This window comes from Streptococcus sp. Marseille-Q3604, assembly GCF_916619785.1.
In the GTDB taxonomy this organism is placed as follows: Bacteria; Bacillota; Bacilli; order Lactobacillales; family Streptococcaceae; genus Streptococcus.
In genome coordinates this window covers 797,672-855,342 of the sequence record NZ_CAKAKM010000002.1, presented here as the reverse complement: position 1 = coordinate 855,342, position 57,671 = coordinate 797,672, and the positions used below count along the sequence as shown (strand labels likewise).

The following is a 57,671-nucleotide window of genomic DNA, read 5'->3' as shown; positions in this document are numbered from 1 at the left end:
TTACGAGATTAAGCAAATCCTCGGCACGATAATTATAGCGCTTGATACGCTCTAGCGAATCCACAAACTGCACCAAAGGATGGCTAGACATGGCTTCTTCCTTACCAAAATAATAGGGAATATCAAATTTTCGGAAAATCTGACCCACCTGAAGCTTATAACTCTCCTCATCACCAAGCAGGACCAAGATATCCTTGTAGCGCTTGCCATCCGCCAGTAACTGACGAATACTCTTGGCAACCTGAGCCACTTCTTCCTTTTGGTTGACCACTTCCCAGACCTGCAAGGCTTGCTTGTCTTGATCCGTAACCTTCTCATCTAACGTACTAAAATCATGACGGCTCTCCAAAAGACGACTAATACGTGCAAAAGAAGGATTGCCCTCTTTGTCTGTCGTCACGTAGTCAGGTGTCACCTTATAAGTCTGAGCCAAAGTCTTCAGAAAATCCACTGAAGCCTGATAAACATTGCCATAGACAAAATTGGCCTTATAAGCTTTTTGACTGGCATAAGTCCCAATGACAATCTGGTGGCACTTATCATTCAAGAGTGCAACCAGTGCTTCCTCCTCGGCAGAGAAACGCGTAAAGCCATCAATGACCAAAACCGTGTTACTCAAGGCCTTATCGAGGTGGCCTGAGGTAATCTCCTTGAAGAAGGCACTGAGTTTTGATTGATTGTCGAAATCTCCCGCCAACAAGAGATCCTGAGCCGCACTGAAAATCCTTACCAAATCCTCTTGTTTCTCCGCCTGATCCAAATGCTGCAAATCCAGAACTGTCATATTAGCCTGCTGCAACTCTTTGTAAAGGTCCACCAATTGATTAATAAAGTTACTATCCTTGCGTAAACGACCATAAACCTTGAGCTCATCATCGTCCATATGTGACAAGACCTTATAAAAAATCATGGCCAGACCAGTATCATCCAACTGCGTTTTTGGGTTACTCGTATTGAGAATAAAGTACCTAGCCATCTGAGTAAAACGAGTCACCGTAATCTCAAAGGACGCTGACTGAGGCAGGTATTCCAAGACCTTACGCTCCTTCTCAAATGATAGGGCATTAGGGGCAATATAAAAGACCCTCTTTCCCTTTTGAGCATAGCTAGTTGCCTGCTCCGTCAGAATTTCTGTTAAATCCTGAGACATATCCGTATAAAGTAATTTCATAAGACGTCCCTTTCTTGTCTCTACACCAGTTGTTAGGCTAAGCAATCGCCATTCACCTAGCTCTAAGAACCACTAATCCTTGCTATTATAACACAGAATGAAGCAACAATCAGACTCCTCCCTCACCCCTTCCTCCTCCGATGTCCTAAGCTTCAGACATAAGCGTAAGCTCAACAGCAAAGAGCCCTACTTTATGGATCTGTAACGAAAAAAAGAGCCAAATCCTTTGATTTAGCTCTATATATTTATTTAAAAATCAATTCCTGTTTGAAGAGGTAATCACCACTGCTTGTAATCAGATTGGCATCACTATACTTCCTAAGAATATCCTTGGCTGAGTGAAGGTTAAGACCAGAGGTCTTCTTCTGATTTTCTTCCTGCATAATGGCATCAAGGTCAACTTTTTCTTCTTGCGTCCTATTTTCCATGACGAAATGGTAACTCCCATCCTTATCATGACGATGAAAACTAAAATTGATTTGACTGGCAGGCACCTGCTTACTCTCATCAATCGCATTACTAAAGAAAATGGACACCAGCAAGGTCAAGTCAACCACGTTCATGGTAAAGCCTGAAATCTCCTCAGGAATATCACAAGTCACTGGAATATTACTACGTTTAGCCTCCATCATACGAGCCGAAAGAAGACTACGTAAGGGCAAGGATTGAATATTTTCTAGCTTAGGATTATCAATGACACGGAAACGTTCAAACTCCTTGGCACTCTCTCTAAGAACATTCTGATACACCTGCTCAGCAAGGGCCTCTTCCTGGTCACGCACTTCCTCTGAAAATTGTTCCACAACCGTCTGATAAGACTGTCTGTATTGTAACAATTCATTGTAGAGAAGATCAATCTTTTGGTTGGCCTTAGTCAAACTATTCAAATGCCGTTTTTCCTCCATGGCCAAACTCTCTTCCAAATACTGCCTAGACAGTTGATTAAGATGAGCAACTAGGAAAATAAAGGCCACTGCAGACAAGAGAACCCCTAACATACGAAGTCTCAATTCCAAATCTAAAGAATAACCAGGTAACCAGTCATCTAAATTCATACTGAGAAAGATTCCCAATAAATAAGTAGCCATGGCTAAGGCAGCTCTTCTAGAAATCTGGAGGTTATGGAAAGAGTCATCACTATAGACCTTCCAACGCTTCAAATCCAAGCCCAAGAAACGGTCAAAAACAAAATAAAGTGGCAAAATCAAACCGTAAGATAAGAGATAGAAAAGTGCATTAGACCCCACCTCCGCTACAGGGAGATTTAAGAGAAGGGGAATAAAGAAGAGTCCCAATAAACGATAAAGCAAATCTGATGTCACCACTGGAAACAAGGTATGAAAAGCATACTGCGTTACCGTCCAAGTCTTTCCTTTAGCCAGAATAGCCAAAACCATCAGAATAAAGACATCAGCAATCATGTTCATACTCTTAATATTATACTGAAGAACCACATCTAGCAGGGCTAAGGTCAGAAACACCGTCCAGGAGATACGAATGTCTGTCATTCGTTTGAAAATAGCACAGTTTATCGTCAGCGTTATAATAATCTGAATGGCTAGAAAGGCATCTGTATTATAGAGATTTAAAAAATTTATTCCCAAAAACGACTCAAACATCGAATCTCCTTTCTATATATTTTTTTACAAGTTGTTTAGTATTCAAATTGCTGTCTATAGATGAACTTATCATTCTTAAAGCTAAGTTTAGACTGAGGGTAACGCTCCATAATATCTTCGATCTGTTCATTAATTGACAGATGATTCTCGTACGCCTTGTGAGGTGCCTCAGCACTGTCTTGCGAAAGGGTTGTCTCTACAGAGAGGACCTGAACCTCACCACTTTGGTAATAAGACAGACGAACTAAGCTATTTTCTTGACCATGAGCTCTCAATAAGGCATTGTCCAAGAAGGTCGTTAGGACAGCTGATAGATCCACTATATCAATATGGGATGGGGATATAGGGTCTGGAACCTCCATGATAAAATCAATTCCAACAGCATGAAACTCCATATACTTACTCTCAATGACGGAACGTAACAATTGAGAAAGCAGGTTGGAAATATCTGGCATAACCTTGCTGAAGGGAACTTCTTCCTCAGATAGGTTTTGACTGTCTCCCTCTTGACTAGTAGCCAGAACAGTCTTAGCCTTCTTAGGTACAACTACCTTAGGCACTCCATCACGGTATAACTCCTGATAAAGATGGAGGATATGCCTACTAGATTCCTGTAAGCTCTGGAAATGACGTTCCTGCTCCTCTTTCAACTCCAGAAAAAGTTCATCCTTTATCCACTGATTGGCATAGGAAACAACGATAAAGAAGGCTCCTGTTGCCAATAGAACGACCAACTTAGCATAATTGTTAACCACTTCCACAGGCCAGATACTAGCAAAGTAAGGCATGAATTCATTTAAAAGCCCATATGAAAGAAAGGCAAAGCTAACCCCAATAACAATAGGGGTGAAGTGTATGCGCAAGCGCTCCTTTTCCTCGACCTGCAAATATTCATAACCAATAAAACGGTGAACCAAGAGGTAAATAGGATAGGTAACTACCACACAGATAAACTCCGTTAAAGATTCTGGAATACGGCTAGTCAAGTCGGCTCCCAAAAGTAAAGGAAAGACGATTAATGACAAGCCCCGTATAATGATATTAGTTGTTCCCCAGGCATAAAAGCTATTAAATACCGGCTCTATCCATGGCAAGTCTGGACGTTTGTAATAACTAAAACAAAATAATATGAGAGGATTAAGTAAAAATTTGAATCCCATAGGAAGAAGGGGAGTCAAAACAACTGACAAAAGACCACCTAATAAAAGTAGCCTCCAAGAAATCTTGACCCTACCAGCTGCATGAAACATCAGATAATTGACAAAGAAAATCAAGAGTGTGTCTATAGATACTAGCCAATGAAAATCTTTAAAAACAGCAAATAGCGATTCAATAATAGAAGTCATTCTTTTCCCCCTCTCCCTTTAATCTGATTTAAGAAACTTCCTCAAAAATCCCCTAGGAAGCCCTTTTTACAACACTACTCATTATATAGCTTTTTGTAAGTTTTCACAATAATTAAATTTCTAATAAAGTCTATAATACCTCTAAGAATCCATTTATTTATATAAGATGGACTTACTATTAAATTAAAGTTACAAATGTAACATAAAAAGTTGAGATAATTTTATCTCAACTTTTAGGTTATAACATTACTTTTTTTAAGACTTTCACCCTTGTCAGGTCTAATCAGCTTTATAGTAGAATTGTTTAGCGTCAGATTGTGGTGATGCTGACTGGGTAATCAAAATACGGTCTTTAGTATTATCCGAACCGTCCACAAATCCCTGTACTGTCGGAAGCGTTACTCCCTTAGGAATAAAGACAATTGCTGCTCCGGAAATACCCATTCTTAAACTTGATGTGAGATAGCCATTCTCAAGTTTTCCATTTGTATTTTCAACAACATAATTCTCAGGAGCTGTTAAATTGTCCTTAGAAAAATTCAGACTTAAGCCATTCCCATTCTTCCAAGTCCCTTCAAGGCTTTGGAAGTTATTATCCTTGATAGCATTAACATCCATGCCTGTTTGTTCGGTCTTAGTTTCTGTTTTTGATTCTGTTTTGGTCTCTGATGAGCTTGATGATGACTCCGATGATTGTGAAGAACTTGAAGATTCTGAGCTATCAGACGTGCCAGTACTAGAGTAATGCTTGAGCAACTCTTGGTAAGCCTCTTGCATGTCATCTGGCGCTACCTTATAGGTCTGAACAGCCTTCTTATCGTAATTGTCCTTCCAGTAGTTAGTTACATAATAAACAGTACCATTAGAGCCTAGAACGATTTGGTAAGAATCCTTATCTTGGTCAACCAAATCCTTATAAAGCTTGTTATAGCCATTATAATTGCCACCAGTTTTATCATCAGCTGAGAAGTCCTTAAAGAGGGCTTTCTGTTCAGCGGCATCGTCTTCATACATAGCATGTTTTTTATCCTTCAAGGTATAAAGACGGAAGGATGATGTTGGGCTATAGTCGGCGGTCTTACCACTATTGTCATTAATTCCTAGAGCAAAGGAATCAACCGTGTTTTTATAGTCCTTGAAATCATAGTTTGAGACTTCCTTACCATTGATGATACCACTCGGAACACCAGTAATATGTTCATAGCCATCCGCATTGATGAGATTAGCAAGGATGGTAATCGTTTGGCTGCTATCTTTTTCCTTAGGTGCCTTAAATGAAAGGAAGGTTGGACTACCATCATTGACCTTAGTGATACTGTCAAAGCTACTTTGAACTAAAACAGCATCCTTGGCATAATCAGACTGATAGAGCCATTTCCCAAAGGCTTCTGTGATGGACTTAATGTCTTCAGTCGAATAGTCTGCAATATAAGTGGTTTCCTTATCACCATTGACATCGGTCTTAGTCTTGATATCTGCATTTGGCTTATTTGGATCGTTAGAAGACGACTCTGAGCTTGCGTCGCTACCAGAGGATGAACTACTTGATTCCAAAATATCCTTAATAATGCTTTTAACTTGGCTACTTGAAGAACTAGACGAAGCCTCGCTAGACTCAACGACTTCAGAACCTCCCTCAACCTGAGTATAGGTGTTTGAGTCAGTCATTTCAACCTTTGCATCTCCTCCAGGCACCATACTTGGTGTGATACGGATAGTACCGTCTGAGTTGCCGTTAGTTCCAGCCAACTTAAAGCTCAAAGAACGGTCTTCGCCGGCTTGGGCATTAGCCTGATAAGTATCACCTGTCTCCGTATTTTTGACTTCGTATTTGTCTCCCTTGATTTTACGAACTTCAAAACGCACCTTGTTCCCGGTATTCTTATCGACAACGGTTGTGGCATAAACTCTTGAAGACGATGTGAAAGCCGTGCTCTGAGTATATTTTCCAAGTACCATGAAGACCAAAAAGACAATCAAGGCCAAACCGATAAACTTTTTATGTTTAAACTGTTTCATGAGGTCCTCCTAGATAAATAGATAGCCTACAACATAGCCAAAGAGAGCAATACAAATCAAGAGCAAAATTTCCAAAACTAAAAACCAGCTAAACTTGAGATCGCCCAAACCAACCTTAGACAAAACTTGTCTGAATTTAGAATTTTTCTGTCTGCTCAAACCACTAGAAAGAGCAAAACCAGTCTTAGCAGCTTCAGCAACTTCCTTATCGCTCGGCTTGCGGCCATGCTGAACTTGGAAGTCAATCAGCCATTCATCATATTGTTGCATTTATTTCTCCTTCTTCTGAAGTGTGACGAAAAAGAGTAGGGCATAAACGAGGCAATGAAGTACCAAAGCCCACCATTGGCCCCAGAATTCACCTGTAGACCCTTGAAAGGCCTCCAACTGGCTCTTAGGAACAGGGACCCTGTACTTAGCCAAGCTAGATGGCAAGTCTGACAAGTCACTAGAAATCCCAAAAAGCTTGTGCCCATAACCTAGATAGATAAATTTTTGTACCCAATCAATGGCTTTTGGCAAAGATAGGATAGTTCCTGACAATGAAAATTGCATGATCCCCACAACAACTGCTAGGATAACAGAGGTAATCTCAGATTTGCCAACCAAGGCTGAGATAAAAAGGGCAATGAAATGCGAAGCCAAGAAAACCAGAAGCACTGTAATCCCAACTTCCCAACGGTAGGAACCAAAAATATGACCAGCGTCTGGAAATTCTTTGTCAAAGAACTTACTAAAAACAGAGTAAGATAGGATAAAGACAATAGTTTCCAAAACGGCAAAGAAGGCGTGAATCCCCATACTAGCCAAGGCAAAGGCCGAACGACTCAAACCTGAGAAAAAGTCACGGTTGAGGACTGAGCGTTCCTTAGAAATATAAATACTGTTTTGAACCACAATCAAGAGACTAGTTGAGAAAAGCAAGAGAAAGAGGGTCATTCGAGTTGTTTCGAAATCTTTCAAAAATCCCTTGTCTTGAATATAGAGGATTAAGCCTTCGAAAGCGACAATGCCCAGAAGAACCTTAACAAAATCCATGTAGTGGTGTTTAAATTTATACCAACTTAATCGTAATGCTGCGTTCATAAGTCTCCCTAAATCTTGTAAATACGTGTTGAAGCATTGAGCTCTTGGTAGACATCTGCGATATTCATATCCATATATTTACGAATCATATAAGGATCGCTAGTCTTGTATTCCAAAAGCAACTCTTCATAGGTCCCTGCAAATGTCGGACGTCCCTTGGACAAGAAGATAATCTTGTCAAAAATAGCCAAATTTTCTGTGTTGTGGGTAATAACCACAATAGACTTGTTAGCTGATTTAGCCAAGATTTTCAAGGTACGTAAGAGATTACGGTCACTAAGGGCATCCAAGCCTGAAGACGGCTCATCAAGGATAAAGTAGGGACTAGGGCTAAGAAGCTCGATACCAATGGAGACACGGCGTTTTTGCCCCCCAGAAATCTCTGAAATCTTCTTGTTTGCAAATTCCGTCAACCCTAAATCATCCATTATCCCTGCAATGCGATGCTTTTTAGTCAGCTTACCACTTCCTTTCAGATGATGGTCCGCATAAAAATCAAAGGTCTCAGATACCTTGAGGTACTCACGTAGGAGATTTTGTTGGGGCACATAGGACCAAGAGCGTGAACCAGCAGTCACAGGTTTGCCATTTTCTAAAATACGAAATTGTTGGCAAGTCGGTTTAAGCTGGCCTAGGAGAATCTCTGTTAAAGTTGTTTTCCCTGAACCAGAAGCACCCAAGATACCGACAACTTGGCCAGTCTCCATAGTAACATCCAAATCTGTAAAGAGCTGGTTATCATTTCCCTTATATTTGAAACAGATATGTTCAAATGTTAATTGATTGGTTTCCATTAATATCTCCTAAGACATAAGTAACATCAAAGCCACAATTAGAATGGCTCCGATAATAAGAACGATGACATTGATATTGAAGAAGAGAATCAAGCTTAGTAGAACCACAAAGGCGAAGGCTGCAAAGAGGTAATTTTTAAGAGGTGACTCTTTAGTCTGAGTCACCGCAACAGGTTCAAAAGGGATTTCCTTTTTACCTGATACATTGCTAGTATCAGTGGTCGTCCCCTTCTCAACTTCCAAGGCCTTTCTCTGAGCCTGTCTGAGTTTTCGGTCATATTGTAACTTCTCATGGTCTGAGAAAAAGATTGAGCGAATCGTGTAGAGCTCACTGCGCAAACGCTCACCTTCTTTATCCAAGGTACCATTTGTCCAGAGCTCCTCCAGCTCCTCACGTAAAAAGGAAAGGGCCACGAAACAATCTTGAGCCGACATCTCTGGAGAGATGCGGTTGCTGACCTCTCTTAAATAGGGCACTTCCTGTCCTGTCTCTGTATCAATTGCTTTGTAGTAGTCTATCATGAGATGAATTTAGCAAAAATAGCTTGAAGTTCTGACAAATCTTCCTTAACCACTTCTTGGGTTTGGTTGACTTGTGCATTGACTGAAAAGCGTGCCACAACAGTATTACTTCGAGGATCCGATACTGTCACGGTAACAATTTGTTCTGAGTCAAAGGCATAGGTGACTTGTGCCAAGAGCTCGCCTTTCTGACGAGGTTGTGGCACTTGCCCTTCCACTTGTCCTAAAATCTTCACAGCAAATGGATTCTCGTAATTTCCTTCTGTGATACGAAGCTTGAACTTGCTCTGTCCATCCACGACCGCAAAGAGATCCTTAGTAACAGCCAAAGGCAAGACCGAGTTACGTGGAACCACGACACTATTATAGTAGTCACCCACAAAGCTGTAGTTCTTATTTGGATTTTTCTTGAAGAGCAGACCGATTCCCTGAGAGGTCACATCCTTAACAACTACTCTATCTGTCTCAGTTGTCTTACCATCCTGGTGTTCAGAGAAGCTAACCTCATTATTGACGATAAGGTCAGCCAAAATAGAAGCTCCCTGTGCCACGATAGTGTCTGGATTAAGGTCAAACTTAGGTTCCAAACCACTCATCAAACGAATCATCTGACGAATCATTGGCATACGTGTTGACCCACCCACAAGAAGAATATGGTCAATCTCTTCCCATTTCAAGCCAGATGCTTGAAGGGTAGATTGCACCTTGATTTCAGTATCTTTGAGGAGGTCCAAGGTAATTTCATTGAAAATTGCTTGAGTAATCAAGACACCGTAACCTTGACCATTGACATAGTGCTCATAGAGAGCTTGGTCATTCACAGATAGACTAGTCTTAATCTGCTCAGCCTTATATTGAAGTTGAATTTTTTCCTTCTCGGAAAGGTTAGTCATATTGACTCCTTGTTTTTCCAACTCCTGCATGATGTAGCCCACAAGGCGCTTATCAAAGTCAATCCCACCAAGGCGTGAATTCCCGTCAGTTGCCAAAATATCATAGGCATGATCAGCCACGCGCATGATGGTAACGTCAAAAGTTCCTCCACCAAGGTCGAAGACCAAGACATTTCCTTGAGCATTTTTAGTGTGGGCATAGGCAATGGCCGCAGCTGTAGGCTCATTGATAATACGCAAGACATTAAACCCTGCAATACGACCAGCATTCTTAGTTGCCGCACGTTGATCTGACGTAAAATAGGCGGGTACTGTGATAACAGCATCCTTGATACCATCTGCCTGACCCATCTCCTGACCAACGACATAGGCACGTTTACGAAATTCGTTCAAAACCAAGGCCGAAAGAATAATAGAATTGACACGTGTGTGGTCTGGGGTATCACTAGCAATTGGACGCCCAATATCACGTTTAAAGTCAAATTTAAAGTTTTCTGTACTTCCGATTTCTGTCCCACGCTCGATGGCTTCTTTACCAAAAGACACATGGTTTTGGCCACTAATATTTGAGAAGTAAACCGCTGAACGTAAGACCTGATCGTCATTCGTCCCCATCGGAATAATCTCTGGCACATCTTCACGAACAACAGCCATAACGGAATTCGTTGTCCCTAAATCAATACCAATCGCTTTTTTTCTCATAACAATTTCCCTTCTAGCCTCATTCCTCATTTTGAGTTTTCTTGACTATAGCTCCAAGCAGGCAGCCGCTTAGATTGTCTCTATTCATCGCTGTCACATAAAACTCCAAAAGAGTAAAGTTATTCCAGTCTAGTTTTTTTCACTATACTATATTATCACAAATAAAGAGACTATAAAATAGGAAAAAAGGGAGTAGGACCGAACAACTTTTTAAAAATTGTTCCTTGTCCCACTCCCTTGAGTCTCAATCAATCTGATAGACTGGATGAACTTAGAAATACAGGAGTATTATCCACTTAAAGTGTCATGCTTTATAGCAACTAAGATACTCCTACTTTCTAAAAAAAGCTGAGAGTCTTATCTCAGCTTTCTTTGTTATAGTCAAAGCGAATGACTTGCTTCTTTGCATCTACATGGGCGTGGACTCCAAAGGGAACAATCGCTCTTGGAGTTGCGTGTCCGACATTCAGATTATAGACAATTGGGATATTGCTATCAATGATATCCAATAGTGCCTCTTTATAGTCGTCATAGAAGGTTTCATCCATAGGTTTCCCGACCAAGAGTCCACTGACGACCTCAAATATCCCAGTTTCTTTTAAAGTTTGCAACATTTTTTTGAAATCATCAGGTTCAGGCTTTTCTTCACTTGTTTCTAGCAATAGAATCTTTCCTTCCCAGTCGGATAAGTCAGGGAAAAGTTTGTATTTTTGGCAGAGGTCTGTGCTATCTGCGTGTAGAGAGTTGTCAAAAATATCGTAGAGGGATTCGAGGCAACCGCCGAGGATTTCCCCCTCGAACTTAGCATTGCCTTGTAACAAGTCAAAACCTGTATTTGCATGGCTGACACGAGGTGTTCCCAAGGCTTTGGGACTAAAATCAGTCCGTTCCTCATACCAAACGTCACTAGGGCGAATTTCCGAGATTCTTCCCGTCTCAATCAATTCCTTGAAGTAGTGGAGGCTATATGGCAACATTTCTTTGTCTAACTCACAAATGTCGGCTAAAAAGGATTGGCCGTAAAAAGTCTTGACCCCTAGCTTATGCAACATGAGGTGGTTCATGGTTGTATCCGAGAAACCGAGAAAAATCTTTGGTTTGATAACCTTTTGTAGTTGGTCATTTTCAAAGAGGTAGGGTAGCAAGCGATAGGTATCGTCTCCACCAATGGCACATAGAATCATGTCGATGCTATCATCAGAAAAGGCATGAATCAAATCCTCTGCACGAGCTTCAGGATGTTCTTTGATAAAATCTAAGCCTTTTAGTGAATGGGGCAAAAAGATAGGATTGAGTCCCAGGTCCTTGAGACGTTGAATACCCAAGTCCACTTCGTGCTTGACAAAGTCTTCACCGATAATTCCACTAGATAAGCTCACAATACCAATAGTAGAAACCATGTCTTGACCCTCCTGAAAATAGATTGAGCCTATCTTATCACAGGAGATGAGATAAAACAATAGGTATTATATTAATCAGAGGTTCCCTCCACTAACTTAATTAATCGAACTCTCACCAACATAAATAATTTCTAAATTACCCAAGGAAACATCTCCTTTGATGTAGAAGTCCTTGCTAGTCAGGTTACTAGGATTTTCCTCATGCTGTACAGCTGAAAGAGAGTTATCCACATTCACATGTACTCGCCAATCACTGGGCACATAGAGACTAAGACTTCCAAGAGAAACGTCCACATCAAACTGGGCAGATGGCCCCTCAATGTGGCAATTATCCAAATAAACGGAAGCCTGTCCTAAACTAACATCCGCACTCCCATGCGTAAATTGCTGGTCATTGAGATATTTGGTCACTGCTGAAAAAGTGACATCAATATCATTTCCACCATTATTAGCGTCCGAACCAGTAGAACCCAGTCCAAAACGATTCTTTGTTTTACTAGAAGGATTGAAGAGAATGTTCAAGCCAATAACTGCAAGAATCGAAGAAAAGATAAGGACCGAATTAGATACTGGAAGAAAATGGAACTGTCCATTAAGTGAAAATAGAGCCACAATGCCATAGGCGAAACCAAGACCAAAATGTCGCTTCAAAAGACTAGAAAGGGACAAAATTGCCAATAAGACTACCCAGGCCAACATCCAAATACTAATTTCCCATTTTATAAAATAGTCTTGTACAATTACCAAAGCTGCCAAAAGGATCAAGAGGATCCCAATTAATTTCTTTCTCATTATCTTACCTCATTTCGTTTAGTCGTTCTTTTAAAACTTGATAGTAGCGTCTTGATACATGGACCTGCTTATGGGTCTGATAGAAATTCACCGTACTAGTCCCCGAAAAAGACTTCTCTAAAGAATAAATCTGCTTAGCATTAACAATCGTCGATTTGGAAATCCGACAAAAGGCAATCGGGAGCAACTCTTCTAATTCGTAGAGCTTTTGCTTCACCTCATAGGCCTCATCCTTGGTATGGCCAAAAATCTTTTCCCCGTCTGTTTCAAAAAAGAGAATATTTGCCAAATCCAGAAAATATTCGCTTCGATCCTTGTAAAAGGCTAAAGGAACTAACTTTTGCTTTAGAATAGATTCTTGGAGCTGGGCCAATTCCTGTGTTAACCGAGGAGCTCGAATCAAGATTTCAGGCTCATCCATGGATGGGTCCAATTCGATTCTAACTTTCATAATACTCCTTTCCTGTCCTTTTGATGCTTCCATTATAACAACTGCTTTACACAAAACAAGGCCTTTTAGGTAAGTGGCACGGTTTAGCCCCTAAGAGGTAATAACAGACAAACAAAAGAACCTAGCAATTGCCAAGTTCTTCATTTTTTAGTCTGGAGGACTAACCTCCTATTTGTAATCCGTTCAATACTAACTAACTGAGCAAGCAACTGTTATTTCACAGTATCTTCACGACTTACTTTTTGTGATTCACCGGCCTTACCATTGATACGGTAATCGCTGTAGTTAGAACCGCTACCGCTAGAATCACTATCATCATCGCCAACGTATTCCACATTACAAGACCAAGAGATTTTATCTTTGATATCTCCTGACGACTTGAATTTCGAATCATAACCATAGTAGAAATCATAAACTGCAGTGAAGGTCACCTTGAAGGTCTTCTCACCAGTCTGAACGACTTCTGTGACGTCAACGTCCGAGAAAGTAATACTATCAGCGGCACGGTTTTTAGCACCCGTAGTATTTCTATCAATATCAGCCGTTACATCCTTGTACATGGTATCATCAGTACCATTAAGGAAAATGTCGGATACACCATCTGGTGTCGTGTTGTGATTAGAAGCGTAGCTACCAAATTTACCGTAAGCAGCGGTCAAAAGACGATCTGCCGTATCACGGTCAAGAACACCATCAGCATCAAGAGTAACCGTTTGGCCTTCAGAGATTTTCTTAATAGACAATGTCTCTGTTTTAATAGAGCTACCATCTTCGAAATTCTTCTTAACATAAACAGCTGATGAACCTGCTACTGCTACCTTGTTAACATCTAGTTTCCCTGAGTTAAGGGTTCCAACTTTGGTACCACCAACGTAGAGGTCTCCATCCTTAAGATTAGACTTAACAGTAAAGCTAAGATACTCTACAGAAAGGTTGACTTCTGTTTTAGAGGTCACATTTTCCTCAGATGAGACAGTGATATCTTGGTCATTGACCTTACCAGAAGCCACAAAATTGTAAGTTCCTGGATAGAGATGGTTCAATTTAGCCGTGTAGTTATTACCATCTGTAGTAGCATAAGAAACTCCGTTAATAGTCACGTTCAAATCAGCTGTATTAACGGTTAAATCAACCGTTCCAGGATCTACAACGACTCTCCACTTAGGAAAAATAAGGAACTGACGTCCAACCTTTTGCATACGTTCGCCAGACAGGAGTTGGCTCTTGCTATAGGCTTGTGTACTTTTAGTGTCTGTGTACTTGACTTCGGATGTTTTAATTTCCTTTTTAGTATCAGACCATACTTGGTATTCCAAGCTATCTTTAAAACTCTTCTTAGCTGCTGCTTCATAACGCTCTGCTACTTGACCACGTGAGTAGTAATAAGAACCAAAGCCGTAACCAGCTAGCGCTAAGAGTGCTGCAACAACACCAGCAATAATCAGGATTTTCTTTCCTTTAGCCATGGCTGGCTTGGCTGGTTTCGCTGCCTTACCATCTGAGATAAACTGATGGATGGTTGACACATCATAACCTGAAGACTTACCAAGTAGGAATTCCTCAGGAAGAGGTTGACGTCCAACATAGGTTTTAAAAGCCTTCATCCAGATGGCTTGTGCTTCTTTAGAAGCGGCCTCTGAATTCTCTTCAGTTTTACCTTGATCTGCTTGAGGTACTGGTGAAAGCTCCTCAGTTTCTAAAGGAGTCGTTTCCTCTTCATCACCAAGCGGTACATCTTCAAACACTTCCTCGGCAACGTCATACTCATCAACTTCTTCTGTTGGTTCAGAAGGAGTGGCCTCTTGGTCCAAGCCCATTGCCGAAATGCCTTTAATAGCCTTTAAGTCAAAGTCTGCTTTCTGGCCTTCTTCAATCTCCAAAGCATGGGGCGGACGACCAACTGCCTTTTCAAATAAATCAATCCACTTTTCTTTTGTTGCCATAAAGACTCCTATAAACTTGCTTTTTCAAAAATCGTCAGAGGTTTACTTAGAATAGAAGACCTACTGTAAATGATGACATGATAGCAAATACGATTGCAAACAAGATTGACAAAATGACACCATTCAAAAGTGCTGCCAAAATCATTTGATAGAATTTATCAGCCTTCCACGCTGTTGTTACAGGAACAATTGTAAATAGATTAGCAATTGCAAATAAGAAGTAAACAACATAGAACAAGAATCCTGGGAAGGCAACAAGTCCAATAGCTCCCAACAAGATTGTTACAAGCAAGATTGGCAAGGCCAATGATGTCAAGCGACCAAAACGATCAAAGCTATTCAAGAAAGTAGTCTCAGGGTCACGGAAGATGGCCTTACGTGTCACAAATCCTGCCAAGATAAAAGCAAAGATAAAGAGGAAGGCAGCTAGGATACTTGCGAAGAAGGCTCCAAAACCAATGCTAGATGTATGACTTGAAACTGGAGATGAGTAAGCATCTGTTCCATAAGAACCAAACATACTAGACAGTACATTTGTGGTTGACATAATTGAGCTAACCACTTTACGTGCCACAGCGCTCATAATTGCAAAGAATGCAAGTCCAGTGAAGAGTGACAAGAAGATATAGTTAAGCCAACCATTGTGTTTACCATAATCTGTCATGTCAGCTGGACGACGCCATGCATTAAGCAACCATGTCCAGTAGTTTTTGAAAGTTGTCGCAAATGCTGATGGTTGCGCTGGAACAACTACGGCTTGGCCATTGATAAATTGAACGTTTTGACCTGGTTGAAGAGGTTGACCGTTAGCAAAAGCTGTTTGTTGACCAGCTTGAGCATTCACAAAACCAGCTTGTGGTTGCGCTGCTTGATTTGGCACTCCTTGTACTGGAGCAGTTTGAGCCCCTGCAAAGGTTGGTTGTGCTTGAGCAGCCTGAGCATTTGCAAAAGGAGCTTGCGGTTGCGCTTCTTGTGCACCAGCGAAAGTTGGCTGTGGCTGCGCCTCTTGTGCTGGTGTTTCTTTGGCACTAGCGAAAGCTGGTTGCGCTGGCGCTTCTTGTACTGGAGCAGTTTCTACCGCTGGGGCGTCATCTTGGAACTCACCAGCTGCAAGTGCTGCTGCAATTTCTTCTTCAGTCGCTGAACGACCATTGATGGCTTCAAAAAAATCTAACCAATCTGCTTTAGTCATAATAATCTCCTTAAAAATACATAGAATGATTTTATTTTATCACAAATAAAGCCATTAATAAATCTCATTTTTATTAGAAAAAGGTTCGGAGCAAACTGTCCAAACCTTTATAACTTCTTATTTACTTCTTTGTAGAGATTTTTGAATCTGACGATCTAGCTCACGTTTAATGTGTGGTTCTGGTGCAAATCGCGCTTCCCAATCACTTGGTTTAAGAATTTTGTGAGTCACAGGATCAAAGTGAGCTTTGCCATCTGGGAAAATTTTACCCATATTAGCCTCATGAACAGTATCAAAGAAAGGCTTAGGATCCACACCCATAAGGACAAATGAGCCATAGGTCAAGTAAAGCAAGTCAGTCAATGCATCCACCTGACCAACCATAGTTGATTCTGAATGCTCTTTAGAACTAACTTTGAGCGCTGCCTTGTCAAGAGCAACATGCAAATCCAGAACAGCCTGACCAAAGACACGCTTGTCCCCACCTGATGAAGCATAGAGGAATTCGACAATTTCTTCCAACTTGAAGTCCGAACGGTGACTAGCTTCCTCAATACCGTAAACACGAGGCATGTCGGTAGTTGAGCCATCCATCAAATGGTGGAAATCCTTAACCTTGTTGAAGTTGTCATCATCACTAGTAAATGAATTCTCTGTTTCAAAGTGAATCAAACCGTAGTGTGACAAGGCTTTGGCAATCCCATTCTGGTTATTAGTATCAGTGACATGGGTAGCCTGGTCTTTCAGTTCGTCTTCACCATTTCCCATGGCAACACCAACGCCGACGCCAGACAGCATTTCTAGGTCATTTTCCGAATCTCCAAAGGCCATAACCTCACTGAGTTCGAAACCAAAAACCTCACCTAGATGAGCGATACCTTTCAACTTAGATTGATCCGCTGAAATAATATCGGCCGAGTAAGGACTTGAGCGGGTAATCTTCACATGAGGAAATTTTTCTTCAATATCTTGTGTTTCGCCCACCGTCGCTACCATAACCACCTGATAAATAGGCTCACGCATGATAGTTTTAAGGGTTTCAATGCTTTGTGGCTTGAAACGACGAATCAAAGACTTGAAACTACGCTCCACCATCTTAGCCCAGGACTTAGGGACAATACGACTAACGATTTGCCCAAACTTACTCGTCCCCATACTGATAATATTGGAACCAACAAGACCTGTACTAGTTCCTAGAGAAATCTCTCTACGGTGCTTGGTGGCATAGCGAATCAAGTTGTAGACTGTTGATTTAGGGAGCTGGTTTTGATAAAGGATCTTGTCGTGAGTCAAAATATACTGACCGTTATAAGTGACTGCAAAATCCAGACCTAGATTATCCATGAAAGGCTGGACAAATCCTGGACCACGACCTGTTGCCAAACCAACTAAGATACCATCTTCCTTCATTTGACTGATGGCTTTTTTGGTTGAACTAGACACACGTTTTCGGTCATTTAGAAAAGTCCCATCAATATCAAAAAAGACTGCTTTAATGGCCACAGAGCTCCCCTCCTTCTAACATTTTATGCTAAAATAAATTATAACATAAATATGATAGTGAGTAGTATAAATGATAAAAAAAATCCTAGTCCTTCACACTGGAGGGACCATTTCCATGTCAGCGGATAATGATGGCAGGGTCAGCCAAAACGCTGATAATCCCATGAACCATGTGGGACTTGATTTAGATAATTTAGAACTAACCATTCTCGATTTTCTTAATATCCCTAGCCCACATATCACACCCTACCACATGCTGGATATTTACAAAAAAATCAAGGAAACAGCTGGTCAATATGATGGTGTGGTCATCACTCATGGGACAGATACCTTGGAAGAAACAGCCTACTTCCTAGATACCATGGCCGTCCCTGAGATTCCAATCGTTCTAACTGGTGCCATGCGTTCGTCAAACGAGCTAGGAAGCGACGGGGTCTACAACTATCTATCAGCCCTACGTGTTGCCAGTGATGACAAGGCCGCTGACAAAGGAATCCTGGTCGTGATGAATGATGAAATCCATGCAGCCAAGTATGTGACTAAGACCCATACCACAAACGTGGCAACCTTCCACACACCAACCCATGGTCCACTAGGCATCATCATGAAGCATGACATCCTCTGGTTCAAAACTGCTGAGCCTCGTGTTCGCTTTGATTTGGAACAAATTACAGGAACAGTACCAATCATAAAAGCCTATGCAGGGATGGGTATCGGAGATGGTATCATCAGTCTCCTGGATCCTGAGAAGATTGACGGTGTCGTCATCGAAGCCCTGGGTGCTGGAAACCTCCCACCACTAGCTGCAGGAGAAATCACAAAGCTTATGGACAAAGGAGTCCCTGTTGTGCTCGTCTCCCGCTGTTTCAACGGTATCGCCGAACCTGTCTACGCCTATGAAGGGGGTGGGGTCAAACTCCAAGAAGCTGGCGTAATGTTTGTTAAAGAACTCAATGCACCAAAGGCACGCCTCAAACTCCTCATCGCACTCAGTGCCGGACTAAAAGGCCAAGAAATGAAAGATTATATCGAGGGATAAGACATGAAACTTAGCATTGAAGCAACCGATAAATTGGAAAATAAAGATTTCCACTATGAACTAACCATCTCAAAAACACATATCGCCATGGTCTGTGGTACCGTGCTAGCCAGTCTAGCCCTGGTCGCATGGTTGAAGAAAAAATAAAAAGCTTGAAGCATGGTCACTATAGAAGTGACTGAACTGCTTCAGGTTTTTTACTATAATATTCAAATATGTATTCTTGTTTAATTTTTTATTATATTTAGTGATAAAATAGATAGTGCCTATTAGCTGAGAAAGGGATAACTATGAGCACATTACTAGCATCTAGAATAAAGAACAGAAGAAAAGAATTGAAGATGTCACAAAAAGAGTTAGCAGAAGGAATCTGCAAACAAGGACAAATTAGTCGCCTCGAGAATGGGGAATATATTCCCGGTTCAGTGCTTCTTCATGAGTTATCTAGAAAATTAAATGTCAGTATGGATTATTTCTTTGATGAACAAATTTCAAGTGACAGTAACAAGCTCAATAATTTCAAAAAGTTATCAAAAACGTTTATTACGCAGAGAGATTATGAGTCTTTAAATTATATCTATGAGTTAGAAAAAGAAACTTCACATCGTCTACCACTTTCAGACAAGATATATATGGAATGGATTGCCTCGCTACTCGACTTTTACTTTTATAACCAAAAAGAAGAAGGAATTTCTAGGTTAGAAAAAGCTATCAAGCAACTTAAGGAGACTGATATACACTATCTTCAAATTTTAAATAGTCTATTTAATTTCTATTATGAGACAAAGAACTTGGATCGTTTTAAGGAAATTGAAAATGATTTATCTGTAAGAGTTGAGCAACTGAGTCTAGTAACAATAGAAGAGTTAGAATTAGCCATTAAGTTCAATTACAATTTAGGACGCTACTTATGGCTCCAGAGTAAAACTGAAGAGGCCATAAAAAAACTATCTCTAACTATAAAATTATGTAAAGAGTTCAAATCGACTTATTTACTTGCAGATTTGTATCTATTGTTAGGTAACATTTGTGAAGATTTTTCTGATCAAAATGAAGCTAAAGAATATTTTGATAATGCTCTCTATATTTACAAGCACCTAGATGACAATAAGGAAATGGCTTTAAGAGTTGAACATTACATATCAAAAACATTCAACTAACTATACTCTATAATAGTACAAAAGGCTTGAGAGATGCTTTTTCAGCATGTTTCAAGCCTTTTGTATATACTTATATTATATATTTTCGAATAAAATAACAATACATTATATTGACACGCATAAGCTACGGTGATAATATTGCAGTATCTATAACCAAGGAGAGACTAATGAAATCTGTTTATAAAGTTGTTAAAAAAGATATCCTAGTATATTCAATACTTACTATCTTATTGTCTATTGCAATGGTAAGTGAAGCCTATTTGATGCAACTAATTATTGACTCTATCAAACTTGGAGTGGGGCGCTATGTTGTTACATCTATTTTTGTAGTTGTGTTCTTGTTGATTCAAACACTTATCTACTATCTTCAACAATCACTGACAGCAATCATTAGTAAGAAATCTGCATATGCTTATAGGAATGTTATTTTCCAAGGTATTCAAAAAACACCTTTAGAGTTACTTACAGGAAATAAAAATGACAAACTTCTAGCCTCATTAACTACTCAAATAGATCAAATTGAATTTAATTATTTTTATTCCATATATTGGGGTGGCTATTTAATCTGCCAATTAATTATTGCTATAATTGTTTCTCTTTATCTTAATCCTTTATTAGCAGCTTTAACTCTGATTTTAAGCTTACCAAATCTTTTTGTAGCTATACTCTTTAAAGCTCCTTTAGAAAAGAAACAAGAAGAGTTAATTGACACTACTAATACTTCAGTATCAGCTATTCAAGATCTTATCGAAGGTATACCTGATTGGAGAATTGCCAACAAGAGTTTTGACATTAATAGAGTCTTTGATATTCAAACTTTAAAGTTACTTAAACGCCAAACAAATGTTGAAAGATCTCAATATGTTGTTGTCAGTTTAAATCAGCTGTTTTCAAATGTTCTTTATTTCGGTAGTTGGATTATTGGGGGACTATTAATCATAAATAGTCAACTGACATTAGGGAGTTTAATAGCATTCTCACAATTATTAGTCAGTATTTCTTACCCAATATATGCTTCTTCTGATTTGTTAGCTAAATTTATTAGTGGTAAGAAAACTATAGAGACTCTTTCTACTGAATTTCAAATTATAGAGGAAAATCTTAATACTCTGGAACATATTGAAGTTATATCATTTGATAATTTTCGTTTTAAAAATAATTCGGAAGCTATCCCTTTTAATGGGAAATTTTATAAGCATAAAAAGTACCTATTAAAAGGGAAGAGTGGAACTGGTAAAACCACACTATTAAAAGCAATCCTACGAGAGTATAACGATTACACAGGAACAGTTAAAATTAATGGTATTGATGTTAAAAGTATCAAAGAGAGTAGTATCTTTGATAATGTAGCTTATGTACCCCAACACCCTCATATGTTCAATGCAAAACTTCGTGATAATCTTACTCTATTTTCTGAGGATGTTTCAGAAGAGGAACTGTTTGAGGCATTGAAATTTGTAGAATTATCTAAGTGGGCTAATAGAGAGTCTTTAGAGTTAATGCTTTCAAATGATACTATAAAACTTTCAGGTGGAGAAGCCAAGAGAGTTGCTTTGGCAAGAGCCTTATTGATGAAGACGGATATCTTATTTTTAGACGAATTTTCTTCTGGTATTGACTTTGAAACGTTATCAAAAATAGAGAATCGACTTTTACAAACGAGTAAATTAATTATTTACATCACACATGTAGACACCGATAGAATTATCCAACAATTTGATGAAATAATAGATTTGAATGAGTTTGTAGACTTATAAAACGATGACACTCTCAAAAAATCAACTTGATATGTTCTATGACACTATTAGCCAGTCTAGCCCTGGTCGCATGGTTGAAGAAAAAATAAAAAAAGCTTGAAGCATGGTCACTATAGAAGTGACTGAACTGCTTCAGGCTTTTAGTTTTCTTCATCTGATCTATATTCAAGAATATCTCCTGGTTGGCAATCTAACTCTTTACAAATAGCGTCCAGTGTTGTAAAACGGATTGCCTTGGCCTTGCCTGTCTTAAGAACTGAGAGATTGGCTGGGGTAATACCAATCCGTTCTGCCAGCTCACCCGAGCGCATCTTCTTCTTGGCAAGTTCAACGTCCAAATTGACAATAATCATAAGCTCCTCCTAAATCGTATACTCATTTTCCTCAGCAATGGCATTAGCCTTAGTCAAAATCATAGCGACAGCATAGAGGACAAAGCTAACTAGCAAATAACTGATATTAAAGAAACTATAACTCTGGTTGCCTGTTCCAAATGTAAAGATACCATTATTGATAAAAGCCCCAAGAACTAGCAAATGCGCTGACCAACGAACCAACTTGGCATTTTTAGCGATGAAAATATCAGAACGATAAAGGTTAATCAGAAAGGCACGTAGGCACAACAAGAAACCTATGTTGACTACCATACGAAGAAAATCAATGGTTGCTGCAAAAAGCGTCAGACTAGGACCCTTGCTTTTCACGGTAACTCCCGACCCAAGAAGCATACGCAAACCTTGTTGTAAGAGTCCTTCATGACCAGTCAGGATAAAGGCATCATTAAGAATGGTAATAACAAGACTTAAAAAGCCCGCAAAAAGGAGGACATTAACGAACAGGAGAACACTACGCAGACGTTTCTGTTCTTGCGTCTCCTGACGATTTTTAGCACTTTTAGCCGATTTCCAACCATAATAACTAGAGCCAGCCAAGGCTAGGACGATTAAAAAATAGAATAAGATAGTTGTCATGTGTTACCTCGATTGTAAATACATTTTGATTTTTTGGGAGTATAGACTAGAAAAAGCCAAGGTGCCCTTGACCTTATACTAAATCAGCAGCTAACTATTAACAGTATCAATTATATCGAATATCAATATAAAATACTAGTTTATAGATAAGATTTTACTACTTTTCAACTAAGATACATTCAATTATTTGACAGCTGTTTGTCCCTTACGAAGACGGATAGCATCACAAGCTAGAGAGACCAAGAAGAGCCAAACTGATGTGCTGAAGTCCATTACTAGGTGATCTGTCGTTCCCAACTGCAAGAAGATATTCAAGGCTGATGGCACAAAGGTTAGAAGGGCAGCCTTTTTCAAGAAAAGAGAGAAATCTTCGGTCCAAAGTGCCTTCCAAGTAAAGTCTTTAAGCTCTTTACGAAGGAGCCAAATCAAGGCAAGATAGAAGGCAAATTGTAGCTCTGCGACCAGCCAGTAACCCCCACCAGAAAGGTATTGAACCTCTGCACCTGGGAAAAGATTGGCCACGTTCACAAAAGGAAGGATAAGTAAAGCAAGCATTGCAAGACCGTAGATTGCCATAAGAAGAATAAGAAGAGCGTTGATGATTAGTTTAAGTGTTTTCATAATAAGTATTTCCTTTATTAAATAGTTTTTAGTATATAATTTCTCTTTTTCGCGAATAAGATTATCTTTATCGAAAACTTATTATCGTTTATCGATAATTATATATTACACTCTTTATTTCTCCTTGTCAACACATTTTTATCGTTTTTCGATATTTTTTGTCTAAAAATCAAAAAAATAAAAACCAGTCAAGAAAATCTCAACTGGTTAGCTTACTTATGTTAATCACCTAGACTGGTCATGCTTCCGTCTAGACTTTTTATGAGTTTAAGAAGAGGGATTCTACGTAATGAAAAAAAGGAAAAAGGGATTTTGGAAAATGAGGGATGAAAGTTGTAGAATATGGGTAAATTTAGCCTCTTCCTAGCATCAATACTAGTTTTGATAAACCTTAAAGTCTTGAGGATGCTTCTGGAAATTTCGGTTGTAGGTTACTTTAATTTTTACTGTCATTGTTTTGTCCTCCTTTTTAGGAATGGTTTGGCCTAGCCAAAACGTTTTATTATCAAAACCTATCTCGTTTTGATGGTTTTATTATAGGTTGCCTAACTTAAAGAAAGCTTGTAATAAGCTTGAAGGAAACTTAAAACTCTCAGTGAGTTTACTGAGAGTTTTTCTGTCTAAAGCATGGATAAAATAATTCCCAAGACCAGAGCCACCCAAACGGCATAGCGAATTGTCGCATGATAGCGGTAACTTTCAATAACCTTGGGTAGCTTTGTAAAGAGATAGGCAATGTAGGCAACTATGGAAAGAAAATACCCTTTAAAATTCCAGGACGAGCCTAAGATACTAAAATCTTCGAATAGGGGCACAAGCATCAGTACAGCTGTAAGCATGCACCAAACTGGCAGAAGCGTTCTTTCCTTTTGATGCTGTATATGGATAATCAGTTGAGCTATAAGACCCGCGACGTACATAATCAGTAATACCGAACAAGCTAGCGAGATAAGAAGTGAATAAAGATATAGGGTATGAAAGTCTGTCTTTCCTTCTATCAGCTTTGTCAATTCGGTAATAAACCAAATCAAGATGAAGGCGAAAAAATAAAATATAAGACCTAACATCATAAGAAATAAGGGATGCAAGATAGCAAAAAAATCGAGTTTTAACCGTTTCTTTTTCATGGGTTTCCTCCTCAATCAAACTCGCCTTGGCTTCTCAAATGAGCTCCTAGCACCTGCCAATCAGGATTCTCTCGCCAGTTAGGGTCAGATACAATTTGGCTAGCCACCCGTCTGGCTTCCTCTAAGATATTGTAGTCTTCCACAATATCGGCCACCTGAAATTCAGGAATACCTGACTGACGTGTCCCAAAGATTTCACCTGAGCCACGCATTTTAAGATCCTCCTCAGCTAGAACAAAGCCATCCGTGGTCTCACACATGGCCTGCATGCGTTTTTTACCAGTATCATTTTTAGGATTAGCCACCAAAACACAGTAGGACTGCTTATCGCCACGACCTACACGCCCTCGAAGCTGGTGAAGCTGGCTAAGTCCAAAACGATCCGCATCCATAATGACCATAACTGTAGCATTTGGCACGTTAACCCCTACTTCGATAACTGTGGTTGATACTAAAATCTGAGATTTTCTGTCCTTGAAATCTTGCATAATTTGGTCTTTTTCATCATTTTTCATACGACCGTGCATCAGAGCTACTGTAGCTGAATCCCCAAAGAACTCTGTGAGTTCCTGATGAAGAGCCACCGCATTTTTCAAATCAAGAGCCTCAGACTCTTCAATCAAAGGTGAAATAAAATAGACCTGAGCATCTTTTTCCAACTCCCCCTTAATCCAAGTCAGTACGGTATCTAGTTGCTCATGTTTAACCCAACGGGTAATAATGGGCTTACGTCCAGCTGGCATCTGGTCAATGATAGATACATCCATCTCCCCAAAGGCAGTGATCGCCAAAGTCCTAGGAATAGGGGTCGCTGTCATCATGAGGACATCAGGATTGTCACCCTTCTCACGGAAAATACGACGTTGATTAACCCCAAAACGGTGCTGTTCATCAGTAATGACTAGCCCAAGACTATGATAAGTCACTGCATCTTGAATCAACGAGTGGGTTCCCACAATCATTTGAGCCTCCCCAGACTCGATTTTGGAAAGGGCTACTTTCTTATCCGCCGCCTTCATTCCAGAAGTTAGGAGCACTACCTCTAACTCAGGAAAAAGCCCCTGTAAACTCTGATAATGCTGCTCTGCTAAGATTTCCGTCGGTACCATGAGGGCAGACTGAAATCCTGCCGTATAGGCCCCATACATAGCCAAGCTAGCGATAACTGTTTTCCCTGAGCCCACATCTCCTTGCAAGAGACGGTTCATATGAGCCCCAGATTTCATATCAACTAGGATTTCCGATAAACTACGCTGTTGGGCCTCAGTTAAGGGGAATGGTAATGCTGCAATTTTGGCTTTGATTTTGGCTTCATCGTAAGCAATTGCTAGACCATTGGTTTCGGACTTATTTTCAGCCTTCAGCACCTGTAAATTCATTTGGAAATAAAAGAGCTCCTCAAACTTGGTCCTACGTAGAGCCTGCTTATATTCAGCCAAATCTTTCGGAAAATGCATGGCACGCACAGCCTCTTGACGTCTCATGAGACGGTACTTGTCCAGCAGCACCTGAGGGAGATTTTCCTCCAACAAATTAAGGGCCCCACTATCAAAAGCTGCCTTTATGGCCTTTATCAGTTGGGCCTGACTAACACCCTGGGCCACATGGTAGACTGGCTGCATATCGTCCTCAACTTGAGCCAGGACTTTCATACCAGTCACAGCAGACTTCTTCTGGTCCCATTTGCCAAAAATAGCCACTTCTGCCCCCATCTCAATCTTATCCACAAGATAAGGTTGGTTGAAGAAACTAATGGCAATCACAGCCTCTCCTTGCTTGATTTTAAAACTCAGACGATTCCGTTTAAAGCCATAATACTGCACATTGGCAGGTGTCACCACTGTTCCCGTAATAACAGCCTTTTCGCCATCCATCAGTTCAAAGATAGACTTACTCTTAAAATCCTCATATCGGAAAGGAAAATAAAGCAAGAGGTCCCCAACCGTGTATAAATCTAATTTGGTAAATTTTTCAGCGGACTTAGGCCCAAAGCCTTTCAAATCCGCAATTGGTGAATCTTGTTGAATCATATCCTCTATCATTTCTATCGTGTTCTTCTTCCCGTGAAAAAGGAAGCCTTATCAGCTATTATAACACATGAAAATGGTCTTCACTAAAACCAAAAAATCCAGCATCAAACTGGATTTCTCTTTTTATTGATATTAGTCATAGCTACGAGGTACACGGTCACTAAGTAAACAAAGAACTTCGTAGTTGATAGTACCACGTTTTTCAGCCACCTCTGTCGCAGTGATGCTTGCTCCACCATTTTCACCCATAAGAGTGACAGGAGTTCCTAGGGGATAAACCTTAGGAAGACGAACGGTAATCTGGTCCATAGACACACGCCCAACAATAGGACAAAGCTGTCCATCCACAATAACATGGAAACCTTGTAAATCTCTGGTCCAACCATCCGCATAGCCAACCGGAATCGTTCCAATAACCTCATCAGCTGTCGTCGTATAGGTTGCACCATAACCCACATCTTGACCTGCTGGTAGGATCTTAACATGAACAAGTGCAGTCTCCAAACTTAAAGCAGGACGAATGTTATAGGGAAGGTCTAAAACACTACCACTAGGATTGAGACCATAGATAACAACACCTAGACGTACAGCATTAAAGACTGTTTCTGCATGCCAGATACTTGTCGCAGAGTTGCTAGCGTGTACCAAGCGAGGACGGTCCACCAAGTTATTAACTAAATCCGTGAAGAAGGCCAATTGACGCTTGAATTTACTATCATCTGCCTCATCAGCCGTTGCAAAATGAGTAAAAATACCTTCGACATCCGCACCAAGTGATTTAAGACCAGCAATCAAGCTATCCGCATCCTCTTGGCTACGCACCCCAATACGGCCCATACCTGAATCAACCTTAATATGACAGGTCAAACCAGTTAAATCAAGCCCTTGATCCTTAACCATTTCCAACCACTCTAGCGAAGCTACCGTCAGCGTGATGTTTTCTTGAATAGCCAAAGGAACCTCGTCTGGCAAGACGACTCCTAAAATAAGTATCGGTTGTTCTAAGCCAGCTTGACGAAGTTCAAGCGCCTCGTCTAAGTTGGAAACACAAAAACCATCCACCTGCTTAGATACATGCTTGGCCACTTCGACAGCACCATGACCATAAGCATTGGCCTTAACAACTGCAAAAGTCTTTACCTGTTTAGGGATGTGACTAACCACTTGTTCAATATTTTCTGAAATTGCTGATAGATCAACCTTTGCCAAGGTTGGTCGATGTAAACTTGAAATCATAAGCTATCCTCTTCCAACATCTATCTCTTAGTTTTTTTCTAAAATGACGCTTGCCTGAACAAAATCACCGCTATGGGAAATCGAGATAAAAACCTTGCCTTCAAAAGGTGATTGGGTCACCACTGGAGCTCCCTTGTCATTGGTCAATATTTCAATATCCTTAAAGCCAACTGCTCCAATACCAGTACCCCAAGCCTTTGAAAATGCTTCCTTACCGGCCCAGCGCCCTGCTAAATAAGACATCTGACGATTACCAGAAAGGGATTCAAAACGCTCCCACTCTTTTGGTGTCAATACCTTTTTTGCAAAGCGTGGATTACGGTCATAAGCCTTTTTTACAGCTGAAATTTCCTGCAAGTCTATACCATGTCCAAAAATCATAATTATAACGAAAGTCGATTGTGGATTTCACGAATAAGGCTATCTGTCTTATCCCAACCAAGACATGGATCTGTAATTGATTTCCCATAAACTTCAGGTGTGTCTTGACGACCATCCTCAAGGTAAGACTCAATCATAAAGCCACGCACGGTATCCGCGATACGCTCATCCCACTCACGGTTAAGAAGGACTTCACGCACAATACGAACTTGCTCCATGAAGTTTTTACCTGAGTTGTCATGGTTAGTATCAACAAGGATAAATGGATTTTCCAGATTAAGTGCACTATACTTGTCCAAAGCCTTAACCAAGTCCTCGTAATGGTAGTTGACAATGTTCTGACCATTTTCATTGTTGGCACCACGCAGGATAGCGTGAGCGAGTGGGTTACCATCTGTTTTAACTTCAGCACCATTGTAAAGGAAATGCTGTTGATTCTGCGCAGCATAGATACCATTAAACATGACATTCAAATTCCCTGACGTTGGGTTCTTCAAGCCAATTGGCACATCAATACCTGAAGCTACAAAGCGGTGCTCTTGGTCCTCAACAGAACGTGCTCCAACAGCATGATAGCTAAGCAAATCATCAAAGAAGGAAAGATTTGACGGATAAAGCATCTCGTCAGCGATGGGAAGACCTGTCTCAGTAATAATACGTGACTGAAGGTGGCGAACTGCCTTAACCCCAGCAAGAAGGTCTACATCACCCTCTGCATCTGGCTGGTGGATAAGCCCCTTATAACCGTCCCCATTAGTACGTGGTTTAGCTGTATAAACACGCATAACAATAAAGATTTTGTCCTTCACTTCTTCCTGAAGTTTGGCCAAACGGTGAGCATAATCAAGGACCGCTTCTTCATTGTCGGATGAACATGGACCAATAACCAAGAGAAGACGTTTGTCCTCACCCTTGATGATTTTTGCCAAGGCCTCATCATTAGCCTGTTTAGTTACTAGTGCGTCTCCCGTAAGAGCATGCAATTTCCTTACTTCCGCTACATCAATCAGCGGACTATTTTGATGAATTCCCATCTATTTCCCTCTCTTTGTGAAAAGAGAGCGAACCGCTTGGTCATCCAAACGGTTCACTCCCCATATATGGTTTCTGTTACCTTATTATTTTGACAATGTATCGTGGATTTCACGAATCAATTCTTCTGTCTTATCCCAACCAAGACATGGGTCAGTGATTGATTTACCATAGACATCTGGCGCATCTTGACGGCCATCTTCAAGGTAAGATTCAATCATGAAACCACGTGCCACTTTGTTGATTTTTTCATTCCAATCACGGTTAATCAAGGTTTGACGAACGATACGGATTTGTTCCAAATAACGTTTACCTGAGTTATCATGGTTTGTATCAATAACGATGAATGGATTCTCAAGGCCCATTTGTTCATAGTGTTCAATTGTTTCAAGCACATCATCATAGTAGAAGTTAGGTACGTTTTTACCATATTCATTCGTTGAACCACGAAGAATAACGTGTGCCAATGGGTTCCCTGGAGTTTCAACTTCTTCACCGTTAAAGAGAAAGTTTTGTTTATTTTGTGCGGCGTAGATACCGTTAAACATCACGTTAAGGTTCCCTGATGTTGGATTCTTCATACCAGTTGGAACATCAATACCTGACGCAACAAAACGGTGTTGTTGGTCTTCTACAGAACGTGCACCAACGGCAATGTATGACACAAGGTCATCTACCAAAGGAAGGTTTTCTGGGTAAAGCATTTCATCAGCAGTTGTGATACCAGTTTCAGTGATAACACGGTAGTGAAGATTACGCACAGCCTTGATACCATTGATTAGGTTTGGTTTACCTTCAGCATCAGGTTGGTGTACAAGTCCTTTATAGCCATCACCATTTGTACGAGGTTTAGCTGTATAGACACGCATAACCATAAAGACTTTATCTTTAACTTCTTCTTGAAGTTTAGCCAAACGGTGAGCATAATCAAGAACAGCTTCTTCATTATCAGATGAACATGGACCGATAACCAAAAGCGTACGGTCATCTTCACCCTTGATGATTGCTTCAAGCTCTTTATCACGAGCTTGTTTCTTGGCAAGGGCTTCACCTGTTAATGTAGTTGATTCTTTAACTGCATCAAAATCAATTTTTTCACTTACTGCTTTAAAAACCATAATAATTACCTATTTTTTCCTAAAATTGTTTACGACCGTGACAATTTTTAAATTTCTTACCAGAACCACATGGACAGAAGTCATTACGACCAACCTTACTAAAGTCAATTTCTTGACCATTAGCATCTGCTTGGTGGGCCTGGATATTGCCTGTTGCTGTTGTCGAAACACGTTCATTCACATTTTCACGAGATTGCTCATGAATTTGTGCTTTCATCATTGTACGTGTCACATCATATTCAATTGCCCCAATCATATCTTGGAACATCTTGAACCCTTCAGATTGATACTCAACGATTGGGTTGTTTTGTGCATAACCACGCAAACCAACGGCATTACGTAATTGATCTAGGGCATCGATGTGGTCCGTCCACTTGTTATCAACAACCATCAAAATCAAGACTTTTTGGAATTCACGGATAGCTTCCTCTGAACGCAATTTCTTGATTTGACGATCATAAACATCATCTGCTAACTCATTCAAGTAAACTTTAATAGCGTCATAATTAACACTACGTTTCGTTACCTCTCCCACTTCTTGTAAATCTTCAAGTGAGATGGCATTCTCAGGAACCAAAGCCTGACGAGCAAAGTTCAAAATACCTTTAAGAGCTTCCTCTTGATCATTGCGGCTGTGACCATCTACCGTACGATTAATCGTACGCTTAATCATAGCCTTAATCTCAGGTTCAAGGTCACGTTCCGCTGTGATAACATCATAACGCTCAGCGTAGATGATTTCACGTTGTTCACGCATAACGTCATCGTACTGAAGGACTTGTTTACGAGTATCGTAGTTATTTCCTTCGACACGTTTTTGAGCCGCTTCCACTTGGCGTGTCAACATACGTGATTTGATAACAATATCTTCATCATCAGCATTCAAACGTTCCAAGACTTGTTTGATACGATCAGAACCGAAACGACGCATCAATTCGTCTTCAAGTGAAAGGTAGAATTGAGATTCCCCTGGGTCCCCTTGACGTCCCGCACGACCACGCAACTGGTTATCGATACGACGGCTTTCGTGACGCTCTGTACCAATGACACAGAGTCCACCAAGGTCAAGAACACCTTCACCAAGTTTGATGTCAGTACCACGACCGGCCATGTTGGTCGCAATCGTAACGGCACCACGTTGACCCGCATTCATTATAATATGCGCTTCTTTTTCGTGGTTCTTGGCATTAAGCACTTCATGAGGAATACCTGCTTCAACCAACATCTTAGAAATCAAGTCAGATGTTTCAACGGCAACCGTACCAACAAGGACTGGCTGTCCTTTTTCATAACGACGTTTAACATCTTGTACCACTGCACGGAATTTAGCATCCAAGGTTGGGTAAAGAAGGTCATCGTGGTCAATACGTTGAATTGGACGGTTAGTTGGAATCGGAATGATTCGCATGTTGTAAATCTCACGGAATTCATCTTCCTCAGTTTTACCAGTACCAGTCATCCCTGACAATTTCTTGTACATACGGAACATATTTTGGTAAGTGATTGAGGCAGATGTCTTCGTTTCTTCTTGAACTGGTACACCTTCTTTTGCCTCAATGGCTTGGTGGAGCCCATCTGAGAAACGACGTCCTTCCATGGTACGACCTGTAAATTGGTCAACGATAAGAATTTCTTGCTCAGGACTGACCACATAGTCAATATCATGCAACATGATGTAGTTGGCACGAAGGGCGTTGTCAATATAGTGAGTCAAGGCAACATTGTCAATATCGTATAAGTTGTCCAAGTTGAAGAATTCTTCAGCCTTGTCAATACCTGAGTCATTCAAACCAATCGTTTTCGTTGGAATATCAATGGCATAATCATCCTCTGTCAAGGTCTTAACAAAGGCATCCGCACGATGATATAACTGATTAGTTTCTGAACTTACAGGACCTGATACAATCAATGGTGTACGAGCTTCGTCGATAAGAACTGAGTCAACCTCATCGACCAAGGCATAGTTCAATGGACGTTGTACCATGTTTTCCTTACGAACAACCATGTTATCACGAAGATAGTCGAAACCTACCTCTGAGTTGGTTGAGTAAGTGATGTCACAGTTATAAGCTTCACGTTTTTCAGCTGGTGATTTGGCTGAAAGGTTAATCCCTACTGACAAACCAAGCCAACTATAAAGCTCACCCATCTCAGTCGCATCACGCTCTGAAAGGTATTCGTTAACGGTGATAACGTGCACACCTTCACCTGAAATAGCATTTAGGTAAACAGGCATTGTCGCAGTTAGGGTTTTCCCTTCCCCTGTACGCATCTCTGGGACGTCACCATGGTGAAGAACGATACCACCCATGATTTGCACACGATATGGGAAAAGTCCAAGGACACGTTTTGCCCCTTCACGAACAACTGCAAATGCCTCCGGCAAGAGTTGGTCTAGACTTTCTCCGTTTTGATATCGTTTTTTAAATTCTTCTGTTTTTGCCTGAAGTTCTTCATCTGAAAGAGCCGCCATTGCATCAGCATAGCTCTCGACTTTCTTGGCAGTTTTTTCTAGTTTCTTAATTTCGCCTTTATCATTTTCAATGATTTTGCGTAATATATTTGCCATCTTTTTTCCTTTCGACAGTCTTTATCTCCATATTTTACCACAAAAGCCCCCTTTAAACAAGAAATCACTCAAGGATTGACAAAGAAAAAAGCCCTAGTTTAAGGGCTTTCACAATGGATTTGCAAATAAACGAAAACTTTTTTATTAGATTCACTGAAAATATCGACAATAATGCTTTAAAACTACTTCTTAGAGTTCTCTTGGCTCTCTAGGATATCCTCAAAATCATGCAAGAGATTTTCAAAAGCCTGCTCAAAGAAGGCATGGTCGGTGCCGTTATAGGCCTTCATTATCATAGGACTAGCTTCAAAATCAACGTAGAATTGATAGTCCAAGACACCATTTTTCCAGTAAAATTTGATGCTAGGGGATGCCGTTTTTTCACCGCACATCCCAGGAATGGCCCGTTGTAAACCATAAATGTGATCTCCATAGTCTTTTAGACGATAGTAAGCTCCCTCAAAATAATAGGATTTGCCGATCTCAATACGCTCAAATAGTGCAGCTAAAACTTTTTCATTACTCATACTTAAGCCTCGTTAGGGTGACTGACAATCATCTCCAATTGTCCATCAATTTCCCAATCTGTCACATCATTTGGAAGAATGAAGTGATCACCTTTTTTTAGACAATAAATGCGTGAATCGATAGTCATAGTCCCATTGCCAGAAAGTACCGAACAAAGCAAATAAGGAGCTGATTGCTTGAAGTCAACCAAGCCACTGAGTTTCCATTTATATACGGTGAAGAAGGAGTTTGATGTCAAACAAGTCGACTCTAATTGTAAGGTCTTAACAGTTGCTGGGACGCTATTTTCTGGGTCCCCTAGATTCAAGACATCAAGAGACTGTTGAATATGAAGCTCACGTTTATTGCCCTGATCATCCCTACGATCAAAATCATAGACACGGTAAGTGGTATCGCTAGATTGTTGAGTCTCTAAGATCAGGATACCTGGACCAATAGCATGCATGGTACCACTTGGTACAAAGAAAAAGTCACCTTTTTTAACAGGAGTTTTCGACAAAAGTCCGTCCCAATCACCTGCTTCAATTAAGGATGATAGCTCTTCCTTGGTCTGTGCCTTGTGACCATAAATAATTTCTGCACCCTCTTCAGCATCAATAATATACCAACATTCTGTCTTTCCTAGCTCACCTTCATGCTCTAGTCCATAAGCATCATCAGGGTGTACTTGTACTGAGAGCCAGTCATTAGCGTCCAAAATCTTTGTCAACAAAGGAAAGACACTAGTCTTGGGATTTCCAAAAAGTTCTGGTTTATCCTTGTAAAGTTCTGCCAGATGAAAACCAGCATACTTCCCGTTTTTGACATAGGATACACCATTAGGATGGGCAGAAATTGCCCAGTATTCACCAGTGTGTTCACTGGGAATATCGTAACCAAACTCTGTCTTAAGGCGATTACCTCCCCAGATTTTTTCATGCATTGGCGAATCTAAAAATAAAGGTTCCATTACATCCTCCTGTATAGAGCAAAACGCCTTAAGATCATGTCTTAAAGCGATTTTACATATTTTGCTTATTTGCGTGAGTGTTTGTCAGCTACATCTTTGGCAAGTGCAAAGTTACCAAGTGTCGCAGAGCCATTACCTGAAACAGCAGGTGTCACAATATACTCAGTCACGTCTGGCACTGGAAGGTAACCATTCAAAAGAGCTGTGAATTTTTCACGGACACGACGAAGCATGTGTTCTTGTCCCATAACACCACCCCCAAAGACGATAACTTCTGGACGATAGAGCACAGTTGCCTGGACAGCAGCTTGAGCAATGTAGTATGCTTGAACATCCCAAACCTCAGAATTTTGCTCAATCAATTCGCCACGAATACCTGTACGGGCTTCAAGTGATGGACCAGCAGCCAAACCTTCCAAACATCCGCGGTGGAATGGACAAGTTCCGTTAAATTCATTGGAAACATCATTTGGGTGAAGAGGTACATATACGTGACCAGCTTCAGTGTGACCCATACCACCAATGAACTCACCATTTTGAATAGCACCGGCTCCAATACCAGTTCCGATAGTGTAGTAAACAAGACTCTTAACACCTTTACGAACAAGTGTCTCACCATAAGCAGATGAGTTAACATCAGTCGTAAAGTAGAAAGGAATATTAAACTCTTTAGCAATCAAACCAAGAAGGTCGACATTTGACCAATGTGGTTTTGGTGTTGAAGTCACAAAACCATATGTTTCAGAGTTTGGATCAACATCAATTGGTCCAAATGAACCAATTGCAATTCCAGCCAATTGATCTTCATAACGTTTGAAAAATTCAATAGTACGGTCAATTGTTTCGTAAGGTGTAGTTGTTGGGAATTGAGTTTTTTCAACGACTTGGAATTTCTCATCGCCAACAGCACAAACAAATTTTGTACCACCAGCTTCCAAGCTTCCGTAAAGTTTAGCCATAGGTAAAGCTATCTCCTTTTATGATCAATAATAACTATTTATACTATTATAAATAAAAGCTAGGCAAAAGACAATCTAAATAAGACCTTGTTTAAGGAGGTACAGACTACTCTGCTTCATACTTTTCTTTATGAGCCATTTAACTAAAAAAGCCGAATTGGCTTCGACTTTTCTAGCTTATTATTTAACTGCGATGAAGTCTGCACCTTCAGCAACTGAACCAGTCGCTACTGATGAAACATCTTCGAAGTCTGCAGTGTTTGTAACGATAACCATAGTTGTATCGTCAAGACCTGCTTCAGTGATTACTGAGCTATCGAAGGTAGCCAAGACATCACCTTTTTTAATACGTTGATTTGCTTGAACTTTAGCATCAAATCCTTTACCGTCAAGTGAGACAGTGTCGATACCGATGTGGATAAGCACTTCAGCACCTTTATCAGATTTAAGACCGTAAGCGTGACCTGTTGGGAAGGCGATTTGCACTTCACCATCAAATGGTGCGACTACTTGGTTTCCTGAAGGTTTAATAGCGGCACCTTTACCCATAGCTCCTGATGAGAAGACTGGGTCATTAACATTTTCCAAAGCTACAACTTCACCTTTAAGTGGTGCAGCGATTGTTTCGGCTTGCAATGCAACTGGAGCTGATTCTGCAGATGCAATATCTTCAGCAACAACTTCTTTTTGAGCTTCAACTTCTTCCTCTTTGTAACCGAAGATCCAAGTAAGAGCAAAACCAAGAGCAAGTGTTACAAGTACCATGATCACATACTTAAGCACTTGACCGTTAAGGTAAAGAAGAGTACCAGGAACGATTGTTACACCAAATCCTGTACCAGCGAGGTTAAGGATTGAGGCCAACCAACCACCAGCAGCACCAGCGATAAGACCCATGATAAATGGTTTACCGAAACGAAGGTTAACCCCGAAGATAGCTGGTTCAGTGATACCAAGTACCGCTGAAAGAGTTGCAGGGAAAGCAAGTGCTTTCAATTTAGCATCTTTAGTTTTAACACCCACTGCAAGTGTCGCACCAGCTTGGGCAGTCATAGCAGCTGTGATGATAGCGTTAAGTGGGTCTTTACCAGTATTAGCAATGAGGTTAGCTTCAAGCAAGTTAAAGACGTGGTGAACCCCTGTAACGACGATAACTTGGTGAACTCCACCAAGAACAAGACCAGCAAGACCAAATGGCAAGTTAAGAATCCATTCTGTAGCAGCAAGAACATAGCTTTCAACAGTATGGAAGACAGGACCAATGATAAAGAGGGCCAAAGCTGACATTACTGCGAAGACGATAAGTGGACGCAAGAGAAGGTCAAGAACGTCTGGAACCCATTTACGAACCCATTGCTCGAACTTAGCACCAAGCAAACCTACGAAGAAGGCTGGAAGCACTGAGTTTTGGTAACCTACTACTGGAATAAAATCAAAGAAGTAAATTGGTTTAGCAGCACCTGATGCAACATCCCAAGCGTTAGGAAGGGCGTTGTTAACCATCATCAAACCAAGAACCAAACCAAGAAGTGGTGAACCACCAAATACGTTAAAGGCTGACCAACAAATCAAGGCTGGGAAGAAGGCGAAGGCTGTATCTGTCAATACAACTGTGTAAGTATAGAAATCAGTAGCAGCAAAAGCTTTTGATGTTGTACCGAACAAACCAAGAACTGTATCGTTATTGATTGCTCCACGGATACCCATGAAAAGACCAGTCGCTACGATTGCTGGAAGCAATGGAACGAAAACGTCACCGAATGAACGGATAGCACGTTGGAACCAGTTACCTTGTTTAGCAGCTTCTGCTTTTTGTTCGTCTTTAGATGCTGTTGGAAGACCTTGAGCAACGACTTCGTCGTAAATCTTGTTAACAGTACCTGTACCAAAAATCATTTGGTATTGACCTGAGTTAAAGAAAGCACCTTGAACTTTTTCAATGTTCTCAGCCTTTTCTTTATTGATTTTGTTTTCATCTTTGACCATCACACGTAGACGAGTCGCACAGTGAGCAACACTGTTGACGTTTTCACGTCCACCGAGGGCATCGATGACTTCTTTTGCAATTTGTTTGTTATCCATTTGCAAAATTCTCCTTAATAAAATTTGGTATGAAAGCGTTTAGCTTTTCTTTACGATAACTATTTTAGCATCTTTCTGCCATATGTCAACCGTTTAGCATATTTTTTTATTTTTTGTTATAAATCGTTGATTTTTATAGGTAAAACGTTTACTATATTATTAACAAATAGATTAGGAGATTACTAAATATGAATCTACCAACAGAAGTTCGTTACCGTCCATACGCAGATTGGACAGACGAAGAAAAAACAAAGATTAGAGAAAATGTCGCTAAATCACCTTGGCGTGCAAGTTACCATATCGAACCAGAAACAGGGCTTCTTAATGATCCAAACGGTTTTTCTTACTTTAATGGTAAGTTCCAACTTTTCTACCAAAGTTGGCCATTTGGAGCTGCTCATGGTTTGAAACAATGGGTGCATACTGAAACTGAAGATTTGGTTCACTTTACAGAAACTGGTGTCAAACTCTTGCCAGACCATGAAAATGATAGCCACGGTGCCTACTCAGGTTCTGCTTATCAAATCGGTGATAAACTCTTTATCTTCTATACTGGGAACGTTCGTGATGAAAACTGGATTCGTGACCCACGTCAAATCGGCGCTTGGATGGATAAAGACGGCAAAATCGAAAAATTCGACAAGGTTCTTATCAAACAACCTGCTGACGCTACTGGGCACTTCCGTGACCCTCAAATCTTCGATTACAAGGGACAATTCTATGCTATCGTAGGTGCTCAAAACCACGATAAACAAGGTTTTATCAAACTTTACAAAGCTGTTGATAATGATGTCGAAAACTGGGTTGAAGTTGGAGACCTAGACTTTGGTGGTACTGGCTCAGAATACATGATTGAGTGTCCTAACCTTGTCTTTGTAGATACCAAACCTGTTCTTCTTTATAGCCCACAAGGTCTTGATAAAGCTGAACTTGACTATGGCAATATTTACCCTAATACTTATAAGATTTTCCAAGATTTCGACCCTGAGAAACCTGCCCTTGTTGATGGCACACCAATTATTAACTTGGACTACGGGTTCGAAGCTTATGCTACTCAAGGATTTAACACTCCTGATGGTCGTGCCCTTATTGTTAGCTGGATTGGTCTCCCAGACGTGGACTATCCAACTGACAAATACGACTATCAAGGTGCTATGAGCTTGGTTAAAGAATTATCTATCAAAGATGGTAAACTCTACCAATACCCAGTAGAAGCTATTACAAGCTTACGTGCTAGTCAAGAAGATTTCTCTGAAAAAACGGCAACAACTAACACTTACGAGCTTGAACTTAACTTTGAAGCTAACACTCAAACAGAACTTGTCCTCTTCGCAGACCAAGAAAGAAAGGGCTTGTCACTTACTGTTGATACTGAGAACGGAAAAGTTATCCTTGACCGTTCTAAAGCTGGTGAACAATATGCTACTGACTTTGGAACAAGTCGTGAATGTACACTTGATGCCGGTCAAGCTGCAACAGCAAACATCTTTGTAGATAACTCAATCGTTGAAATTTACTTCAACAAAGGTGAGAAAGTCTTCACTAGTCGTGTTTTCCCAAGTGCAGAACAAACTGGTATCAAAGTAACGTCAGGAAACGTTTCTGGACACTACTTCGACTTGAAATACTAAGGTGATTTATGGTCGCAAAGCTTACTGACGTTGCCGAACTGGCTGGTGTGAGCCCAACCACAGTTTCTCGCGTCATAAACAAAAAGGGCTACCTCTCACAAAAGACCATTGACAAAGTTCACGCTGCTATGCAAGAACTCAACTATAAACCAAATAATTTAGCTCGAGGCCTCCAAGGAAAGTCGGCCAAACTCGTTGGCTTGATTTTCCCAAATATTTCCAATGTATTTTATGCCGAACTTATTGAACGTCTTGAGGATGAACTCTTTAAGCAAGGCTATAAAACCATTATTTGTAATAGTGAGCATGATCCTAACAAGGAGAGAGACTATTTGGAGATGCTTGCCGCCAACCAATGTGACGGCATCATCTCGTCTAGTCACAATCTTGGTATTGAGGATTATGAGAAGGTTGAAGCTCCCATCGTTGCCTTCGACCGTAATCTCGCCCCAAAGATTCCTATTGTTTCGTCTGACAACTTTGAAGGTGGCAAGTTAGCCGCAAGAGCTATGGTCAAGGCTGGCTGTCAACGCATTGTCATGATTACAGGCTATGATAATTCGGATTCTCCAACAGGACTTCGTCAACTAGGTTTTAATTATGAATTGGACAAGAAAGGTATTATTTGTCCTGTTCCAAACGATTTGTCTCTCATGCGACGAGAATTAGAAATCAAATCTATTATCTCTCGTGAAAAACCAGATGGCATCTTTGTTTCGGACGATTTAACAGCTATCTTGGTTATGAAGATAGCTAGACAATTGGGACTTTCTATCCCAGATGACCTAAAAATCATCGGTTATGACGGTACCGCCTTTATCCGTCACTTCTACCCAGAGTTAGCAACTATCCAACAACCTTTGGATGAAATTGCTAAGCTTTGTGTCGAAATTCTTCTCAAGAAAATTAAAGGCAAAACAGTTAATCGTGATTATGTACTTCCAGTGAGTCTGATTGCTGGTGGCAGTATATAAATGAAAGTCGCAAGAAATCTCCGCTTGCGACTTTTTCTTGTTACATTTGTAGAAAAAAAGAAGTTGAAACAACGTTCAACTTCTTTTGCTTATGCTTCATCTGTCACAAACTGACTAAGTACACCATTAATGAACTTAGCAGATGTTTCATCAGAATATTTTTTAGCGATTTCAATGATTTCGTTAATAGCTACACGTCCTGGTGTTTCTTCAAATGACGTGATTTCATAAAGTCCCAAACGAAGGAGAGTACGATCTGTCACAATCAAACGTGAGAGGCTCCAACCCTCTTTCAACTTTTCTTCAATTTGACTATCAAGTTGGGCCAACTCTTCACGGACACCTGTTACTAGGCTAAGAAGAAAGGCTGGTACATCAACTTCAGTTTCTTCGTCAATTGGCTTGTCATAAGTGTAAGCGAAATGTGCTTGTTCCAGAGCTTCTCCACCAAATTCAAGGGCAAAAAGCGTTTGAAAAGCACGCTCACGAAGGTCACGACGTGAATCTTTAAAGATATTAGTCATTCAAAAAATCCTCGTTAAACAATTCAGCCAAGTCTGGTTTTTGTGACTTTTCAGTAACAATAGATTCAACGTGAACATTGACTTCTGAAATTGCCACTTCTGCCATATCATAGACAGCTGCTTTAACAGCCTTTTGAATTTCAATTGAAACCGCTGGTACGTTAACCCCATACTGAAGTGAGACGTAGATATCAGCATTTACAGTACCATCTTCTTCTGTTCGGAGGTAAACACCACGTCCCAAGCTTGTTTTGCTGAGACTATCCGTAACATTTTTATTTTGAAGGGCGTAAACACCTTCCACTTTAGTTGCAGCGATACCTGTAATCACTTCGAGCACGCGAGGGGCAATTACAATTTCACCGATATTTTCTGTAGTCATCGCATGTTTCCTTTCCGTTAGTTTGGAAAATAAAGCCTTCAAACCAGTGGTTTGAAAGACTTAGTTGGGCTTAGGCACGTGATACGTAAGTACCTTCAGCTGTGTTGATAACCAATTTTTGACCAGCTTCGATAAAGTCTGGAACGTTAACCACAAGACCAGTTTCAAGTGTTGCAGGTTTACCTGAACCTGTAACTGTTGCACCTTTGATTGATGGTTGTGTTTCAGTAACAGTCAATTCAACAGTTGTTGGCACTTGAACACCAATAACTTCTGTTCCGTAGAATTGGATTTTTACGTCTGAGTTTTCAAGGATAAATTTCAATTCTTCTTGAACGTTGGCTACTGGGATTTCATATTGGTCATATGTTTCAGTGTTCATGAAGTATGCAGTATCATCCATTTGGTACAAGTATTGTGCTGGTACTGTTTCGATGATTGCTTGTTCAAATTTTTCTTCTGGACGATAGCTAGTATCAAAAGTTGAACCTGAACGAACATCACGCAATTTCATACGCATGATTGTGTTACCTTTACCAGGTTTGTGGTGGCTAGCTTCAAGAACTTTGATCAATTTGCCATCGTTAGTTACGAAAGTCATACCCGCACGGAGTTTACTTGCTTCAATCATTATTAAATACCTCTTTGTAAAAAATTATTATCAGTTTATTCTACCATAAATGATAGCATGGCTCAAATGTTTTATAGATTCAAGCCCAATCCTCAGGCTTTTTTCAAAGAACAAACTAGTCATCCATTCCTAAGTGAACCTCTGGAACATCATGTTGCAAATAAGAAACGCCTTTTTGTTCCATCAATTCAATCGCAAAGGGATGGGGCCTATAATTAGCTTTGTATGTAATCTTAACAATACCAGCTTGCAAGAGGGCTTTGGTGCAGTTGATACAAGGAAAATGAGTCACATAAATCTCTGTATTTTTGGTAGAAATCCCCTCTTTGGCACATTGGATAAGGGCATTCATCTCTGCGTGTACCGTACGAATACAATGACCATCTTCCATATAGTGGCCTACTTCGTTACAGTTATCAGTCTCAGAAACGCCGCCGTTATAACCTGTAGCGATAATACGCTTGTCCTTGACTAAAACAGCTCCAACAAAGGCACGATCACACGTAGAACGCTTAGAAATCAGCTCTGCATTAGCCATAAAATAATCTTGCCAAGATAAACGGTTTGGCATAAAGTATTCCTCCAAATCTTAGAGAACAATCAATTCCTTAGGCGCAAGGGTAATCAATTCACAACCATTTTCTGTGATAATGATGTCATCTTCGATACGAACACCGTATTTACCAGCCAAATAAACACCTGGCTCGTCCGTCAAGACCATACCAGCTTCGATAGTCTCATCAGAGTTACCAAAGTAAGGAATCTCGTGAATGTCAAGACCGATACCATGTCCAATACCATGTGTAAAGTAGTCACCGTACCCCGCTTCGACAATAACATCACGCGCAACCTTATCATAGTCACGACGTGTCATACCAGCCTTAGCTGCGTCAATCAAGGCCTGGTTAGAGCGTAGAACGATATCATAAATTTCACGCTCCTCATCTGTGGTGTCACCAATATGGATAGTACGAGTCATATCGCTAACGTAGTGGTTGTAATAGCAACCAAAGTCCATCGTTAAGGTTTCACCAGATTGGATAACCTTTTCTGAAGCAACCCCATGAGGCATAGCAGAACGGTAACCTGAAGCAATGATAGATTCAAAGGAAACCCCTGAAGCTCCGTACTCACGCATACGGAAATCTAGGAAGTTTGCCACTTGTAGTTCTGTTGTTTGACCTGGTTTAATAAAATCCAGTACATCTGTAAAGGCACGGTCTGAGATAGAACAAGCCTTACGGATAGTTGCCAATTCTTTTTCGTCCTTGATCATACGCAACTCTTCCATGAAGTTGCTTTGTGGTGATAAAGTGTAGCCTTCAAAAATCGCTTGAAGACCTTGATAGTAAGCAAATGATACCTGATTATCAAATCCGATTGTTTCCAGTTTATCAGCCTCGATAATTTTAACAATATCCTTAAGTGGGTCCTTACTTTCGATAATATCAAAGCCATGCACGGATTGTTTGGCAATGAGGGTATAACGTGAATCGGTTAAGAAGAGGCGACGATTCTTAGTGATGAAGACAGTCGCATTTGTCCCCCAGAAATCTGTCAAATAATAAATATTGTTTTGTCCTGTCACCAACAAGGCATCAAGGCCTGATTGGGCAAGTTTGGCATCAAATCGTTCAAGTCTACGTTGCATTATGAATTACTCCTTTGGTATTTTAGGTTAATTATACCAAATTTTCAGATTTTAAAGGATTAAATTGACATTTTAGATTGTTTTTTTGAGGTCATAAAGAAAAAGCCAGATCAAACTCTGACTTTATTAGCATTACACAAAGGCTCGCTTTTCGTAGATAGTTGGTAATCATATTTGATAAATTCTTTTATTTCTCCAACTTAGAAAATAGTCTGTTAGATAAATTTCCCTAAAAGACTTATAAGCAGATCTGTTAGATTCCTAAAAACTTGCTTAATTTGAGACATTAGGCTAGTAACAGACCCTTCAGTATGATTAATTACATCCTTATCACTATCCTTGATAGTATCTTCAGAAGGGGACTCAGGTAAGGGATTTTCCACCTTCTCTACTACTTCTGTTCCCTCTGGTGCCTCTGTTTTCTCAGTTTCTTCCTTGAAAACAGCCTGATAAATAGCTCGGGCATCTGGAGCACTGCCAAGATAGCCAGAAACCAATTGACCATTTTTGAGACGAATGACACTTGGAGTCCCTGGAATTCCTAACTTATCAAATAGTATTTTACGAGACTCACGGTCCAACTGATCTGAATCTGTATTGTAATAAAGAAGCTGACCATCAATCAGGGTATTGAAATCCTTCAAAACCGGAGAATTTTGACGACAATAGTAGCAGGTTGGCCGGCCAACATAAAGGATATGGTCCCCGCCATCTTCAGTCAACATATTTGTGACATCACTATAAGAGACTGGCTTCAGGTTTTCAAGATTCTTTTCATAAGTTTCAACCGAGATCTCTTCGGACCTTACTTCTGTCTCAACCACTCCTGTCTGTAATGATTGAGGAAGCGAATTTTCCTTTGTCTCACTAATAGATTCAACTTTCTCAGCTACCTGTTGAGAAGCTGTTTCAGAAGAAACTTCCACATTCTCTACTTCACCATTCTCAACAGAATTATTGGATAATTCGACTGTAGATTCCTTAACATCTAACTCATCCGCTGCTCCACTAAGCACCGCCAACTGGCAAGTACCTAAAACAAAACTCGCCATCAAAATAAATTGTATTTTCTTCATGTATTCTCCTTATTTGTTTACTGTGTTACATCTTACTTTTTACCAATTAACAAAAGCAATGGTACCATGACACTAATTACCATGTTCCTCTCCTTTTTCTATTTATATTAATATTTTAGCCACTAAGTCCAAGCTATGACTTCATTATAAGAGCTTAACGAAATAAAAAATAGTGACATAGATGTCACTATTCCATAGGATTAAAGATAAAAAGAAAAGGCTAAGCAAATAAACTCAACCTAAGACTATAGTAATCAACAGAGAAAATCATTTCTCCTTATCCTTACCCGCTACCCTAAGTGCAAACAAAGAAAAAGCTAGCGAAAGTGTTGACCAAACGAGACAATGGTCAATAAAGGCAACGCCTTCGGTGAAACTTAGCGTAGCATTTATGATCACAATAAATAGCCAGACAATCACGATAACAATGCTTAAGCTTCTAATAAGATTATTCTTCTGTTTATCCATACTCCTCTTTCCCATATCTGGTGCTCATGGTAACTTCTAATCGCCATAAGGAGGTCTTCTTTTCAACCACCATTTGTTCCAACCCAATCGTTCAGGTAAGGTTTGAGTTTTAGATACAAAACCACCCCCTGTAACACTTTCTAAGATTTCAGCATTGAGCTCTTCACCATATGCCTTAGTTCGCATTCTTATTTCTCCTTTCTTTTCAAAAATAAATACAGCAATGACCACTTGGACTATACAAAGATTTAGTCGTCTTGGAGACCTAGTGGATTTGGGTATAAGGTCATTATAAGTTCTCCCTTTTCAAAAAAATAGTGACATAAATGTCACTACCACTGAACACAAAAAGACAGGCCTTTATAAGACCTGTTCCAAAACTTGTTTATTTCTACGGTGTTTCAGAATAAGATAAAAAATTACTTCAAAAAGGAGAAAACTAAAATAAATTCCTAAAACATAAAGCAAAGTTTCCCATTTATCTGTTGCTGATTGAAAATGGCCGTGATGATCCACTGTACGAATACTAATTAAAAGACAAATATCTAGAAATAAGGCTAGAAGAATACCATTAAATCCTATAAAAAAACGCTTTTTAACCATAGTCTGGCTCCTGTATCTTTTTTCTTAACCATAGAATAGCAAACTCAACTTAAACCAGCCTAAAGCAAAAAAAACTAGGAAGATCATCTTCCTAGTTTTCTATAATTTATCTTAGTGTTTACGTTTGTAAGTTGAGATACCAAACAAGGCCAATGCTGATGTCACCATAGCTGCACCTACTGCTGCACCTACTGCTGTTGATTTTTCACCAGTAGATGGAAGAGCTGGAGCCTCTTCTTTAGCTGCACCTACTGCTGCAGAAACTGCTGTTAGTTTTTCACCAGTAGATGGAAGAGCTGGAACCTCTTCTTTTACAGGAACTGATGTTGGTGTTACAGGTTTAACTAGAGCTTTACCTTTAAATTTAGATGTTTTAGCAAATCTTTCACGTTTAACATTTGATACAGTGTCTGGAGTTTTTGTATCATTTGCCAAGATTTTTTCTAAATCTTCAACAGATAATTCTGGTAAATCAACTACTGGTGGATTATTTGTAACCCCCCAAGTATAATTTTCCATATCATATTGACGTTTGATTTGTAAATATTTATCGTATGTTTCTTTCGCTTCTTTTTCAAGAGATTTAAGTGCTTCTAAAGCATCTTTAGCGTTTTTACTAGAAACTTCTAAATCTTTACGAGATTTTTCTAACTCTTTAAGAATTAACGTATGATTATTTTTAATATATTCTAAACGTTCTTTCTCTTCAGTACTATTTAGAATTTTATTATTTAAGCTAGTTAATTCAGTTTCTAAAGATTTTAATTCAGATTTTAATATTTCTTCATTCTTTTTAGCACTATCTAATTTTGATTTTGCATCTTGTAATTCAGAATTAGCCTTAGCTAAATCACTTAATAATTTAATAATGTCGTTTTTCACTTGTTTTGCTTGACTATTATCATTATCAATTACAGCATTAACTTTATTTATTTCAGCTTTTGTTGAATTTAAAATTGATTCATTATTATCATTAGCTTCTTTTGCACTATTGAATGCTTGAGTAGCTGTATTAAGTTTAGATGGTTTATTTTGCTCTTGTTTTAATTCATCTTCACGTTTTGCTAATTCTTTTTCTTCAGCAGCTTTTTCATTTTCAATACGTGTTATTTCAGATTTCGCTTTTTCTAAATTAGCTTTTAATTCTGTAGTATCTTTAACTTCTAATAACGGTAGAGTTTTTTCAGATTTAGCACCCCATAATTTATCGAATTTTTCATAAATTGGGTTCCCGTTGTCATCATAGTCTGTTACTCCATAACGCGGAGGTACACTTACTACACCTAATCTTAGCCAGTTATAGTATTTACTATCTGATGGTGTTAACACGAAGTATGTTCCAAACGTTTGGTCTTCTGTATTCATTAAGTGTTTAGCATGATAATAATGATTATTCGCTCTTCCTTCATGGTAGAAACGTTGTACTGATTGATAGATAGAATCGAATAGGAATTTTCTTGCTACCATATTTGATTGAGAGTCGTCTTTATCAACCGATTTTGCATCTAAACTTTCAAATCTATTGTACACTGTTCCTCTATCAGTTTTATCAATTCCATTTTCGTATGCAGCTTTGTTAATAGAGCGATTATCGTGGTCTGGATCTTTAAATCCACTTTCTTTTGTATATTTAGCAATATCTTGTGCAAATTTTAATACGTTTAAGTTTGTTTTAGCTGGCGCTAGGCCAAATTGTTTACGTACTTGATTATTTAAGTAGTTAAAGTATTGTGTTAATAAAATTTGGTCTTTTTCAGATAAATTATTAACATCTACTTTTTCACTATTAGAATAATCAATAGAATCTGTATCTAAGATTGGATATTTTTTAACTGCTTCTTTTTCTTTAGCAACTACACTTCCAATTGTTTTTTGTTGTTCTTCAAATGAAGCTTTTTGATATGCTTTTAATGCATCAACAAATTCTTGATCGAATTTAATTTCTGTTAAGATTCCTTTAATTCCAAAAATAGCTTCATTAATAGCTTCATTTTTCTTAATTTCATCTTCGGTTTTTTCTTTTTCTGCTTTTACATTATCTAATTGTTTTTGTTTATTATTTAAAACAACTTTTTGATTATCACGCTTAGCTTCTAATTGTTTTATTTTGTTTAGATTTTCTGCTTCTTCTTCTTTTGCCTTGTTTAAAGCGGCTTGAGCTTTTTCTAACGCTTTTTCAGATTCTTCTTTCTCTTTTGCTATTTTATTTAATGACTCAGTTAATGTATTTAGTTTATTTTTATCTTCTTTTAACTTCGCTAAAAGTGAAGATTCTTCACTTTGTTTTGATTTAAGATCTTTTGCAATACTAGATGAATTTTCTTCTTTCTCTTTTGCTACTTTTTCTTTATCTTCTTTATCTTTTTTCGCAGTTTCAACTTCTGATTTAGACTTATCGATTTCCGTTGCAACATTTTCTTTATTAGATTCTAACTTTTTAAGTTCAGCTGCTTTTTCATCAATCACTTTATCCGTAACATTTGAACCTTCTTCAGCATCTTTTTCCAGTTTATTAACTTTTTCAGAATCTTTTTTGCTAACTCAACCTTTATATCTGCTTCTTTTTTTTCTAGTTCCAGTGTTTTTTCAGCTTCATCAGACTTTTGCTTTTCTTTAGCAACATCAGCTTCTGTTGTTTTTCCAACTTCCGTTTTTATCACTAAATTACTCTCATTATTTGGAGTTTCTGTTTCTGCTGTAGTGGCTGCTGAACTTGGTGTTGCTGAAGGTGCTGACGCTGTCCCTGTTGCTGGAGTAACAGAACTTGAAGCCACTGGTGCCTCTGATACGCTACTTGTAGCAGGCGTCGCACTTGTATTCAGCAATGACTGTGTCGTTTCAGTTAACGCTGTTACTGGTGCAGAGGCTGATACCGACGTATCAGTGTTTTCATCTGCTTGTGCACTTGTGCCAATCATGACTAAAGTACAAAGTAACACCGAACAAACCCCGATATTCAATTTTCGAATTGAAAATCGACTTTTCTTTTTGTTGAATAAATCGTTAGACATTATTTTTCACTACAATTGGAAATCTCACTATCCAATTGCCCTTCCTAAATAATACTCTAATCCCCCTTTCCATTATATTATCACAAAAATGTGGATTTTCAATAGAAGATAACATTTATTTATTATTTTCTTATTTTATAATCTTAGAAAGACTAATTTCTACACACTTATTACAAGAGTCAAGACAGCCAATGTATTCTCATATAAAGAGATTTTATTGAGAAACACTCTACACTTAGCCTCGAACTCCTCTCCTTAGTTTTTAAAATATAATAATCTGACAACTATTTTTATCAGTCTTTTTTAATGTTTGTTTTAAACACAAAAGAGACCCACCCTTTCGGGATGAGTCTATTTTTTCGAAAACTGAAATAGTCTAACTAACTATGTTGAGGGATTTAACCTATTAACTATTTAGTCTTCTTTTTTGCGTTTCCCTGCCAAACCAAGTCCAGCTACCGCAAGGATTCCTCCGAGAGCCATAGCTGCCATAGACGCATCATCACCTGTTTCAGGGAGTGTTGGTCCTTTAGGATAAACAATATTTCAAAAACGCACTAGAAACACATTACTCAAATGCAAAATTGGAGGGGACCAATAAGCTTATCAAAGATATTAAACGTCTGGGCTTCGGTTTTAGAAACTTTATTAACTTTAGGAAGCGTGTTTTCATCACTCTGAACATAAAAAAAGAGAAGACCTATCAGGTCCTCTCTAGATGTTAGCTTTTCGTCACCCACTACAGTTGACAAGGAGCCACAAAAAAAGACTCATAGAGCCTTCTTCTTTTATTTCAATTTTTCTTTCAAATATTGTCCCGTGTAGCTTTCTGGAACAGCTGCTACTTCCTCTGGAGTTCCTGTAGCTACGATGGTACCTCCACCGACACCGCCTTCAGGACCCAAATCGATGATGTGGTCTGCGGTCTTGATAACATCTAGATTGTGCTCAATCACGAGAACAGTGTTGCCATCATCCGCAAAACGCTGAAGCACCTTCAAAAGACGAGCAATGTCATCTGTATGGAGACCCGTCGTCGGTTCATCCAGAATGTAGAAAGACTTCCCAGTAGAGCGTTTGTGCAACTCACTAGCCAGTTTCATACGTTGAGCCTCACCACCTGATAGGGTTGTTGCTGGTTGTCCCAAAGTCACATACCCGAGCCCCACGTCCTTGATAGTCTGAACCTTACGAGCAATCTTAGGAATAGCCGCAAAAAAGTCAACTGCGTCATCAACTGTCATATCCAGAATTTCAGCAATATTCTTGCCCTTATAACGAACTTCTAAGGTCTCAGAATTATAGCGTGTGCCATGGCAAACCTCACAAGGGACATAGACGTCAGGCAAGAAATGCATCTCAATCTTGATAATACCATCACCAGAGCAGGCTTCACAACGACCTCCCTTGACATTGAAAGAGAAACGCCCCTTCTTGTAACCTCGAATCTTGGCCTCATTGGTTTGAGCAAAAAGATCACGAATATCGTCAAAGACGCCTGTGTAAGTCGCTGGATTAGAACGAGGTGTACGCCCAATTGGACTTTGGTCAATATCAATCAATCGCTCGATATGTTCAATGCCTGTCACTGATTTGTGTTTACCAGGTTTCTCACTATTACGATTGAGCTCTTGGGCAATTTTTTTCTTGAGAATTCCGTTAACCAAAGTCGATTTTCCTGAACCAGAAACACCTGTGACTGCAATCAACTTTCCAAGTGGAAACTTGACAGATACATTCTTCAGGTTATTCTCGCTAGCTCCTGTAACCTCGATAAAACGATCATTACCCACAGAACGTTCCGTCGGTACAGGAATTGATTTAGCACCTGACAAATATTGCCCGGTGATTGATTTCTTGTTCTTAGCCACTTCCTCTGGGGTTCCAGAGGCCATGATTTGACCACCAAAGGCACCAGCACCAGGTCCCACATCGATAAGCCAGTCAGCCTCACGCATGGTATCTTCATCATGCTCTACCACAATCAAGGTATTGCCAAGGTCACGCATCTTTTTAAGACTTGAAATCAAGCGATCATTGTCACGCTGATGAAGCCCAATAGAAGGCTCATCCAACACATATAGGACTCCAGAAAGGTTAGAGCCAATCTGTGTCGCCAAACGGATACGCTGACTCTCACCACCTGAAAGGGTTCCAGCCATACGAGAGAGAGTCAAATAATTAAGGCCTACATTATTTAAGAAAGTCAAGCGATCCTTGATTTCCTTAACAATTGGACGAGCGATCACTCCTTCATTTTCACCTAATTCAAGGTTATCGATTTCCTTAAGATGATCTGAAATAGACAAATCAGAGATTTGACCAATATTTAAGCCATTCTCACCACCAACACGAACTGAGAGTGCCGCTTCGTTAAGACGATAGCCATGACAAGTTGGACATGACAGCTCATTCATATAACCTCTCATGACATTGCGAGTGAAATCACTATTGGTCTCGTGGTAGCGACGATTGATATTAGTCACAACCCCTTCAAAAGGAATGTCAATATCACGCACCCCACCAAAATCATTAACATAATGGAAATGGAATTCACGATCCCCAGATCCGTAGAGAATCAAATCTTGTTCTTCTTTTTTAAGTTCTTCAAATGGCGTATCCATATCCACGCCGAACTGCTCCATAGCCTGCTCAAGCATGGCTGGATAATAGTTGGACGAAATAGGATTCCAAGGCGCCAGAGCACCTTCACGTAAGGTCTTACTAGCATCAGGGATAACCAAATCCATATCAACTTCTAGTTTATTACCCAAACCATCACAGGTCGGACAAGAGCCAAATGGCGCATTGAATGAAAAGAGACGAGGCTCCAACTCTGGCACTGTGAAGCCACAAACCGGACAAGAATAATGTTCTGAGTAAAGCAGCTCATTATAATCCATGGTATCCACAATCAAGTAGCCATCTGCTAAACGGAGGGCCGCCTCCACCGAATCAAAGAGACGACTACGGATACCATCCTTATTCACCAAGCGGTCCACAACCACTTCTATATTATGCATTTTAGACTTAGACAACTCTGGCACTTCTGTGACATCGTAAATCTCACCATCTACACGAACACGAACATAACCGTCCTTCTGCACACGCTCAAAAACGGCCTTGTGTTGCCCTTTTCTACGACGAACAATTGGTGCTAAAATCTGCATACGCGTACGCTCAGGAAGAGCTAGAACCTCGTCCACAATCTGTTCCACAGAGGACGACTGAATGGCTCCATGACCATTAGGACAATAAGGAACACCCACACGCGCATACAGGAGACGAAGATAGTCATTAATCTCCGTTGCCGTTCCGACCGTCGAACGAGGGTTTTTGCTTGTTGTTTTCTGGTCAATGGAGATGGCAGGACTCAAACCATCAATCGAGTCCACATCAGGTTTCTCCATATTTCCCAAAAACTGGCGGGCATAGGCTGAGAGACTTTCCACATAACGACGTTGCCCCTCTGCATAGATGGTATCGAAGGCCAAGGAAGACTTACCAGAACCTGACAAACCCGTCACCACCACCAGTTTATCACGCGGAATCTCCACATCGATATTTTTTAAATTGTGAGCTCTTGCTCCATGAATCACTAACTTATCTTGCATATTTTTAAGAGGCCCTAGCCCAAAAGCTACTGCCGCTCCTTTCTACAGACGGATGGAAAATCCATCCCGACTTTCTCTCATAATTATAACAAAATTTCAATTTATCCAGCCCAAAAATGTTTCAAATGTAGTATAATGGTGGAGTGTCTAAAAAAGGCAAGGAACATCATCCCAAGCCTCATTTGACAGCACTAAAAAAAGCTAAGAGCAGTGTTTATTGGACTTAAAAGCGATTGTAAAAATCCTTTTATAATCAAGACGCTAGCGCTTACTTAATGACGAAGGAGGGGTTCCCATTGAAACAAATGTTCTTATCCACCGGAAAAGAATTCAAAGAAATTGAAACATTCGAGCCTGGTGCTTGGATTCATTTGGTGAACCCTTCCCAAGAAGAAGCCATGAAGGTCGCAGAACGGTTTAACATTGATATTCAAGACCTCCGTGCCCCTCTGGACGTGGAAGAAACTTCACGTATCGATGTCGAAGATGACTACACCCTAATTCTGGTCGACGTTCCAACCCATGAAGAGCGTAATAACAAAAGCTACTACGTCACTATTCCATTGGGTATCATCGTTACCGATGAGGTGGTTGTTACTACTTGTCTTGAGGACATTAGTCTCATGGATAACTTCCTCAACCACCGTGTACGTAACTTCTACACCTTCATGAAGACCCGTTTTGTCTTTCAGATTCTCTATCGCAATGCTCAACTTTACCTAACTGCCCTACGCTCTATCGACCGTCAGAGTGATAAATTGGAAGCTCAGTTGGAAAATGCGACTAAAAACGAGCACTTGATTGACATGATGGAATTGGAAAAATCCATTGTCTACCTAAAAGCCTCACTTAAAATGAATGAGCGAATTGTCAAAAAGCTAACAGGTAACGCCTCTAGCTTGAAAAAATATATCGAGGACGAAGATCTCTTGGAAGATACGCTGGTTGAAACCCAACAGGCCATTGAGATGGCAGGCATCTATGAAAATGTCTTGAATGCCATGGCTGAAACCTCTGCCTCTATTATCGGCAATAACCAGAACACAATCATGAAAACACTCGCTCTCATGACTATGGCTCTGGACATCCCAACCGTTATTTTCTCCGCCTACGGTATGAACTTTAAAAACAATTCTATGCCTCTAAACGATTTAGATAACGCCTTTTGGGTCATCTTCTTCATGGCAGCCTTCGGGTCATCCTGCGTTGTTATCTACTTTATCAGGAAAAAATGGTTCTAACATAGAGCCTCTTCTTTTCCCTAAACTACAAAACTAAAAAATAATACTATTTATCGAAAGGTCATCTCATGGACATCCAAAAACTCACCAAGAAAAACCAAGAATTTATCCACATCGCAACTAACCAACTCATCAAAGATGGTAAATCAGACCAAGAAATCAAAGACATTCTTGGCAATGTCATTCCTGAACTTATCGAAAATCAGAAAAAAGGAATTACAGGACGTGGACTCCTTGGTGCTCCAACTGTTTGGGCTGCTAGTTTCTCTCCTGAAAAACACCAAAAACCTGAAACTGATAAGCCTACCAAAGAAGTGCCAGAAACAGATAAAACACCTTGGAAGATGTGGCTTGATACCTCACTCTTCCTTCTAGCCATCGTTGCTATCATGAACGCAATCTTTGGTTTCTCAGGTACACAAACTAGCTACGGTCTCACAACCCTTCTTTCAGTGTCATTCATTGGAGGTCTTGCTATGTATACCCCTTATCACTACATCTACCGTCACAATAACAAACCAAAAGAAGAACGTCCAAAATGGTGGTTCAGCATGACCGTCATCACACTCTCTTTTATTGCATGGTTTGCTCTCTTCAGTCTTACAGCCCTTCTTCCAAGCTACCTCAACCCTGGTCTTTCACCAATTGTGATCCTTATCATTGGTGTCATCGCTGGTGTTGCCAAATACTTCTTCAAACGTCACTACAACGTTCAAAGTACTTACGCACCTGCATCTTAATCAATCTCAACCTCAAGCACCCTTATGATATGCCCCCTGTCAAGTAGACAGGTTAAATATCTAAAAAGTGTCTGTTTTTGAAGGTCAGTCGTACAAAATAAATGTACGGCTGTTTTTTTATGCAGACCACTTAGACTTGTACTTTTCAATTTTGTTATTCTTAGCGATTGGGTATGACAAAGGATGTTCTGATGATAAGGCAACGTTTCTTACTTCTAGAGGCGTTTTACAGTCATACCTACTTTGTGGACTCTCTTGACAGTAAAATCGGATATAGTCTTTGATGGCATATCGGAGGGAGGCCTCATCTGAAATCTCATACATCTGATACATTTCCGATTTTATAATTCCCCAAAAACCTTCTATTGGTCCGTTATCAATACAATGGCCTACTCTTGACATGGATTGAACCATATCAGTATCTTTCAGCTTTTTTTGAAAGTTCTTATTGGTATATTGAAACCCTCTATCGCTGTGAAATATAGGCTTAGCTGTGGGATTTTTTTCAATAGCTTTGTTAAATGTTTTGAAGACTAGCCGATTGTCATTTCGACCACTTATGACAAAAGCAATAGGATAACGGTCATATAAATCAAGTATGGCACTAAGATAGAGTTTCTTATGAGAGTTAGGAATCTTAAACTCTGTAACATCTGTTACCCATTTTTTGTTCGGAGCAGTTGTATAGAAGTTTCTTGCTAACTTATTTTCTACAGTCTCTTCAGGCTTAGCAGTCTTGTATTTTTTCTTTTTCTTACGGATAATGGCGTGAATATCGAGTGTTTTCATAATTCGGTGAATTCTCTTTCTCGAGTAATTCGTATGATTGAAATGATTGATCCATTCTGTCATTCTTCGATATCCCAAGATATGCGAGAAACGTTCGTCATATTCTTTAATTAATTCCGCAATTTCGCTGTTTAATTGTTCTTGTTCTGGAACTATTCTATGTTTCCATTTATAAAATGCAGACCTCGTAATGCCGAGCTGATGACACATCCAGCTAATGCTCCACCCTTTATTGGTGTTGAAGTCTTCGATCGCTAAGTATTTTGATTCGTGGCGCTGTTTGCCTAGCCTCACATCCTTCCGAATTCTTTCACTTTTTTTAAGAGTTCAACAGCCATATCCTTTTCTTCTAACTGACGTTTTAAGCGCACATTTTCTCTTCGTAAACGTTCTAATTCATCAACCTCATCATCTAGTTTGTGATGACCCCTTTTGTCAACTAAACCTTCTTCACCATCACTATCATACTTTTTCACCCACGAATACACTTGGCTATAAGAAACATCATAAAGTGACGCCGTTTCCTTATAATTGCGATTGTGTTCAATACAATAGTTGACAATCTCTTTGCGTTCATCAATAGTGGTTTTACGTCTTGTTTTTGCCATATAGACCTCCCGTTTTGGATTGTAATCCTTAAGTTCTATATTGGCATTATACATCCTAATCCACTTTCTTAAAAGTCCTGAAGAAATATCATACTGATGACCTAAATCAATAGATGAAGCCTCACCACTAATACATTTTTCTACAAGTTCCATTTTAAATTCTTTTGAATAGGAACGGTTTTTTGTTTTCTTTGTGAATCCTAAAATCCCATATTTTTTATAGATGGCAGCCCAATCTTGAATCGTCCTTGTGGAAATATGGAGACAGTTACATATTTCAGATCTGGAACGATTACCATTAATATAATCGAGACAAGCTTGTTCTTTCTCGTATGGGGTGAACCTTTCTCTTCTAGACATAAAAATACCTCTTAAGTAGATTTTAGGTATTTACCTTGTCTACTTAAGAGGTATCATATCATTATGGGTGCTTTTTTACGTCAGAAATCTTGACACAGTTGGCTATTCTATACTAGAATGTTAAAGTTAATAGACAAAAGAAAGAATTCCAATAGATGCGTATCAAATTCCCTCTACTAATCATTGCTTGCTGCCTACTACTTATGGCTTGTGGCCACAAGAATACTCAGAAAAACTATCAAGCTTACTATAGTTTTAACAATGTGACGACTTCCACTCAGGAAAAACAGCTAGCAAAAGCCTTAAAAAGCAAGGGCATTCCAACAAAAGACTGGAACAATCTAGCCCCTTATATTACTCGTTACAATCAGGAAAATACAAACCTTCAGCCAGTTGTCAAAAAATGGACCAAAAGTAAAATCGGCAAAGATCAAAACCAATTCGTCACCTTCCTTAATGAAAAAACTTTTGAAGAGAATAAATCACACTTTACTGATGACTTAAACTGTCGACGAACATCTTTCCTCCTTCTTCACAACCTTATTACAAGCTCAGAGGACCTCACCAAATTAGAACTCCCCCTTCAAAACGAATTTATAGATCTTAAGTCACACCACAAAGAGTTAACTGCCAAGGATCAAGCTCTCTACAGTCTACTTTTTGGTGATAATATCAGCTATCAGTCTACAGACGATCTCCTTAAAGCTTGGAAAAAAGCTGGACTCAAGTTTCCAGAGAAGGTTAAACTCCTATCGGTCTTTCAAAATAGCCCTGGTGATGTCAGCAATTTCCACACGGCTATAGCTTATGAAAAAGATAGCAGTATCTATGTCTTTGAAAAACAGGACCCTACACTTCCTTACAGGTGGAGTCGCTTCGATAATTGGGCAGATATCAAAACACACTGGTTATCCAACCGCTTCAAGGTCTTCAAAGATAATGTCGATATCCTCGTTAACGACCAAAAATTTGATGATTTCTTAGAAAATACACTCTATATACCACAAAACAACCAACTAGCTCCTCAAGATAAATGAGAAGACCAGTTGGTTTTTCTTTTTCTCTAAAGTATAAAATAAAACTCAGCACACAAGCCTAAAAATAACAAAAAACTACAAAATCAAGGCAGAAAAAAATACCCTCAGTCGAGGGCATTATTTTTAGTCTTCGTTTACGTAAGGCATAAGTGCCATAACGCGAGCGCGTTTAATCGCTGTTGTTACTTTACGTTGGTTTTTAGCTGAAGTTCCTGTTACACGACGTGGAAGAATTTTACCACGTTCTGAAACGAAACGGCTAAGAAGCTCAGTATCTTTGTAATCAACATATTCGATTTTGTTAGCTGCGATGTAATCAACTTTTTTACGGCGTTTGAATCCGCCACGACGTTGTTGAGCCATGTTTATTTCTCCTTTATATATTTAATTCGTTTTGTCCATTCTTAGAATGGGAGATCGTCATCTGAAATATCCATTGGATTTGAATTACCAAATGGACTCTCATCACGACCGAAGTTTGGTGTAGATTGTGCAGGTTGTGATCCACCAAATGAACCACCAGTTGAAGCTCCACCACCGAATGAATTTGAATTATCAAATCCTCCAGCGTTGTAAGAACCACCACTGTGACCTTCACGTGCCGCACGGCTTTCCAACATTTGGAAATTATCAGCGACAACTTCAGTTACGTAAACACGTTGACCTTGTTGATTTTCATAGTTACGAGTCTGAATACGACCTGTAATTCCAATCAATGCGCCTTTCTTAGCCCAGTTAGCCAAATTTTCAGCTTGCTGGCGCCAGATAACACAGTTAATAAAGTCTGTTTCACGTTCACCATTAGCACCCTTGAAGTTACGGTTAACCGCAAGGCTGAATGTTGCAACAGCAACGTTGCTTGGTGTATAACGAAGTTCCGCATCACGGGTCATGCGACCAACGAGTACGACATTATTAATCATAATTTACCTTCTTACGCGTCAAGTTTAACGATCATGTGACGAAGAATGTCACCGTTGATTTTTGAAAGACGGTCGAACTCGTTAAGAGCTGCATCGTCGTTTGCTTCAACGTTAACAACGTGGTAAAGTCCTTCACGGAAATCTTGGATTTCGTATGCAAGACGACGTTTTTCCCAATCTTTTGATTCAACAACAGTTGCACCGTTGTCAGTCAAGATAGAATCGAAACGTGCTACCAAAGCGTTTTTAGCTTCTTCTTCAATGTTTGGACGAATGATATAAAGAATTTCGTATTTAGCCATTGATATTTTCCTCCTCTTTTGGTCTAATGACTCATGGTCTTTCGCCACGAGTAAGTGAGGTGCACTCACAAGATATAATTCTACCAAAGTTTGAAGGATAATGCAAGGGAAAAG

56 protein-coding genes and 1 pseudogene (1 of these 57 cut by a window edge) are annotated in these 57,671 nt (G+C 39.7%); 10 read left to right on the top strand and 47 right to left on the bottom strand.

The annotated features are described in order from the left end of the window. The 15 genes from rexB to LG375_RS08690 form a co-directional block, all read right to left on the bottom strand. Nucleotides 1-1,171, bottom strand: partial view of an ATP-dependent nuclease subunit B gene (gene rexB, locus LG375_RS08760; protein WP_225745641.1) — the start only. It extends 2,150 nt beyond the left edge of the window; 1,171 of the gene's 3,321 nt are visible here — the first part of the coding sequence; its start codon is at nt 1,169-1,171; the stop codon falls past the left edge of the window. Between the two features lie 245 nt (nt 1,172-1,416). After that, complete coding sequence (locus LG375_RS08755; protein WP_073686189.1) at nt 1,417-2,790, bottom strand: GHKL domain-containing protein; 1,374 nt, start codon at nt 2,788-2,790, stop codon at nt 1,417-1,419. Nucleotides 2,791-2,825: 35 nt separating this feature from the next. Beyond that, on the bottom strand, nt 2,826-4,136 hold the full coding sequence (locus LG375_RS08750; protein WP_225745640.1) for a hypothetical protein: 1,311 nt from the start codon (nt 4,134-4,136) through the stop codon (nt 2,826-2,828). A 279-nt stretch (nt 4,137-4,415) separates the two neighbouring features. Continuing rightward, entirely contained in the window at nt 4,416-6,155 is a 1,740-nt protein-coding gene (locus LG375_RS08745; protein WP_225745639.1) for a DUF6287 domain-containing protein, read from the bottom strand. A 9-nt stretch (nt 6,156-6,164) separates the two neighbouring features. Beyond that, nucleotides 6,165-6,425, bottom strand: a complete 261-nt coding sequence (locus LG375_RS08740) for a hypothetical protein (protein ID WP_002884593.1) — start codon at nt 6,423-6,425, stop codon at nt 6,165-6,167. Next, a complete protein-coding gene (locus LG375_RS08735; RefSeq protein ID WP_002891777.1) occupies nt 6,426-7,241 on the bottom strand; it encodes an ABC transporter permease in 816 nt (271 codons plus the stop codon). Between the two features lie 8 nt (nt 7,242-7,249). After that, nucleotides 7,250-8,035: an ATP-binding cassette domain-containing protein gene (locus LG375_RS08730; protein ID WP_225745638.1), complete on the bottom strand. Its 786-nt coding sequence runs from the start codon at nt 8,033-8,035 to the stop codon at nt 7,250-7,252. 9 nt (nt 8,036-8,044) lie between these two features. Next, nucleotides 8,045-8,557, bottom strand: a complete 513-nt coding sequence (locus LG375_RS08725; RefSeq protein ID WP_201059647.1) for a hypothetical protein — start codon at nt 8,555-8,557, stop codon at nt 8,045-8,047. Continuing rightward, nucleotides 8,554-10,152 carry an Hsp70 family protein gene (locus LG375_RS08720; RefSeq protein WP_022495864.1) on the bottom strand — a complete coding sequence of 533 codons (1,599 nt, stop codon included), beginning with the start codon at nt 10,150-10,152 and terminating at the stop codon, nt 8,554-8,556. The genes LG375_RS08725 and LG375_RS08720 overlap by 4 nt, the downstream gene beginning before the upstream one ends. A 362-nt stretch (nt 10,153-10,514) precedes the next feature. Beyond that, nucleotides 10,515-11,552, bottom strand: a complete 1,038-nt coding sequence (locus LG375_RS08715; RefSeq protein ID WP_013991153.1) for a S66 peptidase family protein — start codon at nt 11,550-11,552, stop codon at nt 10,515-10,517. Between the two features lie 96 nt (nt 11,553-11,648). Beyond that, entirely contained in the window at nt 11,649-12,344 is a 696-nt protein-coding gene (locus LG375_RS08710; protein WP_139723694.1) for a hypothetical protein, read from the bottom strand. A gap of 4 nt (nt 12,345-12,348) precedes the next feature. Then, nucleotides 12,349-12,795 (bottom strand): LytTR family DNA-binding domain-containing protein, encoded by a 447-nt coding sequence (locus LG375_RS08705; RefSeq protein ID WP_037598460.1) that lies wholly within the window; start codon nt 12,793-12,795, stop codon nt 12,349-12,351. 212 nt (nt 12,796-13,007) lie between these two features. After that, on the bottom strand, nt 13,008-14,738 hold the full coding sequence (locus tag LG375_RS08700) for a zinc ribbon domain-containing protein (protein ID WP_225745637.1): 1,731 nt from the start codon (nt 14,736-14,738) through the stop codon (nt 13,008-13,010). 46 nt (nt 14,739-14,784) lie between these two features. Continuing rightward, nucleotides 14,785-15,930 carry a DUF6574 domain-containing protein gene (locus LG375_RS08695; RefSeq protein WP_225745636.1) on the bottom strand — a complete coding sequence of 382 codons (1,146 nt, stop codon included), beginning with the start codon at nt 15,928-15,930 and terminating at the stop codon, nt 14,785-14,787. 117 nt (nt 15,931-16,047) lie between these two features. After that, nucleotides 16,048-17,433, bottom strand: a complete 1,386-nt coding sequence (locus LG375_RS08690) for a Cof-type HAD-IIB family hydrolase (protein ID WP_225745635.1) — start codon at nt 17,431-17,433, stop codon at nt 16,048-16,050. A gap of 73 nt (nt 17,434-17,506) precedes the next feature. On the opposite strand from LG375_RS08690, the gene LG375_RS08685 reads away from it, so the two are divergent. The 4 genes from LG375_RS08685 (at nt 17,507) to LG375_RS08665 (ending at nt 21,389) form a co-directional block, all read left to right on the top strand. After that, the gene (locus tag LG375_RS08685; protein ID WP_225745701.1) at nt 17,507-18,472 is read left to right on the top strand and encodes an asparaginase; all 966 of its coding nucleotides are present in this window, start codon (nt 17,507-17,509) and stop codon (nt 18,470-18,472) included. A 3-nt stretch (nt 18,473-18,475) separates the two neighbouring features. Beyond that, entirely contained in the window at nt 18,476-18,619 is a 144-nt protein-coding gene (locus LG375_RS08680; protein WP_171966960.1) for a hypothetical protein, read from the top strand. A gap of 143 nt (nt 18,620-18,762) precedes the next feature. Beyond that, nucleotides 18,763-19,632 (top strand): helix-turn-helix domain-containing protein, encoded by an 870-nt coding sequence (locus LG375_RS10535; RefSeq protein ID WP_060972527.1) that lies wholly within the window; start codon nt 18,763-18,765, stop codon nt 19,630-19,632. 167 nt (nt 19,633-19,799) lie between these two features. Further along, entirely contained in the window at nt 19,800-21,389 is a 1,590-nt protein-coding gene (locus LG375_RS08665) for an ATP-binding cassette domain-containing protein (RefSeq protein ID WP_225745634.1), read from the top strand. A gap of 140 nt (nt 21,390-21,529) precedes the next feature. On the opposite strand, the gene LG375_RS08660 is transcribed toward LG375_RS08665, so the two are convergent. From LG375_RS08660 to LG375_RS08595, 14 genes are all read right to left on the bottom strand, one after another. Next, on the bottom strand, nt 21,530-21,742 hold the full coding sequence (locus tag LG375_RS08660; protein WP_022496194.1) for a helix-turn-helix domain-containing protein: 213 nt from the start codon (nt 21,740-21,742) through the stop codon (nt 21,530-21,532). Between the two features lie 9 nt (nt 21,743-21,751). Further along, nucleotides 21,752-22,360 carry a DUF2975 domain-containing protein gene (locus LG375_RS08655; protein ID WP_080610878.1) on the bottom strand — a complete coding sequence of 203 codons (609 nt, stop codon included), beginning with the start codon at nt 22,358-22,360 and terminating at the stop codon, nt 21,752-21,754. 183 nt (nt 22,361-22,543) lie between these two features. After that, nucleotides 22,544-22,981, bottom strand: coding sequence for a hypothetical protein (locus tag LG375_RS08650; protein WP_225745633.1), 438 nt, complete (start codon nt 22,979-22,981; stop codon nt 22,544-22,546). A 620-nt stretch (nt 22,982-23,601) separates the two neighbouring features. Beyond that, nucleotides 23,602-24,108, bottom strand: a complete 507-nt coding sequence (locus LG375_RS08645; protein WP_225745632.1) for a hypothetical protein — start codon at nt 24,106-24,108, stop codon at nt 23,602-23,604. Between the two features lie 11 nt (nt 24,109-24,119). Then, nucleotides 24,120-26,138, bottom strand: a complete 2,019-nt coding sequence (gene recG, locus LG375_RS08640) for an ATP-dependent DNA helicase RecG (RefSeq protein WP_225745631.1) — start codon at nt 26,136-26,138, stop codon at nt 24,120-24,122. Nucleotides 26,139-26,270: 132 nt separating this feature from the next. Next, nucleotides 26,271-27,374 (bottom strand): alanine racemase, encoded by a 1,104-nt coding sequence (gene alr, locus LG375_RS08635; protein WP_225745630.1) that lies wholly within the window; start codon nt 27,372-27,374, stop codon nt 26,271-26,273. 27 nt (nt 27,375-27,401) lie between these two features. Continuing rightward, entirely contained in the window at nt 27,402-27,755 is a 354-nt protein-coding gene (gene acpS / locus LG375_RS08630; RefSeq protein WP_002891813.1) for a holo-ACP synthase, read from the bottom strand. A 2-nt stretch (nt 27,756-27,757) separates the two neighbouring features. After that, nucleotides 27,758-28,789: a 3-deoxy-7-phosphoheptulonate synthase gene (locus LG375_RS08625; RefSeq protein WP_107372365.1), complete on the bottom strand. Its 1,032-nt coding sequence runs from the start codon at nt 28,787-28,789 to the stop codon at nt 27,758-27,760. Between the two features lie 84 nt (nt 28,790-28,873). Beyond that, nucleotides 28,874-29,905 (bottom strand): 3-deoxy-7-phosphoheptulonate synthase, encoded by a 1,032-nt coding sequence (locus LG375_RS08620; protein WP_002891816.1) that lies wholly within the window; start codon nt 29,903-29,905, stop codon nt 28,874-28,876. Between the two features lie 19 nt (nt 29,906-29,924). Further along, a complete protein-coding gene (gene secA, locus LG375_RS08615; protein WP_225745629.1) occupies nt 29,925-32,474 on the bottom strand; it encodes a preprotein translocase subunit SecA in 2,550 nt (849 codons plus the stop codon). 182 nt (nt 32,475-32,656) lie between these two features. Beyond that, nucleotides 32,657-33,001, bottom strand: coding sequence for a hypothetical protein (locus tag LG375_RS08610; RefSeq protein ID WP_225745628.1), 345 nt, complete (start codon nt 32,999-33,001; stop codon nt 32,657-32,659). Nucleotides 33,002-33,003: 2 nt separating this feature from the next. After that, complete coding sequence (gene manA, locus LG375_RS08605; RefSeq protein WP_225745627.1) at nt 33,004-33,951, bottom strand: mannose-6-phosphate isomerase, class I; 948 nt, start codon at nt 33,949-33,951, stop codon at nt 33,004-33,006. Nucleotides 33,952-34,016: 65 nt separating this feature from the next. Continuing rightward, nucleotides 34,017-34,910: a fructokinase ScrK gene (gene scrK, locus LG375_RS08600; RefSeq protein WP_002891824.1), complete on the bottom strand. Its 894-nt coding sequence runs from the start codon at nt 34,908-34,910 to the stop codon at nt 34,017-34,019. Between the two features lie 180 nt (nt 34,911-35,090). Further along, nucleotides 35,091-36,992 carry a sucrose-specific PTS transporter subunit IIBC gene (locus LG375_RS08595; protein ID WP_002884626.1) on the bottom strand — a complete coding sequence of 634 codons (1,902 nt, stop codon included), beginning with the start codon at nt 36,990-36,992 and terminating at the stop codon, nt 35,091-35,093. A 188-nt stretch (nt 36,993-37,180) separates the two neighbouring features. Here LG375_RS08595 and LG375_RS08590 point away from each other — a divergent pair, with 188 nt between their 5' ends. After that, nucleotides 37,181-38,623: a sucrose-6-phosphate hydrolase gene (locus LG375_RS08590; RefSeq protein ID WP_002891827.1), complete on the top strand. Its 1,443-nt coding sequence runs from the start codon at nt 37,181-37,183 to the stop codon at nt 38,621-38,623. A gap of 8 nt (nt 38,624-38,631) precedes the next feature. Then, the gene (locus LG375_RS08585) at nt 38,632-39,597 is read left to right on the top strand and encodes a LacI family DNA-binding transcriptional regulator (protein WP_008535584.1); all 966 of its coding nucleotides are present in this window, start codon (nt 38,632-38,634) and stop codon (nt 39,595-39,597) included. An 89-nt stretch (nt 39,598-39,686) separates the two neighbouring features. Here LG375_RS08585 and nusB read toward each other — a convergent pair whose 3' ends face one another. The 12 genes from nusB to LG375_RS08525 form a co-directional block, all read right to left on the bottom strand. Beyond that, a complete protein-coding gene (nusB, locus tag LG375_RS08580) occupies nt 39,687-40,121 on the bottom strand; it encodes a transcription antitermination factor NusB (protein WP_002884506.1) in 435 nt (144 codons plus the stop codon). After that, a complete protein-coding gene (locus LG375_RS08575; protein ID WP_002884704.1) occupies nt 40,114-40,503 on the bottom strand; it encodes an Asp23/Gls24 family envelope stress response protein in 390 nt (129 codons plus the stop codon). The genes nusB and LG375_RS08575 overlap by 8 nt, the downstream gene beginning before the upstream one ends. 70 nt (nt 40,504-40,573) lie before the next feature. Continuing rightward, nucleotides 40,574-41,134 carry an elongation factor P gene (gene efp / locus LG375_RS08570; RefSeq protein WP_002891830.1) on the bottom strand — a complete coding sequence of 187 codons (561 nt, stop codon included), beginning with the start codon at nt 41,132-41,134 and terminating at the stop codon, nt 40,574-40,576. A gap of 115 nt (nt 41,135-41,249) precedes the next feature. Beyond that, nucleotides 41,250-41,705 (bottom strand): deoxycytidylate deaminase, encoded by a 456-nt coding sequence (locus tag LG375_RS08565; protein ID WP_002884736.1) that lies wholly within the window; start codon nt 41,703-41,705, stop codon nt 41,250-41,252. Nucleotides 41,706-41,723: 18 nt separating this feature from the next. Further along, a complete protein-coding gene (locus LG375_RS08560; RefSeq protein ID WP_225745626.1) occupies nt 41,724-42,785 on the bottom strand; it encodes a M24 family metallopeptidase in 1,062 nt (353 codons plus the stop codon). Between the two features lie 215 nt (nt 42,786-43,000). Next, on the bottom strand, nt 43,001-43,861 hold the full coding sequence (locus LG375_RS08555) for a thioredoxin family protein (RefSeq protein ID WP_070437967.1): 861 nt from the start codon (nt 43,859-43,861) through the stop codon (nt 43,001-43,003). Between the two features lie 267 nt (nt 43,862-44,128). Beyond that, the gene (locus tag LG375_RS08550; RefSeq protein ID WP_037604727.1) at nt 44,129-44,329 is read right to left on the bottom strand and encodes a hypothetical protein; all 201 of its coding nucleotides are present in this window, start codon (nt 44,327-44,329) and stop codon (nt 44,129-44,131) included. A gap of 36 nt (nt 44,330-44,365) precedes the next feature. After that, a complete protein-coding gene (locus LG375_RS08545; protein WP_225745625.1) occupies nt 44,366-44,515 on the bottom strand; it encodes a hypothetical protein in 150 nt (49 codons plus the stop codon). Nucleotides 44,516-44,689: 174 nt separating this feature from the next. After that, nucleotides 44,690-44,932 (bottom strand): DUF3923 family protein, encoded by a 243-nt coding sequence (locus tag LG375_RS08540; protein ID WP_037602605.1) that lies wholly within the window; start codon nt 44,930-44,932, stop codon nt 44,690-44,692. 111 nt (nt 44,933-45,043) lie between these two features. Further along, nucleotides 45,044-47,398, bottom strand: a complete 2,355-nt coding sequence (locus LG375_RS08535; RefSeq protein ID WP_225745624.1) for an SEC10/PgrA surface exclusion domain-containing protein — start codon at nt 47,396-47,398, stop codon at nt 45,044-45,046. Beyond that, entirely contained in the window at nt 47,395-47,943 is a 549-nt protein-coding gene (locus tag LG375_RS08530; protein WP_225745623.1) for a YSIRK-type signal peptide-containing protein, read from the bottom strand. Before LG375_RS08530 ends, LG375_RS08535 begins: the two co-directional genes overlap by 4 nt. A 414-nt stretch (nt 47,944-48,357) precedes the next feature. Then, the gene (locus LG375_RS08525) at nt 48,358-48,486 is read right to left on the bottom strand and encodes an LPXTG cell wall anchor domain-containing protein (protein ID WP_183136466.1); all 129 of its coding nucleotides are present in this window, start codon (nt 48,484-48,486) and stop codon (nt 48,358-48,360) included. On the opposite strand from LG375_RS08525, the pseudogene LG375_RS08520 reads away from it, so the two are divergent. Further along, nucleotides 48,480-48,661 (top strand): annotated as a pseudogene (locus LG375_RS08520) (transposase); the annotation flags it as partial. The gene LG375_RS08525 and the pseudogene LG375_RS08520 overlap by 7 nt on opposite strands. A gap of 70 nt (nt 48,662-48,731) precedes the next feature. Here LG375_RS08520 and uvrA read toward each other — a convergent pair. Then, complete coding sequence (gene uvrA, locus LG375_RS08515; protein ID WP_225745622.1) at nt 48,732-51,557, bottom strand: excinuclease ABC subunit UvrA; 2,826 nt, start codon at nt 51,555-51,557, stop codon at nt 48,732-48,734. Nucleotides 51,558-51,853: 296 nt separating this feature from the next. Here uvrA and LG375_RS08510 point away from each other — a divergent pair, with 296 nt between their 5' ends. Further along, the gene (locus LG375_RS08510) at nt 51,854-52,798 is read left to right on the top strand and encodes a magnesium transporter CorA family protein (RefSeq protein WP_013991181.1); all 945 of its coding nucleotides are present in this window, start codon (nt 51,854-51,856) and stop codon (nt 52,796-52,798) included. A 68-nt stretch (nt 52,799-52,866) separates the two neighbouring features. Further along, nucleotides 52,867-53,538 (top strand): DUF1129 domain-containing protein, encoded by a 672-nt coding sequence (locus LG375_RS08505; RefSeq protein ID WP_073689414.1) that lies wholly within the window; start codon nt 52,867-52,869, stop codon nt 53,536-53,538. A gap of 117 nt (nt 53,539-53,655) precedes the next feature. Here the strand turns inward: LG375_RS08505 and LG375_RS08500 are convergent, their stop codons facing one another. Together LG375_RS08500 and LG375_RS08495 are read right to left on the bottom strand one after the other, a co-directional pair. Further along, a complete protein-coding gene (locus LG375_RS08500; RefSeq protein WP_225745497.1) occupies nt 53,656-54,621 on the bottom strand; it encodes an IS3 family transposase in 966 nt (321 codons plus the stop codon). Continuing rightward, nucleotides 54,618-55,295, bottom strand: a complete 678-nt coding sequence (locus LG375_RS08495; RefSeq protein ID WP_225745621.1) for a helix-turn-helix domain-containing protein — start codon at nt 55,293-55,295, stop codon at nt 54,618-54,620. The genes LG375_RS08500 and LG375_RS08495 overlap by 4 nt, the downstream gene beginning before the upstream one ends. Nucleotides 55,296-55,450: 155 nt before the next feature. On the opposite strand from LG375_RS08495, the gene LG375_RS08490 reads away from it, so the two are divergent. Then, nucleotides 55,451-56,332: a DUF4300 family protein gene (locus LG375_RS08490; protein ID WP_225745620.1), complete on the top strand. Its 882-nt coding sequence runs from the start codon at nt 55,451-55,453 to the stop codon at nt 56,330-56,332. A 123-nt stretch (nt 56,333-56,455) separates the two neighbouring features. Here LG375_RS08490 and rpsR read toward each other — a convergent pair whose 3' ends face one another. From rpsR to rpsF, 3 genes are read right to left on the bottom strand one after another with little or no spacing between them, the layout of a single operon-like run. Beyond that, nucleotides 56,456-56,695, bottom strand: a complete 240-nt coding sequence (rpsR, locus tag LG375_RS08485; protein ID WP_000068665.1) for a 30S ribosomal protein S18 — start codon at nt 56,693-56,695, stop codon at nt 56,456-56,458. A 41-nt stretch (nt 56,696-56,736) separates the two neighbouring features. Beyond that, nucleotides 56,737-57,255, bottom strand: a complete 519-nt coding sequence (locus tag LG375_RS08480; RefSeq protein ID WP_002891844.1) for a single-stranded DNA-binding protein — start codon at nt 57,253-57,255, stop codon at nt 56,737-56,739. Between the two features lie 11 nt (nt 57,256-57,266). Next, on the bottom strand, nt 57,267-57,557 hold the full coding sequence (rpsF, locus tag LG375_RS08475) for a 30S ribosomal protein S6 (RefSeq protein WP_003093185.1): 291 nt from the start codon (nt 57,555-57,557) through the stop codon (nt 57,267-57,269). Between the last annotated feature and the right edge of the window lie 114 nt (nt 57,558-57,671).

Excerpts from the sequence above, each read along its gene's own strand:
- acpS (WP_002891813.1), bottom strand. The coding sequence starts at position 27,755 with ATGATTTTTGGACATGGTATAGACTTGCAGGAAATTTCAGCTGTAAAA.
- rpsF (WP_003093185.1), bottom strand. The coding sequence starts at position 57,557 with ATGGCTAAATACGAAATTCTTTATATCATTCGTCCAAACATTGAAGAA.
- LG375_RS08730 (WP_225745638.1), bottom strand. The coding sequence starts at position 8,035 with ATGGAAACCAATCAATTAACATTTGAACATATCTGTTTCAAATATAAG.
- LG375_RS08715 (WP_013991153.1), bottom strand. The coding sequence starts at position 11,552 with ATGGTTTCTACTATTGGTATTGTGAGCTTATCTAGTGGAATTATCGGT.
- LG375_RS08665 (WP_225745634.1), top strand. The coding sequence starts at position 19,800 with ATGAAATCTGTTTATAAAGTTGTTAAAAAAGATATCCTAGTATATTCA.
- LG375_RS08575 (WP_002884704.1), bottom strand. The coding sequence starts at position 40,503 with ATGACTACAGAAAATATCGGTGAAATTGTAATTGCCCCTCGCGTGCTC.
- LG375_RS08705 (WP_037598460.1), bottom strand. The coding sequence starts at position 12,795 with ATGAAAGTTAGAATCGAATTGGACCCATCCATGGATGAGCCTGAAATC.
- LG375_RS08550 (WP_037604727.1), bottom strand. The coding sequence starts at position 44,329 with ATGGATAAACAGAAGAATAATCTTATTAGAAGCTTAAGCATTGTTATC.
- LG375_RS08645 (WP_225745632.1), bottom strand. The coding sequence starts at position 24,108 with ATGAAAAAGAAACGGTTAAAACTCGATTTTTTTGCTATCTTGCATCCC.
- LG375_RS08710 (WP_139723694.1), bottom strand. The coding sequence starts at position 12,344 with ATGAGAAAGAAATTAATTGGGATCCTCTTGATCCTTTTGGCAGCTTTG.
- LG375_RS08755 (WP_073686189.1), bottom strand. The coding sequence starts at position 2,790 with ATGTTTGAGTCGTTTTTGGGAATAAATTTTTTAAATCTCTATAATACA.
- LG375_RS08590 (WP_002891827.1), top strand. The coding sequence starts at position 37,181 with ATGAATCTACCAACAGAAGTTCGTTACCGTCCATACGCAGATTGGACA.
- manA (WP_225745627.1), bottom strand. The coding sequence starts at position 33,951 with ATGGAACCTTTATTTTTAGATTCGCCAATGCATGAAAAAATCTGGGGA.
- LG375_RS08650 (WP_225745633.1), bottom strand. The coding sequence starts at position 22,981 with ATGAAAACACTTAAACTAATCATCAACGCTCTTCTTATTCTTCTTATG.
- LG375_RS08565 (WP_002884736.1), bottom strand. The coding sequence starts at position 41,705 with ATGCCAAACCGTTTATCTTGGCAAGATTATTTTATGGCTAATGCAGAG.
- LG375_RS08490 (WP_225745620.1), top strand. The coding sequence starts at position 55,451 with ATGCGTATCAAATTCCCTCTACTAATCATTGCTTGCTGCCTACTACTT.
- LG375_RS08480 (WP_002891844.1), bottom strand. The coding sequence starts at position 57,255 with ATGATTAATAATGTCGTACTCGTTGGTCGCATGACCCGTGATGCGGAA.
- LG375_RS08545 (WP_225745625.1), bottom strand. The coding sequence starts at position 44,515 with ATGCGAACTAAGGCATATGGTGAAGAGCTCAATGCTGAAATCTTAGAA.
- LG375_RS08595 (WP_002884626.1), bottom strand. The coding sequence starts at position 36,992 with ATGGATAACAAACAAATTGCAAAAGAAGTCATCGATGCCCTCGGTGGA.
- LG375_RS08750 (WP_225745640.1), bottom strand. The coding sequence starts at position 4,136 with ATGACTTCTATTATTGAATCGCTATTTGCTGTTTTTAAAGATTTTCAT.
- LG375_RS08725 (WP_201059647.1), bottom strand. The coding sequence starts at position 8,557 with ATGATAGACTACTACAAAGCAATTGATACAGAGACAGGACAGGAAGTG.
- LG375_RS08540 (WP_037602605.1), bottom strand. The coding sequence starts at position 44,932 with ATGGTTAAAAAGCGTTTTTTTATAGGATTTAATGGTATTCTTCTAGCC.
- nusB (WP_002884506.1), bottom strand. The coding sequence starts at position 40,121 with ATGACTAATATCTTTAAAGATTCACGTCGTGACCTTCGTGAGCGTGCT.
- LG375_RS08555 (WP_070437967.1), bottom strand. The coding sequence starts at position 43,861 with ATGAAGAAAATACAATTTATTTTGATGGCGAGTTTTGTTTTAGGTACT.
- LG375_RS08610 (WP_225745628.1), bottom strand. The coding sequence starts at position 33,001 with ATGAGTAATGAAAAAGTTTTAGCTGCACTATTTGAGCGTATTGAGATC.
- LG375_RS08530 (WP_225745623.1), bottom strand. The coding sequence starts at position 47,943 with ATGTCTAACGATTTATTCAACAAAAAGAAAAGTCGATTTTCAATTCGA.
- uvrA (WP_225745622.1), bottom strand. The coding sequence starts at position 51,557 with ATGCAAGATAAGTTAGTGATTCATGGAGCAAGAGCTCACAATTTAAAA.
- LG375_RS08700 (WP_225745637.1), bottom strand. The coding sequence starts at position 14,738 with ATGGCAACAAAAGAAAAGTGGATTGATTTATTTGAAAAGGCAGTTGGT.
- LG375_RS10535 (WP_060972527.1), top strand. The coding sequence starts at position 18,763 with ATGAGCACATTACTAGCATCTAGAATAAAGAACAGAAGAAAAGAATTG.
- scrK (WP_002891824.1), bottom strand. The coding sequence starts at position 34,910 with ATGGCTAAACTTTACGGAAGCTTGGAAGCTGGTGGTACAAAATTTGTT.
- LG375_RS08625 (WP_107372365.1), bottom strand. The coding sequence starts at position 28,789 with ATGGGAATTCATCAAAATAGTCCGCTGATTGATGTAGCGGAAGTAAGG.
- LG375_RS08505 (WP_073689414.1), top strand. The coding sequence starts at position 52,867 with ATGGACATCCAAAAACTCACCAAGAAAAACCAAGAATTTATCCACATC.
- LG375_RS08560 (WP_225745626.1), bottom strand. The coding sequence starts at position 42,785 with ATGCAACGTAGACTTGAACGATTTGATGCCAAACTTGCCCAATCAGGC.
- LG375_RS08655 (WP_080610878.1), bottom strand. The coding sequence starts at position 22,360 with ATGACAACTATCTTATTCTATTTTTTAATCGTCCTAGCCTTGGCTGGC.
- LG375_RS08740 (WP_002884593.1), bottom strand. The coding sequence starts at position 6,425 with ATGCAACAATATGATGAATGGCTGATTGACTTCCAAGTTCAGCATGGC.
- LG375_RS08680 (WP_171966960.1), top strand. The coding sequence starts at position 18,476 with ATGAAACTTAGCATTGAAGCAACCGATAAATTGGAAAATAAAGATTTC.
- LG375_RS08495 (WP_225745621.1), bottom strand. The coding sequence starts at position 55,295 with ATGTCTAGAAGAGAAAGGTTCACCCCATACGAGAAAGAACAAGCTTGT.
- recG (WP_225745631.1), bottom strand. The coding sequence starts at position 26,138 with ATGATTCAACAAGATTCACCAATTGCGGATTTGAAAGGCTTTGGGCCT.
- LG375_RS08695 (WP_225745636.1), bottom strand. The coding sequence starts at position 15,930 with ATGACTAAAGCAGATTGGTTAGATTTTTTTGAAGCCATCAATGGTCGT.
- secA (WP_225745629.1), bottom strand. The coding sequence starts at position 32,474 with ATGGCAAATATATTACGCAAAATCATTGAAAATGATAAAGGCGAAATT.
- alr (WP_225745630.1), bottom strand. The coding sequence starts at position 27,374 with ATGATTTCAAGTTTACATCGACCAACCTTGGCAAAGGTTGATCTATCA.
- LG375_RS08735 (WP_002891777.1), bottom strand. The coding sequence starts at position 7,241 with ATGAACGCAGCATTACGATTAAGTTGGTATAAATTTAAACACCACTAC.
- LG375_RS08660 (WP_022496194.1), bottom strand. The coding sequence starts at position 21,742 with ATGATTATTGTCAATTTGGACGTTGAACTTGCCAAGAAGAAGATGCGC.
- efp (WP_002891830.1), bottom strand. The coding sequence starts at position 41,134 with ATGATTGAAGCAAGTAAACTCCGTGCGGGTATGACTTTCGTAACTAAC.
- LG375_RS08745 (WP_225745639.1), bottom strand. The coding sequence starts at position 6,155 with ATGAAACAGTTTAAACATAAAAAGTTTATCGGTTTGGCCTTGATTGTC.
- LG375_RS08620 (WP_002891816.1), bottom strand. The coding sequence starts at position 29,905 with ATGGTTTTTAAAGCAGTAAGTGAAAAAATTGATTTTGATGCAGTTAAA.
- LG375_RS08720 (WP_022495864.1), bottom strand. The coding sequence starts at position 10,152 with ATGAGAAAAAAAGCGATTGGTATTGATTTAGGGACAACGAATTCCGTT.
- LG375_RS08585 (WP_008535584.1), top strand. The coding sequence starts at position 38,632 with ATGGTCGCAAAGCTTACTGACGTTGCCGAACTGGCTGGTGTGAGCCCA.
- rpsR (WP_000068665.1), bottom strand. The coding sequence starts at position 56,695 with ATGGCTCAACAACGTCGTGGCGGATTCAAACGCCGTAAAAAAGTTGAT.